We start from the raw sequence: 57,671 nt of genomic DNA on the forward strand, positions 1-57,671 counted from the left end.
CGGCTGCGCCCGTGCATGCCGATGATGACGTTGTCGAGGATCGACAGGTCCTCGAACAGCCGCGAGGACTGGAAGGTCCGGGCGATGCCGCGCGTCGCGATCCGGTGCGCGGGCAGGCCGGTGATGTCCTCGCCCGCCAGCGCGACGCTGCCCGCGGTCGGCCGGTAGATGCCGGTGACCAGGTTGAACAGCGTGGACTTGCCGGCGCCGTTCGGGCCGATGATGCAGGTGATGGTCGAGGGGGCGACGGTCAGGTCGACGCCGTCCACGGCGACGAGGCCGCCGAAGCGGATGCCGAGCCCGCTCAGTTGCAGCAGCGGTGCGGTCATCATTGGCTTCCGTAATGGCGCTGGCGTTGCGGGAACAGGCCCTTGGGCCGCAGGATCAGGAACAGGATCACCACGACTGAGACGAAAAGCAGCCGGTAGTCCGAGAAGATCCGCAGCTTCTCCGGCAGCATGGTCAGCAGGAAGGCGCCCAGGATCACCCCCAGCGTGTTGTCCATGCCGCCGACGATCACCATGGTCATGATCGTGACCGAGACCAGGAAGGTGAAGTTGTCGGGCGAGATATACGAGATGTAGAAGGCATAGATCGTGCCGGCGAAGGCGGCCAGGAAGGCGTCCACGCCAAAGGCCAGGATCTTGTACCAGACCACGTTGATGCCCTGGCATTTCGCCGCCAGCTCGTCGGCGCGGATCGCGTTCCAGGCCAGGCCGACGCGGCTTTCGTGCAGCCGCTTGGCCGACAGGATCGCCAGCCCCAGCAGCGCCGCCGAAAGATAGTAGAAATTCGCCTGCGAGGGCAGCCGTAAGCCGAACAGCTCGATCGGCTGCATGAAGGAATGGCCCAGCAGGCTGGGGGCCGGGATGCCGACCAGGCCGTTCGGGCCGCCGGTCCAGCTGAGATTGTTCAGCATCTGGTGGATGACGATACCGAAGGCGATGGTGACCAGCGCCAGATAGCTGTCGCGGGTGCGCATCGAGGGAATGCCCAGCAGGAAGCCGAAGAGCGTGGCGACGATGGCGGCGGCCGGCAGCGTCGCCCAGAAGCTCCAGCCGAGATGGATCGCCAGCAGCGCCGAGGTATAGGCGCCGATGCCATAGGTCGCGCCGGTGGCGAAGTTCGGGATGTTGGCCGAGCCGAGCTGGAAGTTCAGCGCCAGCGCCAGCACCGAATAAAGCAGCGAGACGATCAGCAGGTGCAGCGCATAGGTGTTGCCCCCCAGGAAGAACGGATAGACCAGCACGATGGCGACGGCGAGCACGGTCGCCAGCCCGCGCGCCTCGTGGAAGGCGCGCACGATCTCCTCCTCGATCCGGGGCCGCAGTTGCAGCGCCGCGAACAGCCCGCCCATCAGGGCAAGCAGCGCCAGCACCATGGGCGTCGCCTCGGCCAGCAGGAAGGCGCCCAGCAGGGCGGCGCCGCCGATCTCGGTCGCGACGACGGTCAGGCCGGCGGGCAGTGCGGCGCGGCTCTGGACATGGGTCAGGGTCGTGGTGGACATCGGCTCAGACCTTTTCGAAGACGGGTTTGCCCAGCAGGCCCGAGGGCCGGATGCAGAGCATCAGGATGACGAGGGCAAAGGCGAAGACCAGCCGGTAGGAGGCGCCGTCGGCCATGTTCGCCTGCACGATGGTCTCGATCCCGGCGATGGCCAGCGCCCCCAGGATCGCGCCGCCCATCGAGCCCAGCCCGCCGATCACCGCGGCGGAAAAGCCGATCAGGCCCAGCTGCACGCCGAAGTCGAAGCGCACCACCCCGGCATAGCTGGCGAAGAACAGCGCCCCCAGCGCCCCCACCGCCGAGGCCAGGAAGAAGGTGAAGGCGAAGATGCGCGCCGGCGTGATGCCCATCAGCCGGGCGGTTGCGCCATCCTCGGCCACGGCGCGGATGCGCATGCCGATCGGGCTGTTCTGCATCAGCAGATACATCAGCACCACGATGGCGACGGTCGAGACGACGATCAGCACCGGCAGGGCCGGCAGGCGCAGCCCGCCGAATTCCACGAAGCCCTGCACGATGGCCGGAAAGGACTTGGGATTCGAGCCCTGGGGATAGAAGCCGCGGATCAGCTCGCGCACCACGGTGCCAAGCGCCACCGTGGCCACCAGCGCCATCATGGCCGGCGAGTGGCGAAAGCGCGAGATGACCAGCCGGTCGGCGCCGATCCCGACCAGCCCGGTGACCAGCACGGCGATCACCAGCGCCGCCAGGATCGGCAGGATGCCCGCGCTGCTTCCGGCCAGGCCGAACAGCACCTGCAGGCTTCCCAGCGCCACGAAGGGCGCGATCATCGAGACGTCGCCATGCGAGAAATGGATGACGTTCAGCAGCCCGAACAGCAGGCTGAAACCTATGGCGACAAGCGTGTAGATACTTCCCAGCACCAGCCAGTTCAGCAGGTGCTGGAGGATCAGACTTTCCACGTCGGACCTCCCGGTTTGATTCATTGGTTCGGTTTTTCCGAGGACAATGGCGGCGGCCGGCTGGTTCAGGCAAATGAAAAGGGCCCCGGCGGCGCTTCGTTTTTTCTGAGCCACTGCTTCAGTTAATGCGACTTCTCAGCGGGGCGGAAATCGTCCGATGTTCGGCTCCGGAACGACAAGCTCCACCCGGCACGACCGGCGAAAAGGGGCGGGTCCGCCAAGACCAGCAGCCACAAGACCTCTGCACCGACAGGAGAGACAGACATGCCCATCATTCCCACCCGCCGCGCCGTTCTGGCCGGGCTCGTGCTTTCGACGGCGATCTTCGCCGCCCCCGCCTTCGCCGAGAAGGCGAAGGTCAAGATCGGCTTCATGGGCCCGCTGTCGGGCGGCAACGCGCAGCAGGGTCTGGGGGCGAAGAACGGCTTCCTGCTGGCCATCGAGCAGGCGAATGCCGATCCGGCCGGCAAGTATCAGATCGAGCCGGTGGTGCTGGACGACGCCTCGGACCCGCAGACCGGCGTCGGCGCAGCGATGAAGCTGGTGAACGACCCCGAGGTGGTGGCCGCGACCGGGCACTGGAATTCGCCCGTGGCGCTGGCGACCATGCCGGTCTTTGCCCGTTTCCAGACGCCGCTGGTGATCTGGGGCGCGATCTCGCCGGCCATCACCGAACAGAACCTGCCCGAGGTGACGCGCGTCACCCCGACGCTTCTGACCGAGAACCAGCCGCTGTCGGAATGGATGGTCAAGGATCTGGGCGCCAAGCGCATCGCCGTCATCGCCGACACCTCGGATTACGGCAAGTCGAATGCCGAGGCGATCGCCGAATTCGTCCCGGCGGCGGGCGGCGAGGTGGTCTCGACCGACCTGTTGCCGGTGGGCTCGACCGATTTCCGCACCGTCCTGACCTCGCTGAAGGGCAAGCAGGTCGATGCGGTCTATTTCGGCGGCGTCATCACCGAGGCCGGCATCCTGGCCCGGCAGATGAAGGAAATCGGGCTCGACAAGCCGATGCTGGGCATCTCGGGCTTCTACGACCCGGAATTCATCGCGGTGGCGGGCGACGCGGCACCGAATACCATCGTTTCCTATCCGGTGGCCTCGCAGACGCCGAAGCTGGCGCAGATGGAGGCCGACTACCAGGCCAAGGGCTTCGCCGAGCCGATGAGCCCTTATACGAAATACGCCTTCGACGCGGCGAACATCATCATTCAGGCGATCAACGAGGTCGGGGCCGAGGACAAGGCCAAGCTGGCCGAGGCGATCCGCGCCATCCAGCATGACGGCGCCACCGGCCAGATCACCTTCGATGCCAACGGCCAGACCCAGACCCCGATCGCCATCGAGCTGAAGACCGTCAAGGACGGCGCCTGGACGAGCTATGCCAAGTCCTGACGCCTGCTGACCTGACCAACCCGCCGGCCGATCCCGCCCCCTGCGCGCCCTGCTTGCAAGGGACGGGGAAGGTCTGCCCGATCCCGGCCAAGGGCCAGCGTGCCCGGGCCGAACCCATCCGCCGAAAGGCCAATCCCGAGGAAATCATGCTAAGAACCGGAGAACAGTATCGCGACTCCATCCGCGACGGCCGCCGCGTCTGGATCAATGGCGAGCGCGTACAGGACATCACCCGGCATCCGATGTTCAAGCCGCTGGTCGACATCCGCGCGCATATCTACGACATGGCCCATGCCGAGGCCACGCGCGACCTGATGAGCTACGAGGAGAACGGCGAGCGTTTCTCGGTCGGGCTGAAGCTGCCCTTCACCCGCGAGGACTGGCGCGCCAAGCGCGCCGCCACCAATGCGGTGCTGGAGGAGGTCGGCGGCATCGTCACCCGCGTCGGCGACGAGACCGCGGGCGAGATGTGGTCGCTGTTCGACGGCCAGGACATCCTGAACGAGGTGGACCCGCGCTTTTCGGAGAACATCCGCGACCACATCCACCGCGTCATCATGACCGACCCCTTCCACGTCTCGGCCAATACCGATCCCAAGGGCGACCGCTCGAAGCGGCCGCAGGACCAGGACCCGGACATGCTGCTGCATGTAGTCAGGGAAACCGACGCGGGCATCGTGGTGCGCGGCGCGAAATACGAGACCGCCGCCGCCTATGCCAACCAGGCCTTCACCAAGCCGACCATCGCCAACTGGGGCAACGAGGCGATGTCGGATTACGCGGTGGGCTTCGTCTGCGACTTCTCCTCGCCCAACCTGCGCTTCATCGCCCGCACCGGCTTTGCCGGCCGCGCGCCGGCCCGGGACTATCCGCTGTCGAACCGTTTCGACGAGGTCGAGACGCTGGTGATCTATGACGACGTGCTGATCCCGTGGGAGAACGTGCTGTTCTACCAGCACACCAAGGCCGCGACCTTCATCCGCGCCACGCTGCACCGCTATTCCGCGTTCGCCTTCGTGCAGCGCAACCTGAAGCTCGCCGACCTCTTGATCGGCGCGGCGCTGTGGAACGTGCGCCAGACCGGGCTGGAGCATCAGCCGGCGGTGCAGGAGAAGCTGGCGACGCTGGCCTGCTACCGCGAGGGGATCAACGCCCACCTGACCGCGGCCATTGCCGAGGCCGAGGAAAGCCCCGGCGGGCTGATGATGCCGAACCAGTCGCTGCTGATGACCGGCCGCGTGCTGGCCTGTTCGCAGCTGCATCACATGATGCACCTGGCGCGCGAGCTTTGCGGCGGCCAGATCTGCATCACCCCCGACGCCGCCTGTTTCGACGATCCCGAAACCGCGCCCTGGCTCGACAAGTTCTACACGCTGAACGAGAACTGGGGCAGCGAGGATCGCCGCAAGCTGCTGGCCTATGCCCGCGACCTGCTGAATTCGGACTATGCCGGCCACCGGCTGACCTTCCAGCTTTTCGCGCAATCCCCGCCCTTCGCCCATCTGGCTGCGGTCTATCGCAACTTCGACTGGAACGAGGCGCTGCGCTTCACCCACAAATCCGCGGGCCTGTCCGATCAGGTCTGGGGCACCAAACACTGACCGACCGGAGCAGACACCATGACCATCCATCACCGCATCCGCCCCTTCAACACCAAGGAAACCTATCCCGAGCAGAAGCTGAACAACGACCTGAGCCAGGGCGTCGTCGCCCGCGGCACCATGGTCTTCCTGCGCGGCCAGGTTTCGCAGGATCTGGAGACCCGCGAATGCCTGCATGCCGGCGATCCGACGGCGCAGACCCGCAAGACCATGGAAAACATCCGCATGCTGCTAGAAGAAGCGGGATCGCGGATGGAGCATATCTGCCGCATCGTCGTCTATGTCACCGACATCCGCTATCGCGAGGCGGTCTATCAGGAGATGGGCAAGCACCTGCAGGGCGTGCATCCCTGCTCGACCGGCATCGTGGTGCCGGCGCTGGCCCGGCCCGAATGGGTGGTCGAGATCGAGGCCACCGCCGTCATCCCGGACGCATGAGGCGGGCATGACCTTCTCGATTTCTGCTCGCTGCCCCGAAACCGGCATGTTCGGCATCGCCGTCTCGTCCTCCTCGCCCTGCGTGGCGGCGCGCTGCGCCCATGCGCGGGCGGGCGTGGGCGTGGTCGCGACCCAGAACATCACCGACCCGAGCCTGGGGCCGAAGGGGCTGGACCTGATGGCGCAGGGGCTTTCGGCGGCGCAGGCGCTGGAGCGGCTGGTCGCCGAGGCGCCGCATGTCGAATACCGCCAGCTTGCACTGGTCGATGCGGCGGGCGGCACCGCCGGCCGTTCCGGGGCCAAGACGCTGGGCACGCATGGCATCGCTTATGGCGCGGGCGTGACGGCGGCGGGCAACCTGCTTCGCTCGGACGAGATCCCGCAGAAGATGGTCGATGCCTTCGTGGCGGCCCGGGGCCGGCATCTGGGCGACCGGCTGCTGGCGGGCATGCGCGCCTCGGTCGCCGCCGGCGGCGAGGAGGGGCCGGTGCATTCCATGGGCCTTCTGATCGTGGACAAGGTGAGCTGGCCCATCGCCGACCTGCGCGTCGACTGGAGCGAGGGCGATCCCATCGAGGATTGCGCTGCGCTGTGGGAGCGCTGGCGGCTTGAGATGGACGCCTATGTGACCCGGGCGCTGAACCCCGACGCCGCGCCCAGCTACGGCGTGCCCGGCGACGAGTGATTTCCCCCCAACTCGGGGGCGGCCCGTGCCGCCCCTGGTCTTTGCGATGAGATTTCCATGACCGCGATCCCCTCGACCGTCGATATCCTGCGCCGGCTAGTTGCCTATCAGACGGTGTCCCGCCGTCCGAACCTCGACCTGCTGGACTATGTCGAGGGGCTGCTGGTGCCTGTGGGCGCGCGCGTCGAACGCTTCGCGCATCCGGATGGCAGCCGCGCCAATCTCTGGGCGACCATCGGTCCCGACGGACCGGGCGGCGTGGTGCTGTCGGGCCATACCGACGTGGTGCCGGTGACGGGCCAGGACTGGAGCGTCGATCCGTTCACGCTGACCGAGCGCGACGGGCGCTGCTATGGACGCGGCACGGCGGATATGAAGGGCTTCGTCGCCGCCGCCCTGCATGCCGCCCTGCATGCCGCCCGGCGCGGCCTGCGGACGCCGCTGCATCTGGCGCTGTCCTATGACGAGGAGATCGGCTGCCTGGGCGTGCGCGGCATGATCGCGGCCTTGGCGGCGCGTCCCGACCGCCCGGCGCTGTGCATCGTCGGCGAGCCGACCGGCATGCGCATCGCCACCGGCCACAAGGGCAAGCTGGCCTGCCGGGCCTGTTGCCACGGCCGCGAGGGCCATTCGGCGCTGGCTCCGAACGCGCTGAACGCCCTGCATCTGGGCGCGGCCTTCGTCGCCGGCCTGCAGGCCCGGCAGGAGGAGCTGGCCCGTGCGGGCGCCCGCGACCCGGCTTACGACATCCCCTATTCGACCATCCATGCCGGCCTCATGCGGGGCGGCACGGCGCTGAACATCGTGCCGAACCGCTGCGAGATCGACTTCGAGATCCGCAACATCGTCGCCGACGATCCCGCCGCCATCCTGGCCGGCATCGCTGCCGATGCCGAGGCCATCGCCGCCCCGCATCGCGCCCGCTTCCCCGACGCGCGCATCGAGATCGCGAAAGTCTCGGCCTATCCGGGGCTGGAGACCCCCGAGACTGCGCCGGTCGTCCGGTTGCTGCGCCGGCTGACCCGGGGGCCGGAGCCGACGATCAAGGTGGCCTTCGGCACCGAGGGCGGGCTTTTCCAGCAGGATCTGGGCATGTCCACGGCCATCTGCGGGCCGGGTTTCATGGATCAGGGCCACAAACCCGACGAATTCGTCTCGCTCGACCAACTGGCGCGCTGCGACCGGATGCTGGCCGCGCTGCTGGACGAGATGGCGGCGCCGGAAATGGTGAAATAGGGCTTTGGCGCGCTGCGATAAAATGTTTCCACTTGGCATGCAGGACAGGACTGGAAACGATGCGCTTCACACTCAGGCAACTCAGCTATTTCATCGCGGCGGGCGAGACGCTGTCGGTCACCAAGGCGGCCGAGCAGGTCAACATCTCGCAGCCCTCGATCTCGGCCGCGATCTCGCATCTCGAGACCGAACTGAACGTCCAGCTTTTCATCCGTCATCATGCGCAGGGGCTGTCCTTGACCCCCGCCGGCATGCGGCTGCTGCGGGCGGCCAAGGAATCGCTGCGTGCTGCGGCCGGGCTCTACGAGGTCGCCAGCGACCTGAACGACCGCGTCTCGGGCTCGATCAAGGTCGGCACCTTCTTCACCTTCGCGCCGCTGATCGCGCCCGAGCTTTGGGCCGGATTCTCGCGCCGCTATCAGGATGTGCAGATGACCATGACCGAAGGCGGCGAGGCCGAGCTGATCGAAAGCCTGCGGCTGGCGCGGATCGACCTGGCGCTGACCTACAACCTCAACATGCCGCCGGACGTGACTTTCATCGAACTGGCGCAGCTGCGGTCCTATGCGCTGGTCGGGGCCGAGCATCGCTTTGCCGGGCGCGGCTCGATCCGGCTGGCCGAGCTGCTCGACGATCCCTTCATCCTGATCGACCTGCCGCTGACCCGCGACTATTTCCTGGGCCTGTTCCGCCAGATCGGCGGCGTGCCGCACATCGTCATGGAGACCTCGTCCACCGCCTCGCTGCGCTCCTATGTGGCGGCGGGGATCGGCTACGGGCTGATGACGGCGCGGCCGGTGAACCAGATCGCCGAGAACGGCCTGCCGCTGGTCTATCTGCCGCTCGAGGATGTCTCGACGCCGATCAGTTTCGGCATCGCCTGCCTGTCCGAGATCCGGCGCTCGCGCGTGGTCGAGGCCTTCATCGCGCATTGCCAGGAGGTGATCCGCGACGGCTCCTTCCCCGGCATGTTGCCGCTGGATACGCCCGCGGTGCCGGCGGCCGAGGTTCTTCGGACTTCCTGAGGCAGAGCCGAGGAAAACATGATTTTCGGACGGGCGGGAAAGCCGTCACTCTGAACGCAGAAGGACAAGAGCAAATCTGCCCCAGGGAATGCCATGATGACAGCCGAGACCCAGATCAACCAGATCTCTGCCCGCGACCGTTTCGTGACCGGGATGAGCCATGCCGCCTGCACGGTGAACGTGGTCACCACCGACGGCCGCGCCGGGCGGGCGGGCGTCACCGTTTCGGCCATGGCCTCGGTCTCGGCCGATGGCGAGGCGCCGACGCTGTTGGTCTGCGTCCACCATCTCAGCCCGGCGGCGTCGAAGATCATCGAGAACGGCGTGCTTTGCGTGAACGTGCTGCGCGAGGACCAGTCCTATATCTCGGAAGCCTTCGCCGGCCGCTTCAAGGACGAGCTGGGCGACAAGTTTGAATGCACCGACTGGGTGGCGCTGCCCAGCGGCCCGCCCCGCGTCGCCGACGCGCTGGTGGCCTTTGAATGCCGCGTGGTCTCGGCCGAGCGGGTCGGCACGCATTATGTGCTGCTTTGCGGGGTCGAGGACACGCATAGCGCCCGGCTCGGCTCGCCGCTGATCTATGCCAACCGCTCCTATGGCTCGTCGCGGCGCATCGACGCGCCGCGCAGCATGCGGGGGGTGCTGAACGGCAAGGGCATCGCGCTGAATGTCGGCTGCTTCCACACCTTCGGCCCCTTCCTGATGCCGGCGCTGATCCGCCAGCTTGGCGGGCTCGACATCGGGTTGCTGGAGGGCGACCAGCGCCGGCTGACCGAAAGCCTGATCTCGGGCGAGACCGAGCTGGCGCTGATCTACGACATCGGCCTTGACGACCGCTTCGAATGCGAGGCGCTGGCGACGCTGACCCCCTATGTGCTGCTGGCCGCCGATCACCCGCTGGCCCGGCAGTCCGAGATCCTGCCCATCGACCTTGCGGCCGAGCCGATGGTGCTGCTGGATGCCCCGCCCTCGGGGGATTACTTCACCGGAATCCTGCAGGCGCAGGGGGTCGAGCCGGTGATCGCGCATCGCTCGGTCTCGTTCGAGATGGTGCGGGGCATGGTCGCGCACGGGCTGGGCTATACGCTTCTGGTGACCAAGCCCACGGCGAGCATGAGCTATGACGGCCTGCCGCTGGTGGCGCGGCCGCTGGCCGGGGATTGCGCGCCCTCGCATCTGGTCCTGGCCTGGCGCCGCGGGCACCGGCTGGGCAGCGCGGCGGAACGCTTCGCCCGCAAATGCCGCGAGCAATTCGCGCGGGCCTGACGGCCCGCGGCCGAAAGGTCAGGCGGCAGGCTCCAGCCTGACCGCCAGCGCCCGGCCGCCCAGCCGGACCGGGCCCGCCGCCCGGCAGACGGCGGTGTCCTGGGTGGCCAGCGCGCGATCCGCCTGTCCGACGCGGATGCGCTGCGCCTCCAGCGCCAGGATCACCACCAGCCCGGCCGTCACGCTGTCGCCGGCATGGGCCAGCCCGGCGCCGGCGATCCGCCAGTCGTGACGGGCGGCCATGACGTTGAAGACCCGCACCGCGCCACCCAGGGGCCGCCCCATCGGCGCCAGCGCGGTGTCGAAGCGGAACGGGGCCAGCGGCTCCAGCCTGTGGGTCTCGGACCCGAAATCAAGCGCCAACCCCTGTCCCTCGGTCACGGTGATGACGCGATCCGCGCCCTGAAACGAGGAAAAGGCGCCGTCCTGCGGGATCGGCGCGCGCGAGATGCGGATCGAGAAGGCGTCGCGGTCGGCAGCGGTCGGCCAGAGCCAGATCTCGTCCGTCTGTCCCGCGCCGTTCTTCCACGGCAGGGTGCGGTAGCCCGTCTCGGGCAGGTGCAGCAGGTCTTGCATGTCTCTTTCTCGGGTCAGGGGCGCTCAGGCGCGCCGGTCAAGGAAGGTCAGGCTGGCGGGCAGCGGCTCGGCCGCGATGACGCGGCCCCGGCCGGTCAGGCGCGCGAGATGCGGCCCGAAGCCCGGCACCCGCACCAGATAGCTGCCCGCCGGCGGGCAGATCTGTCGCGGCGACAGCCGGCCGCTCGGGGTCAGCTCGGCCTCCCAGGGGCGGCCGAGCAGCCGGGTGGCGGCGGCCATGTCGCCGGCGCGCAGCGCCTCGCGCACCGCGGTCGAGGAAAAGCCGCCCTGCAGGGGCAGGACCGTCACGCCGATCCCCAGGCCGGGGCAGGTTTCGGCCAGCGTCCGCGTGGTTCCGGCCCGGCGCGCGCCGAAATGGAAATCCGCGCCCACGAGCACATGCCCGACCCCCAGCCGCGCCGCCAGGATCTCGGTGATGAAGGCGTCGGGCGAGAGGGCGGCGAAATCCGGCTCGAAGGCCGGTTCATAGACGAAATCCAGCCCCAGGCTTTCCGCCATCCGGTGCTTTTGCGCCGGGCTGGCCAGGCGAAAGGGCTCGGCCTGCGGCGCGAAGACCTGGCGCGGATGCGGCTCGACCGACATCACGCCCACCGGCCGTGCGCCCGCCAGCGCACGGGCGCGGCGGATCAGGAACTGGTGCCCGCGGTGGAAGCCGTCGAAATTGCCCAGCACGATCACGCCGCCGCGCAGCGCCGATCCCTGCACGAGCCGGTGCCGGATGACGGCGAGCCCGCGCGTTTGCGGCGACTGGATCGAAACTTGGATCACTTCCCGGCCCTCCCGGCAGACGGCGATGCAACAGCAGTAGCAAGGGCCTTTGCACCGCCAAAATCGCCTTTGCGGAAGCGCAGGCTCAGGATTTTGGATGCAAGCGGCGGGGAACGGCCGGGACCGCATGCGGTGGCCGCGCGGCGAGGTGCGATTCACGTTCGCGGCCGGGCCAGGATGCGGTCAGATGGCCCGCCCATCGCTCCCCCGGCCGGGGCGCTGGCGGTGCCGGACATGGCCGCCTTCGGCCTGTTCTGCAAGCGGCTGACCGATGCGCTGCCGATCAAGACCGTCAGCTTGCGTTCCTTGATGAAGCGCATCCGTTTCAGCACCGTCTGTCCCGTGGACGCCCGCAACCGCTGAGCTGTGGCCCGCCGGCCGGATACCGGCTTGCAACCGGGCGGCGATCGGGCTGTAACCAGCCGGACGATGCCCGCATGGTTGCGCAAGCGGCGGGCTGGTTTCATAGTCGGGACCGACGGGGCAGGGGACGAGACGGCAAGGATGGACGGAAACGCGGCTGACGAGACGACCAAGCCTCCGCGGCGGATGCTGCGCGACGTGCCGACGCCGGCGCTTTTCGCCGCCATCCCGCAATTGGGCGAGCTGGTGAAGCTGCGCCCGCGCGAGGACGAGGAGGGGCTGGCCTTCCTGGCCCGGCTCCGCGCCTCGACCACGCCCGAGGAGGCGGTCACCTTCACCGCCTTCGCCGCCCTGCCCAGCACCGCCACCGGCTGGGGCTACGAATGCCTGCGGCTGATGGCCGACCACCTGCATCCGCAGGAACGCCCGATGATGGAAAAGATCGCGCTGTGGCTGGCGCAGCCGACCACACGCCAGCGCCACGAGATCATGCGCGAGGCGCTTTGGGCGCCGACCCGCAGCCCCTCGGTCCTGCTGGCGCTGGCGGCGGGCTGGTCCACCGGCGGGCCGGCCCCCAACGACCCCGAACGCTCGGCCGCGCACAAGACGCCGGTGGCGCTGAACAGCGCGGTGCTGTCCTGTCTGGCGCGGGCGGACCTGTCGCGGCGCTCGTTCTACCTCGCCCGTTTCCTGGACATGGCCGAGGCGCTGTTTCGCGCCTATTGATGTGACATGACCCTGACCCTGCAAATCGAGAATTTCCATGTGCTGGACGACGGCGGTCCGGTCAGCATCACCGTGCCGGAAACCGGCATCCAGGTCGGGCGCGGCGCCGGCATGGACTGGGTGCTGCCCGATGCCAGCCGCTATATCTCGGGCCACCATTTCGATGTCGCCTGCGAGACCGGACGCTGGCTGCTGCGCGACCGCTCGACCAACGGCACCTTCCTGCAGGGCCACCGGCACCGGCTGGACGGACCGCATGTGCTGAACCACGGCGACCGCTTTCAGGTCGGGCAATATATCGTCGTGGCGCTGTTCGACATGCAGCCGGGCCAGCCGATGACCCCCGGATCGCTGCCGGCGCATCGGGTGGACAGCCCGGTGGACGAGCCGGTGCTGGACGATCCCTGGGCGCTGGCCCCGGCGCCGGTGCCGATCGACGTCGCGCCGGCCGATTCCGTCCGCCGCGGCCCGGATTTCGCCAGCGATTTCCTGGCCTTTCCGGTTCACGCGCCCGAACCCGCTGCGCCCCCGCCAGCCGCCCCGTCAGAATCGGCTGCCCCGTCCATGCCCGCAGCCGCGCCGGCAGCGCCGCCCGCGCCGGTCGAGGACCCCTCGGCCTTCGTCCGGGCGTTTTGCGAAGGCGCGGGTCTGGCTCCCGACCTGGCGCGCCATATCGCGGCCGAGGATCTGGCCCGCGCGCTGGGACAGGCGATGCGCGCCGTGACCGACCAGGTCATGGCCGGGCTGCAGGACCGGGCGGCGGCGCGGCATTTCACCCGCTCGGCCGAACGGACCATGCGCGGCGCCGCCGACAACAATCCGCTGAAGTTTCTGCCCGACGCCGCCGAGGCGCTGGATGCGCTGTTCCTGCGGCCGCGCGCCGGCTTCATGACCGGGGCCGCAGGCTATGCCGGGGCGCTTGGCGATCTGCGCCGCCACCAGACCGCGCTGTTCGCCGCCCTGCAACCCGCGCTTCTGGGGCTGGTGGACGAGCTGGCCCCGGAAAAGATCGAGGGCAGCACCAAGTCGGGCGGGCTGATGGGCAACCGCAAGGCCAAGGCCTGGGAGGAATATGTCGCGCGCTGGGACGCCCGCACCGCCAGCGAGAACGGCATCCTGGACGAGTTCCTGCGCCTGTTCGCGGCCGCCTATCGCAAGGCGCATGACGCCGAGGGACCGTTGCCCTAGGCTGGCCGCGTTCGCATGAGAGGTTTCGATTTGGCTGATTTCAACATCCTCGACCCGGTTTCGCCCGAGGCGCCCTGCGGCCCCGATCTGGAACGGCAGGACGACGAGGCTTTCCTCGACTATTATTTCGAGGCCGAGTCCCGCCTGCCCGAGCGCTACTTCACCCCCGGCCTGGCCGCCGACGGGCGCGAGGACCGGCTGTTCGATCCGCGCTCGGTCGATCTGGCGGCCGAGACCGCGGCCATCGCCGCGCTGCTGGGCCGCTCGCGCGACCTGCGGCTGATGAGCCTGCTGGGACGGTTCCAGATCCTGGCCGGGCGACTCGAGGAATTCACCTCGACGGTCGAGGACATCGCCGCCGCCATGGCGCAATGGCCGGCCGAACTGCATCCGCGCAGGTCGGAAAGGCGAGCGGCAATCGAATCGCTCAACGGCCAGGCGAGCGTCGTGATGCCGCTTCTGCACCTGCCAGTCGTGCCGCATTCGGATGTGACGTTGCGTCGCTACATGGTGGTCACCGGCAAGGCCGCGCCGCGCGCGTCCGAGGCGGATCTGCAGGGTTCGGATTTCCTCGGCACGCTGCGCTCGGACGCCAATCTGCGGGCCGTGACCGCGACGCATGAGCGGCTGCTGCGGCTTTCGGATGCGCTGCATCGCATCCTCTCGCTGGCCGGCGCCGATCCCGAGATGCCCTTCCATCCCGATCTGGGCGCGCTGCGTGCGGCCTTGGCCGAGATGCAGGCGATGATCGCCGCCGCCCGGCCCGAGCTGCGCCCCTGGGAGGCCGGCGCCCAGCCCGGGCCGCAGGCGGCGGCGCCGGCGGACCAACCGCTGGCCGTCGGCGCTGCGGCGGCGCCNNNCGCCGCTGCAGCCGGTGACGCCGGCCTCGGAACGGCCGGTGCTCGACAGGGTCACCGCCGGCGCGGCGCTGGAGGCAGCCTGTAACTGGCTGGCGCAGAATGAACCTTCCTCGCCGGCGCTGTTGCTGGTCGCCCAGGCCCGGCTGCTGGTCGGCAAGCCGCTGGTCGAGGCGCTGGAGATGCTGATGCCGCGCGAGGCGGGATCGGCCCTTCTGACCGTCGGGCAGGGCACGCCCTTCGCCCTGTCCATGGAGCGGCTGAAATCCCTGACCCAGGCCGGGCTGGAGGGCCAGCGCATCGGCGGAAACGCGCCCGGCGAGGTGCCGCCGATCACCCGCCGCTCGGAACTTGTCGCAACCCTGTTGGGGATCGAGGGCTACTTTGCGACCAACGAACCGGCCAGTCCGGTGCCGTTGCTTCTGGCAAAGGCTCGTGACATGCTGCACAAGCGTTTCGACGCCATCGTCGCGGAATTGCTTACTCCGACTGCGCCGACCGGCGGGTCCTGAGGGCAGTTTTGCGGAATTGACTCGGTGGGTATTTTACAGTTTGCCTTTGCGTAATGGAGGATTGATCTGATGGCTTCGGACAAGGCGACCGATTTTATCAAGCGCAACCGCCCGCCTCGGGTGAACATTTCTTACGAGGATCCCTACGACTCGGAAAAGATGGTCGAGCTGCCCTTCGTCATGGGGGTGATGTCCGATCTTTCCGGCAATGCCTCCGAGGTCGAGAAGCCCGACATGGACGAGCGGGACTTCGTCGACGTGACCGCGGCATCGCTTGACGACTATATGAAGAGCATCGCGCCCGGCGCCAGCTTCAACGTCGAGAACAAGCTGGGCGGCGAGGGCCGGCTGGGCGTTTCGCTGACCTTCGAGAGCATGGACGATTTCAATCCGGCGGCGGTCGCCAGCCAGATCCCGGCGCTGAAGAAGCTCCTGGAGGCACGCCAGCACCTGGCCAACCTGCAGCGCTACATGAACTCGAAGCCCAAGGCGCAGGAGCAGATCCGCAAGCTGCTGAACGACCCCGAGCTGATGGCCGCGCTGGCCGAACGCGAAAAGACGAAATCCGCCGAGGAAGAGGATAGCTGATGGCGCAGGAAACGCAGGCTCAGGTTGCCGGTGCGGGCGCCCTTGCCGGGCTCGACGAATTTTCGGACATCCTGAAGCAGACCATCAAGCCGCGCACCGATGTCGCCGCCAAGGAGGTCGACAACGCCGTCGTCGCACTGGTGCGCGAGGCGCTGGACGACGAGACCCTGATCGCCGAGGACGTGATCGACACCATCGACGCGATGCTGTCGAAGCTGGACCAGAAGCTGACCGAGCAGCTGAACGAGGTCATCCACCACGAGGAATTCCAGAAGCTGGAATCCAGCTGGCGCGGCCTCGCCTACACGATCAACCATTCCGAGACCGACGCCTCGCTGCGCGTGAAGGTGATGAACGTCTCGAAGAAGGAACTGCAGCAGATGTTCCGGCGCTATCCCGGCGCCAAATGGGACAAGTCGCCGCTGAACATGCGCGTCTATGAGGCCGAGTTCGGCACCCTGGGCGGTAAGCCCTTCGGCGCGTTGGTCGGCGACTATTACTTCGACCACGGCACCGCCGATGTGGCGCTGCTGCGCGACATGTCCAAGATCGCCGCCGCCGCGCATGCGCCCTTCATCTCGGCCGCCGCGCCCGAGCTTCTGGGCATGGACAGCTGGACCGAACTGGGCACGCCGCCGGACCTGTCGGAAATCTTCGACACGCCGGATTACGCCGCCTGGAATGGGCTGCGCGACAGCGAGAACTCGCGCTATGTCGCGCTGACCATGCCGCGCGTCCTGGCGCGCGAGCCCTATGGCCAGAACTCGAATTCGGTGGTCGAGGAGTTCAACTTCGAGGAAGAGACCGACGGTCATGCCGGGCAGAAATATGCCTGGATGAACGCCGCCCATGCCATGGCGGTGAACATCAACCGCGCCCACAAGGAACATGGCTGGACGGTGCAGATCCGCGGCGTGCAGTCGGGCGGCGAGGTGCTGAACCTGCCCACCCACAATTTCGACACCGGCGACGGGTCCAAGGACCTGAAATGCCCGACCGAGGTGTCGATCACCGACCGGCGCGAGGCCGAACTGTCCAAGGCCGGGCTGATCGGCCTGATCCATCGCAAGCATACCGACAAGGCCGCCTTCATCGGCGCGCAGACGCTGTATCGGCCCAAGAAATACGTGGACGACCAGGCGACGGCTTCGGACAACATGTCCTCGCGCCTGCCCTATATTTTCGCGGTGTCACGTTTCAGTCACTATCTGAAATGTATGGTCCGCGACAAGATCGGTCAGAGCCCGGACCGGCTGCAGCTGCAGACGCAGTTGCAGACCTGGATCAACAAATACGTTTCGGGCAACCCGGAGAGCGCGACCGAGCGCGAGAAGGCCAAGAAACCCCTGGCCGGAGCGAAGGTGGAAGTTGTGGAGGACGAGGAGAATCCCGGTTACTACATGGGGAAATTCTATCTGAAACCGCATTTCCAGCTGGAAGGGATGGATGTCGGCATGTCGCTGGTCTCCAAACTTCCAAAAAGCAAGTAACCCATTGAGATTATTATTGTAGCCAAGGAGTGATCGAATGGCTGTCGATATCTTTCTGAAACTTTCGAACAACATCAAGGGCGAGTCGCAGGACGACACCCACCGCAACGAGATCGACGTGCTGGCCTGGAACTGGGGCCTGACCCAGTCGGGCACCACCCATGTCGGTTCGGGCGGCGGCGGCGGCAAGGTCAACGTGCAGGATATTACCCTGACCAAATATGTCGATCTGGCCACCAACGACCTGATCAAGCGCTGCACCAACGGCGAACACATCGAGTCGGGCGAGCTGATCGTGCGCAAGTCGGGCGGTGCCACCCCGGTCGAATATTTCAGGATCAAGATGAGCAACATCATGATCACCAGCTACTCGACCGGCGGTGCCAAGGACGGGCTGGACCGCATCCAGGAAACCCTGACCCTGAACTTCCGCAAGTTCGAGGTGGCCTACACGCTGCAGGAAGACACCGGTGCCGCCGGCGCCGAGACCCTGGCCGGTTGGGACATCGCCGAGAACAAGGAGTGGAGCGCCTAAGCGTTCCGCCAATGGCAGACCGGGACAGGGTCGGCAGCGACGGCCGACCCTGTTCCTTTGCGCGCCGCCCGCACTGGTCGGTGGCGCCGGATCAACGGGCGGAACATGACAGCGCGTCGTCCTTCCTCTGACGGGGACCCGGGGCGCAGGGGCCTGCGCGAGATGTCCCTGATGCACATCTTTCGCGATTCCGCTGCCCGGCGCGACTCGCGCGACCAGGGGCGCCGCTATACCGAGGGCGAGCGCGATCTGACGCTGCTCAGCCAGAAGCGCCGCGAAGGCGCCAGCGAGGAATCGTTGCGCCGCAACCTGGTGCAGGACATCGCCAGCCTGATGAACACCATCCGGCTGGATGTCTGCGCGGACCTGTCCGACACGCCGCGGGTGCGCGATTCCGTCGTCAATCACGGGCTGCCCGACATGGACACGCTCTGGCGCGAGAACCGCACGCCCGGCGACCTGGCCCAGGCCATCCGCGAGGCGCTGATCCGCAACGAGCCGCGACTGCGCCCCGAGACGCTGGAGGTCCGGGTGGACGACCTGGCGCCCACCTCGGACCAGCGCGTCACCTTCGAGATCCTGGCCGAGATGATCTCGGACCCGACCGACATTTCCGTGCAGTTCTATGCCGAGGTGGACCCGGCCGCCGGCAAGATCGCCATGAAGCGCACGCAGGCCGAGCCATGAGGCCCCGACCATGAGAAAAGCCTTTCGCGACGCCTATGAGCGCGAACTGGACATGCTCTACGAGCGTTCGGCCGAATTCGCCGAGGAATTCCCCGGCCTGGCCGAGCGGCTGGGCGGGGTGCTGCGCGAGAACATCGACCCGACCATCGCCGGCCTCTTGGAAGGCACCGCCTTCCTGGCCGCCCGCGTGCAGTTGAAGCTGGACGAGGAGTTCCGCGCATTCACCACCGAACTGCTCGAGCAGATCTTTCCCGATGCGCTGGCGCCCAGCCCCAGCTGCATGATCGTCGAGGCTCCGCCGCTGACCCGCCAGAACGAGGGCGTGCAGGTCTTTCAACGCGGCGAATACCTGGATGCGCGCTTTCGCGACGCCGAAAAGCGCGTGGCCTGCCGCTTCAGCCTGACCGCGCCGCTGCATGTGCTGCCGCTGACCGTCTCGGGCCTGACCTATCACGACCAGACCACCACGCTGGGCGGGCTGGGGCAGGATCCCGATCCGGCGACCCGTGCCGGTCTGCAGATCGACCTGTCGCGCACCGATGGCGAGGCGATGGAGGTGAACGCGCAGGACAGCCTGACCTTTCACCTGACCGCCGACCATGTCCGCGCCATCGCCGCCTATGAACAGGTGCATTGCAACACCACCCGGGTCTCGCTGCGCTGGCTGCAGCCGAACGGCGATCCGGCCTTTCTGCGGCTGCGCCCCGACCAGGTCGAGCAGATCGGTTTCTCGCGCGAGGAGCTGCTTTTCGACAACGACCGCCGCCTGTTCGAGGGCTTCGCCATCCTGCGCGACTGGTTCGCCTTTCCGCGCAAATTCCTAGGCTTCCGCCTGACCGGCCTTCGCCCGGCGCTGTCGCGCATCCCGACGCCTGAGGTGCAGCTGATCCTGGAATTCGACCGCGCCAATGACGAGCTGGCGCGCCAGATCCAGCCGCGCGACATCCGGCTGAACTGCGCCCCGGCGATCAACCTGTTCGAGGAAAGCTCGAACCAGGTGCGGCTGGACGACCGGCGCCACGAATATGTGGTGACGCCGGATTCCAGCCCGATCACCCATTACGAGATCCAGCGCATCCTGCGCGTGCAGGCCAGCTATGGCACCGCCCATGATCGGGTCGAGGTGGCGCCGCTTTACGCGCTGCCGCAGCAGGGCGGCGCGCGGGCCGCCTATTACTACACCACCCGCCGCAAGCCGCGCCGGCTGACCGAGGCTGAACGCCGCGCCGGGCTGCGCAACGATTATCGCGGCACCGAGACCTTCATCGCCATCTACGAGCCGCCCGAGTCGGTGGTCGGCCGCCGGGCGCAGCGGCTGCATATCCGCGCGCTTTGTTCCAACCGCCACCTGCCGGCGGTGCTGCCGCTGGCGGGCTCGGACGATTTCGCCATGGTCTCGGACCAGGCGCTGGCGCTGACCTGCGTGAACGGCCCGACCCAACCGCGCGAGGCGATGACCGAGGTCGAGCGCGCCGGCCCGCACCGGATGCGGCAGGGCGATGTCTACTGGCGGCTGATCTCCTATCTGTCGCTGAACCATTTCGGGCTGGACGACCGTTTCGGCCGCGACGGCGCCGCCAGCCTGCGCGAGATCCTGGCGCTGTTCGCCGATGCCTCGGACCATGTGACCGAGGTGCAGGTCGCCGGGCTGACCGGCCTGGCGGTGCGGCCCGTCACCCGCTCGATCCGCCGGCCCGAAGGCATCTTCCCGGCCCGCGGGCTGGAACTGGTGCTGACCTTCGACGAGACCGCCTTCGAGGGCAGCGGCATCATCGGGCTGGGCGCGGTGCTGGACCGTTTCCTGGCGGAATATGCCAGCGTGAACAGCTTCACCCAGACGGTGATTGCCAGCCGCCAGCGCGGCGTCGTCAAGCGCTTCCCGCCGCGCACCGGGCTGGGACCGCTGATATGAGCCTGCCGCAGGGAACGGGCGAGCCGGGCTTCCTGGCGCTGCTGCGGCGGCTGGAACGCGAGGCGACCGGCCGGCCGCGCATCGGCCGCTCGACCCGGCGGGCGCAGGACATCGCCGATATCGGCCAGGATCCGCGGCTGGCCTTTCCCGCCGAGGATCTCAGCGGGACCGACGTCTCGGGGCCCCGCGCCCGCATCCGTGCGCAGTTCATGGGCTTCTTCGGCCCGCAGGGCGCCCTGCCGCTGAACACCACCGAGGAGGTGATGCGCTGGCAGGACGAGGGCGAGGAGGCCTTCGTCAGCTTCACCGACATCCTGTCGGCGCGCTTCTACCAGCTGTTCTTCCGGGCCTGGTCCGACGCCCATGCCGTCACCCAGCACGACCGGCCGGAGGAGGACCGCTTCGCGGCCTATGTCGGCGCGGTGGCGGGCATCGGCTCGCCGGCCTTCCTGGACCATGACAGTTTCCCGGATATCGCGCGCCTGCCGCTGGTGCCGGTCTTTGGCGGCCGGGTGCGCAGCGCGGTGCGGCTGCGCCAGCTTCTGGCGTGCTATTTCGGCTGTCCGGTCGATGTGCAGGAACATGCACCCAGCTGGCTGGAATTCGAGGCGGACGACCTGCGCGGCCTGGGGCAAGGCGGCGCGCTGGGACGTGACACCTATCTGGGCACGCGGCTGCAGACCGTGAACGAAAAGGTCTGCATCCGCCTGAACCTGCCCGATCCGCAGACCTATCGCGGCTTCCTGCCTGGGCAGGACCGTCATGCGCAGTTGGCCGGGCTGGTCTTCTGGTATCTCGGCAAATGCATCGAGGTCGATCTGGCGCTGGCCTTGCCGCCCGACCGGATTCCCCCGGCGCGGCTTGGCGGCGATGCCGCGATCGGCTGGCTGGCCGCGATGCGTCCCGAAAGCATTCCGCGCGATGCGGATTACGTCGAAGTCGCCCGTTTCGCGCTTGGCCGCGATGCGGGCCAGCATTCCGCGAAAGGCCATTGATGACCGCGATCACCATCGAGAAATTCGCCGGCAAGATGAACCGGCTGGGCTACGAGGCCTTCCTTCAGGCGATGCGGCAGGCGCGCGGCGACGGCAACCGCAATGTGGAACTGGCGCATTGGCTGTTCCACGCCGTCTCGCATCAGGACGGCGACATCTCGGTGACGCTGCGCGAGCTGGGACTGGATCGGGGCCGGGTGCTGAAGGATCTGGGCCGGGCCATGGATGCGCTGCAAAAGAACGTGACCGAAACCCCCGGCATTTCCGAACGGCTGGCGGATGCGCTGAACCACGCCTGGACCTATGCCACGCTGTTCTTCGGCGAGGCGCAGATCCGCACCGGCCACCTGCTGGTGGCGCTGCTGAACGACCACGCCCTGCGGCGCGAGATCGAGCAATATTCCGGCGTCTTCGCCGAGATGTCGGCCGAGCGCATCGGCGCCGAGGCGCGCAGCCTGTGGAAGGGCTCCGAGGAGGAGAACCTGCGCCCCATGGACGGCGCCGGCATCGGCGCGGCATCCGCCGGGCGCGAGGGGCAGGGCGCCGCGACCGCGCTGGGGCGGTTCTCGGTCGACATGACCGCGCAGGCGGCCGAGGGCAAGATGGACCCGGTGGTCGGCCGCGACGACGAGATCCGCCAGATCGTCGACGTGCTGATGCGCCGGCGCCAGAACAACCCGATCCTGACCGGCGAGGCCGGGGTCGGCAAGACCGCCGTGGTCGAGGGCTTCGCGCAGAAGCTGGCCTCGGGCGAGGTGCCGCCGGCCTTGCAGGGCATGCGGCTGCACATGCTGGACATCGGCGCGATGCAGGCCGGGGCCAGCATGAAGGGTGAGTTCGAGCAGCGGCTGCGTTCCGTGATCGACGAGGTGCAAAGCGCACCCGTCCCGATCATCCTGTTCATCGACGAGGCGCATACGCTGGTCGGCGCCGGCGGCGCGGCAGGCACCGGCGATGCCGCGAACCTGCTGAAGCCGGCGCTCGCGCGCGGCACGCTGCGCACCATCGGCGCGACGACCTGGGCCGAGTATCGCAATTACTTCGAAAAGGATCCGGCGCTGACCCGGCGTTTCCAGCCGATCTCGGTCGACGAGCCCTCGGTCGAGGTGGCCTGCGCGATGATGCGCGGCTTGCTGGGCCCGATGCAGGCGCATCACAAGGTCCGCATCTCGGACGCGGCGCTGGAGGCGGCGGTGAAGCTCTCGGCGCGCTACCTGCCGGCGCGGCAATTGCCCGACAAGGCGGTATCGCTTCTGGACACCGCCTGCGCACGGGTGGCGGTCAGCCAGTCCTCGGTTCCGGCCCGCATTGCCGACCTGCGCGCCGAAATCGCCGGGCTGGAAACCGAGATCGCCGCCCGCGAGGCCGAGCGCGACCTGGGCGAGGGCGACGCCGCCCGGCTGGACGACGCCCGCGCGCGCCTCGATGAGGCCCGCGCCAAGCTGGCCGATCTGGAAACCGCCTTTGAGGGTGAGAAATCGCTGGTCGAGCAGATCCTCGCCCTGCGCAAGGCGCTCGCCGCACGCGAGGGCGAGGATTTCGACGAGGAAACGATCCGCGCCGAACTGACCGGCGCCATGGACCAATTGGGCCAGATCCATGCCGACGCGCGGATGATCTGGCCGCATGTCGACGAGCAGGCGGTGGCGAGCGTCATCAGCGACTGGACAGGCATCCCGGCCGGCCGCATGGTCGCCGACGAATTGCAGGCGGTGCTGGGCCTGTCGGACCTGCTGCGCGCGCGGGTGATCGGCCAGGACCAGGGCCTGCAGATGATCGCGCGCCGGGTGGAAACCGCCCGCGCCGGTCTTGGCAACCCGGAAAAGCCCATCGGCGTCTTCATGCTTTGCGGCCCCTCGGGCGTCGGCAAGACCGAGACCGCGCTGGCGCTGGCCGAGGCGCTGTACGGCGGCGAGCAGAACGTCATCACTATCAACATGTCCGAGTTCCAGGAAGCGCATTCCGTCAGTTTGCTGAAGGGCGCGCCGCCGGGCTATGTCGGCTATGGCGAGGGCGGAAGGCTGACCGAGGCCGTGCGCCGCAAGCCCTATTCGGTGGTGCTGCTGGACGAGATGGAAAAGGCCCATCCCGACGTGCACGAGCTGTTCTTCCAGGTCTTCGACAAGGGAAGGATGGAGGACGGCAACGGCCGCCCGATCAACTTCCGCAACACGCTGATCCTGATGACCTCGAATGTCGGCACCGGCACCATCATGAACCTCGCCCCCGAGGGCACCATCACTGACGAGGAGGTTCTGGAGGCCGCGCTGAAGGAGGAATTGCTGGGCACCTTCCCGCCGGCGCTGCTGGGCCGGATCGTCACCATCCCCTATGTGCCGCTTTCGGCCGAGGTGCTGGCGGGGATCACCCGGCTGAAGCTCGGCTCGGTGGCGCGGCGGATGCGCGAAAGCCACGGCGCTGCACTGACCTGGGACGATGCCGTGGTCGGCCATATCGTCGCCGCCTGTCGCGACCCGGACAGCGGCGGCCGGATGATCGACAACATCATCACCAACTCGATCCTGCCCGACCTGTCGCGGCAAGTGCTGTCGCGCATGGTCTCGGCTCGGGCGATGTCGGATGTCGCCATCCGCGTCGAGGGCGACGGCTTCGCCTATGGTTTCGCCTGACGGACATAGACGCTGCCGACGCCGATCAGCGCCTCGGGGCCGATCTCGCGCGCGAACTGGTCCAGGAAATCCTTGGCCGGCTCGCCCGCGGCGCGGCTGACCGTCTCGGGCCGCGAGGGCGTGGCGACGGCCAGCAGCAGTTGATGGGTGTCGCGGCCTGCGCCGTCTCGGGCCACCGGCACGTCGAAGCGGATGCGCCCGCCGGCATTGACCAGAAAGCGGCGCAGGTCGTGCGTCACGCCGTTGTCGTCGATCATCAGCAGCGTGACATAACGCCCCGCTCCGCCGGATATGGTGCCGCGCAGGCTCTCGCCGCTGGCCACGTCCTGGGATTGCAGTCGGACCGCCAGCGGGAACACCGGATAGCGCGCATCGCGCCGCGCGAAGGCCAGGCCGGGGCATTGCCGCGGGTCCAGCAGCACCGCCTGGCCCTCGACCTGGGTTTCCAGCCCCTGCGTCAGCGCGCGCAGCAATCCGGGGATCTGTGCGTCGTCCGAGGCGAGCAGGTTCAGCCGGATCCCCCCCTCGGCATCCAGCGCCGGCAGCGCCAGCAGGCAGGGCGCGGTCAACTGGCTGCGGATGCGGTCGAAAAGCTCGGTCAGGCGCGGATCGGTTTCCGCCGCGGCCGGGCCGCTTTCGCCGGCCGATGGCGGGGGCACGGGCGTCTCGGCCCGGTCGGCGGTCGGCAGCGCGGTGTTCGTCAGCACCGGCGAGGCGGAAGGCGCCACCGGCTCGGGCTCGGGCGCCGAAATCTCCTCGGCCCCGGCCGCCAGCTCGGGCGGCGCCGGGGCGCTGACCGGCTCCAGCACGTCGCTTTCCGGGGCCGTGGGGACGGGCAGGGCGGTGACGGTGATCTGCGCCGGTTCCGTCGGCCTGTCGGACCAGTGCCAGCTCGGCTGCCACAGCACCGCCCCGGCCGCGGCGGCATGCACCGCCAGCGACAGGCCCGCCGCCAGGGCCCAGCCGCGTGGCGCGGGTTGCTGGCCGATCACCGCCCGACATCCTTCATCGTCACCAGCCGGATCTCGTGCCCGGCCAGTTCCGGCCGCCGCAGGACCGAGACCAGCAGGCTGGACGGTGCGTTCCGGTCCATCAGCAGATGCACCGGCCCCTGCGCCTGGGCAAGCGCGGCGGGCAGCATCTCGGGCCGGACCGGTGCGCCGTCGAGCAGCCAGTCCTCGGGTCCGCGCAGTTCCAGCATCGGCGAGGGCAGGCTTTCGGGCGACAGGGTCGTGGTCGTGGCCAGGTCCAAAGGCGTCTCGACCGGCCGCTCTTGCCCGGCCAGCAGGAAATAGAAGATCAGCAGCAGCACGATGTTGACGATCGCCAGCGAGGGATCGACCTGCACCCGCCGGCCGTCGCGCGAAGGCAGGTTCATGCTCATGACCGGCCCCCCGGCGCCTCGGCGATCTGCACCGAGTCGATGCCATGCGCGGACAGCGTCTCGAGCACCGTCACCACGTCCTGCACCGGCACTTCGGGGCGCAGCACCAGCAGCACGTTGCGCGTGCCCTGCGCCGCCAGCGCATCCGCCAGCGCGGCCAGGCGCGGCAGGGCGAAATGCTGGCCCGAGGCGGTGATGCCGTCCGGGTTCAGCGTCCAGACCGCGGTGGCGCTGGCATCGGTCACCGTGGTCCCGGCCTCGGTCCCCGCGCCGTCGCCGCCGCCCTCGCCGTCGCGGATCGCGCCGCTGCGCAGCGGCAGCATGGAATAGGCGACCAGGCTGGCCGAGAGCATGAAGAAGATCAGCAGCTGGAACAGCACGTCGGCCAGCGCCGTCATCGCGAACACGCCGCGCTGGCGCGGTCGGCGCGGCAGGTCCAGCCCCGGCGGGCGGATCGGGGGCCGCACCACTTGCATGGCCTAGCGTCCGGCGGCGCGCGCGATCCGGCCATGGATCGCGGCCGAGACCGCCAGTTCGATCCCCTGCCGCTCGTCCTCGATCCGGCCCTCCAGCCAGGCCGAGACGAAATAGGCCACCAGCGCGATGGCAAGCCCGGCGGCGGTGGTGGTCAGCGCCGTCCAGATCCCGCCCGCCAGCAAGCGCGGGTCCGAGGTCTGCTGGCTCAGCGCCAGGTTGCCGAAGGCGTCGATCATGCCGATCACCGTGCCCAGAAGCCCCAGCATCGGCGCCATCTGCGCCACGGCCTCCAGAAGCCGCATCCGCGCGCCCATCTGCACCAGCTCGGCCAGCGCGACCTGGCGGGCCAGTTCCTCGCCATAGGCGGGTTCGCCGGGGCGGGCGCGCAGGCCGGACATGGTAGCGCCCAGCACCCGGGACAGCACGGTGCGCCCGGGCTGGGCCTTCCTCTGCGCCTCGTCGGGGCGGCCGTTCAGCCAGTCGTCCAGGATCGCCTCGGCCAGCTTGTGGCGGCCGACGCCCATGCGGCGGAACTGCATCAGCTTGAAGATCACCACGGTCAGGGTCAGCACCGACAGGCCCGCCAGGGCGGCGAAGACGATCCAGGTGACAAGCGGCAGGTCCAGGGGCATCACAATCCGAACCCGATCTCGCTGCGGTTGCGGGTCGCCAGCCCGCCCAGGCAGGCGGCGCGCTGGTCCGAGCCGTCCTGGGCCGTGCATTCGGCCACGTCGTTGACCACGATGCGCCCCAGCTGGTCGCAGGGCCGGCCGGGCAGGGCGAATTGCGCGACGCGGGTCTTGCCCGGCAAGAGCGCGCCGAAGTCCAGGACCGGCAGGCTTTGCACCGCGCCGGCCCTGTCGAAGATCGCGACCTGCCAGGCGGCGCGCCTGAGCGTCTGGGGCAGGCCGTTCGTCACCACCAGCGTCAGCTGGCAGGCACCGTCCGGCGTGGCGGCGGCGCCGTTCAGCTCCAGCGTGATCGCCTCGGGCGCCTGCGCGCGCAGCGGCGGCGCGGCCAGGCCGATCAGCAGCGCCAGCAGGGCAACCGCCGGCCCAACCGCAAGCCGATGCGGCAGGGCGGCGCCTGCCGGAAAGGTTGCACCCGCTGTCAGGATCGGTTTCATGCCTGTTGACACTCCCTTTGCCCCTGCGGGCTGTAACATGGCTGGAAGCGGTGCTCAATCGGCGCTTGATCAACCCTGCATTGAAATGGCTGGTTGCCGGGCTGTCCGGCCTGGCCTGGACAGGGCCGGCGCGGGCCGAGCTGCGGCTGTGCAACCAGTCCTTCGACGTGCTGAACGTGGCGCTGGCCGAGCCTTCGGGTCAGGATTTCGCCACCCGCGGCTGGTGGCGGGTGGCGCCGAACCAATGCGCGACCCTGCAGCGCGAGCCGCTGCAGTCACGCTATTATTATGTCTTTGCGACCGATGTTTTCGGTAATGAGGTTCTGGTAGGGTCGATCCCGATGTGCGTGGCGCCGCGGCGCTTCCAGATCGAGGGCCAGCAGGATTGCCTGTTGCGCGGCTACCTGAACGCGCGCTTCGCCGAGGTGGACACGCAGGACCGGCCCGACTGGACCGTCTTCGTGACGCCAAGGCCGAATTGAGGCGCGGATGGGACAAGAACGGGCATATCTGGCGGGAATCGCCGCCCTGGCGGTCTGGCTCGCCTGCGGTTCGCTCGCGCAGGCGCAGGGGCTGGTGATCACGCCCTTGCCCTCGGACCAGGTGATCCGCGCCTCCGAGGCGCCGGCCGTGCCGCCCCCGTCGCAGCTCGGCCCCGAGCCTGCCCAGCCTGCCGCGCCCGGACCGGATGCGCCTGCCCGGCCCGGCCTGCCCCGGCCCTCGATCATCGTCGGCGATCTGGCGGTTCTCGCGGCCTACGACCCGCGCGGCCCGCTGGGCCTGCCCTTCGCGGCGCGCGAGGCGATCCGGCAGCGCGACCCGGCGCTTTTCGACCGGCTGCTGGGGCGCGGCGCCTTCGATCCGGCCGCCGACCGGCTGGCCGAGGCGATCCAGACCGAATTGCAGCGCATGGACTGCTATGGCGGCAGCATCGACGGCGATTGGGGCTCGGGCTCGGCGCGGGCGGTCGAGCGCTGGTCGCAGGCCGCCAAGGCCGAGGCCGGCAGCACCCCCGAGATCCCGCTGTTCCGCAGCATCGTCCGCAGCACCAGTTTGCGTTGCGCCGCCGTCGCCGCGCCCGTGGCGGCGCAGCCGGCGACGGCCTCGCGCGCCAATGCCAGCCGTGCGGCCTCGTCGCGCGAAAGCCGCTCGGCCCCTGCCGCCCGAACCGCGCCGCAGCGCGCGCAACCCTCCCGCGCCGCGCCAAGCGCGCCGACCACCACCCGGCAGATCAACCCGTCGCTGATGGGTTCGGGCATGTTCCGCTAGGCCATGGCCGAGGTCGATCCCCGTTTCCGGCAGATGGGCAAGGGTGCGCGCCGCCGCCGTCGCCGCGTTTCGGCCCTGCGGGGCGGGGCGGCGGCGCTGGTTTTGACCGGGCTGGGGGCTTGGCTTGGGCCGATGCTGGCGCCGCGCCTGTCGGCCCTGCTGACACCCGGTGCGGACCCGGCCATGGTGCAGGTGGAATCGCAGTTCGACATCGCGCCGGTGGTGCGCGGCGACACCTTCACCGACGTTCCCGGCGACCCGATCATCATCCCGCCCCCGGAAGCGGGCGAGGGCGAGGGCGCGCGGCAACTGCCGGCGCCGGCGGCATTGGCCGTCTCGGGGCGGGTGCCGGGGCGGGCGGCGCAGCTTGCGCTTCTGGACAGCGCGCTGGTGCCGCGGGACCGGCAACTGGTCGCCGCTTTGCCTTCGACGCGCGAGGAATTTGCGCTGTTTCAGGCCGAACGCGGCCGCGAGCGGCTGATGAATGCCAGCCTGGCCCTGCCGGGCTCTGGCGCGGCGGCGCCCGATCCTGCCTCGGGCATCGTCTTCCTGCGCGCCGCCGCCAACCGCACGCCGCTGTGGCGCGAGACGATCCTCGAGACCGCGCGCGACACCACGGTCCAGGCGCTGCTGACCGAGAACGGCTTCGACGCCGACAGCGCGTCGCGTCTGGCCGAGCGGCTGCAAAGCCAGCTTTCCCTGCCGGGCGAATTGCCGCGGGGCGCCGTGCTGGCGCTGCGTTGGCGGCCCCGCGACGGCGGCCGCGAGGTGGTCCAGCTGTCGCTTTACGGTCCCCAGGGCTATCTGGGCTCGCTGGCGCTGTCGGCGGCCGGCCAGCTGGCGGCGGCGGCGGATGCCTGGGCCGACCAGCCGCTGCTGCAGGACGCCATGGCCCGAGCCGGCACCCCGGCGCCGCAGGGCCAGCAGCGGCTGCTGGACGTGATCTATTCGGCGGCGCTGCGCGGCGACGTGCCGCCCGAGGTCATCGGCGAGGCGCTGGCGCTGATGTCGCAGGTCTTCGATCTGGACGGCTATGCCGATCCCGAGGACCGGCTGACGCTGATCTATGCCGACGGCGCCGCCGACCGGCCGGGCGCGGTGCTGTTCGTGGGCATCAGCGGCCCATCGGGCGACAAGCCCTGCTATGTGGTGCCTGCCGATGAGGGATTCGAGTGCTACGCGCCGGGCGCGCGCGTCCGGCGGCCGGATGCTTCGGACGGGCTGTTGCAGCCGGTGGGCGGCGTGCTGTCGCAGCGTTTCGTCCCGCCTTCGGCCGATGGAGAGGCCGAGACGGGCCGCGGGCAGGTCGTCTGGACCGCGCCGCAGGGCAGTCCCGTGATGGCCGCCGCCGCCGGCCGCATCACCGCGCTGGACGGCGATTCGGTCGAGATCAGCCATGCGGACGGGCTGCTTAGCCGCTATCTGGGCCTTGCCGCCGTCACCCCGGATCTTGCCCGGGGGGCCGAGATCGCCCGCGGCGCGGTGCTGGGCCGGGCCGGCCTGCCGCCCGGCCGGTCCGAGCCGGGTCTGGCCTTCCAGCTTGTGCAGAACGGCCGGCCGGTCGATCCCCTGCCCCTGCTGGGCGGCGGCGGCGAGGTGCTGGCCTCGGATTCCATCGAAGCGCTGATCGGGCATATCATCCGGGTGGAAAGCGGCGGCGACGCCACGGCGAAGAACCCGCGCTCGACCGCGACCGGCCTTGGACAGTTCATCGAGGGCACCTGGCTGCGGATGATGCGCAGCTATCGCCCGGACCTGGTCGCGACGCTGGGCGCGCGCGAGCTGCTGGACCTGCGGCTCGACCCGGCGCTGTCGCGGCAGATGGTCCGCCACCTGGCGCAGGAGAACGAGGCCTATCTGCGCGCGCGCGGCCACGGCATCTCGGCCGGGCGGCTGTATCTGGCGCATTTCCTGGGCCCTGCCGGGGCCGACCTGGCGCTGCGCGCCGACCCGGCGCAATCGGTGGAAAGCGTGATGGGGCCGGCGGTGGTCGGCGCGAACCCCTTCCTGCGGCGCTGGTCCATCGCCGACCTGCGCAACTGGGCCGAGCGCCGCATGAGCGGACCGGCAGGCGCGGCGGCGCCGGTCGAGACCATGCCCGCGCAGCCGCTGACCGCCGAGTTGCGGTCCTTCGTCGCCGAAATGGACCGCCTGCGGCGCAAAGGACAGGGTTGAGCGCGAAAATCGGCCTTTGCGGCCAATGGGGCTTGTGCTGGCGGGGCAGGCCAAAGTAACCCTTTTAACCATATTCGCGTGCGCCCTGCCTCCTTGCAAAAAGTAGACATTGCCAATGCTGCCAATTTTTATCACGCCGATGCGGCGCTTTGCCCGCTCTCATCTGTTTCTGACCACCGCGCTGATCTCGCTGGTCGGCTTGCCGCTTTGCCCCGGCGCGGCGCGGGCCGAGATGTATCTCGACAACGTCGATCCCGGCGATGGCGAGATCGAGGTCGCGGATGGCACCTGGAGGTGGTGGAGCGACATCTGGACCGACGAGAACGGCGAGAATGCGACCGAGCTGCCATCGACCGAGATCGGCGTGCTGCGCGGGCAAGCGGACGATGACATCAACCTGAGGATCGGCGGCACGGTGGAGGCCGGCGGGCTGACCGTTGAACGGGGTAACTTCACGCTGTCCGGCGATCGGTTGCGGGCGGGGGGCGGCACTTTGGCCCTCTCAGTTGCTGAAGGGACTGCGCTTGCGATTTCGTCGCGTATCGACAGCGACACGATCACCATGAACGGCGAGGGAAGGCTTTATCTTGGCGGTGACACGACCGGCGACATCACCAGCGATGCCGACCTGGTCTTGGCCGGTAATCACGACGGCGATGTCGTCAGCAACGATTACCTGTCGATCAGAGGAACGATTGATGGAACCGTCCGTAACAATTTTCAGCTGAACCTGCGCGGCAGGGTCGGCGGCTTGCTCGAGAACAATGATCTCATGTTTGTTGTTCTGGACAGTCGGGTAGGGGATCTGACGAACAATGGAACCGGACGCCTGCATGTCCTGGAGGACCGCACGCTGTCGGTTGACAATACTGTCCAGAACAGCGGCAGGCTGAACCTCAGCGGCGTGCTGGATGGGGATGTGGATACGGCGGTTGACGGGCGTGTCGATCTGTTCGGCGGCCGGCTGCAGGGCAACCTGGCCAATGCCGGGACGCTGGAGGGCGAGGGCACCATCACCGGGCATGTCACCAACAGCGGCACGGTCACGGCGGGCAGCAACATGGTTGTCGGCGGGATGACCAATGACGGCACGGTGGTGATCGGGGCGGGGAACCGGCTGGAGGCTACCGGCTCGGCGCTGCAGAATAACGCCCAGTTGACCGTGAACGGCAACCTGGCGGGCGGGCTTGACAACACCGCGACCGGCACCATGACCATGGGCGAGAACGCCATCATCGGCGGCGGCATCGACAATGCCGGCACCATGCAGATTGCCGGGCAGATCCTCGGCCGGCTGTCGAATGCCAGCAGCGTCACCACCGCGGGCGACGTCAGTGTCGGCCGGCTGATCACCCATACCGCCGGCACCACCACCATCGGCGCCGGGCATGAGCTGACTGCCGGCGAGCGCGTCGAGAACCGCGGCCGGACCAATATCGACGGCACGCTGACCGGCGACCTGCTGAACGCCGACGGCACCACGGCGCTGCGGGGCGGCACGGTCGACGGCGATGTGCAGAACGACGCCACCATGACCGGGCACGGCCGCGTCACCGGCACGCTGGACAACAACGACAGCCTGACCACCACCGGCAACCTGCGCGTCGGCCGGCTGGACAACGACGGCACCACCACGGTCGGCGCCGGCCATGTGCTGACCGCGGACCAGCGCATCTCGAACGACGGCACGCTGAATGTCGGAGGCGCGGTGACGGTGACCGGCAGCGACGGCATCCAGAACAACAGCGGCGCCACCCTGGCGCTGGACGGGGCCGAGATCACCGGCAACGTCACCAACCACGGCACGATGCTGGTCAATTCCTCGTCGCAGGTGACCGGAGACCTGACCAACCGCTCGGACCTGACGCTGGACGGCACCGCCGGCGACGTGACGCTGACCGTGGACGGCACCTTCACCAATTCCGGCGTGGTGGACGGCACCAATACCAGCGGCACGCCTTCGGCCATGACCATCGTTGCCGATCTGGTCGCGATCGAGGCCGGCGCGGTGGTGAACAACGTGAACGTCATCGGCGACGTGCTGAACCGCAGCACCCTGACCTATGACCAGGACGCCTTTCTGGACGGCAACCTGACCAATGACAGCATGGGCGAGGTCACGGTCTCGGCCGGGCTGGATGTGCGCGGCAACGATATCGGCAACCGCGGCAGCTTCCTGATCGGCACCGATGCCGATTCCTCGGGCGCCATGACCAATGTCGATGCGCTGACCAACGAGGGCAGCTTCACCATCGCCAGCGGCGCTTCGGCCTCGGCCCAGAGCGTGCTGAACGAGGGCGACGGCGAGCTGATCGTCGCAGGCACCCTGACCTCGGCCGCCGCGGTCGAGAACCAGGCCGACATGAACGTCTCTGGCACCCTTGATGCCGATCTGGACAATGCCGGCACCACCGTGCTGGCGGGCGGCACGCTGGATGGCGCGGTGACCAACAGCGGGCAGCTGCAGGGCAACGGCACCATCTCGGACTCGGTGACGAACAGCGGCACCATGGCGATGAGCGGGCAGGTGTCCGGCCAGATCATCAACATCGGCACCATCAACCAGAACGGCACGCTGAGTGTCGTCGGGCTGATCAATGACGAGCTGGTCAACATCGCCTCCGGCGGCGTGCTGCGCTCGGCCACGACGGTGCAGAACAGCGACCGGCTGTTGCTGGCGGGCCAGCTTGACGCCGCGCTGAGCAACCATGCCGGCGGTCGGGTCACGCTCAGCGGCGGCAACGTGACCGGCGCGGTCAGCAATTCCAGCGAGATGACCGGCAGCGGCACCATCACCGGCGTGCTGACCAACAGCGGCACCGCCACCATCGGCGGCCGGCTGGTCGCGGGCGTGACCAATAGCGGCCGGCTGGAATCCGAAGGCACGCTGCATACCGCCTCGCTGGTGAATACCGGCACGGTGGAGGTCGCGGCGGGCAGCACGCTGCAATCCGATACGGCGGTGCAGAACGGCAACCAGCTTGAGGTGGCGGGCCGGCTGGCCGCCGATCTGGTGAACACCGGCACCACCGCGCTGAGCGGCGGCACCATCGCCGGCGCCGTCACCAATAACGGCCGCCTGACCGGCAGCGGCACCATAGACGGCACGCTGGCGAACAACGCCGCCGCCTATCTCGGCGGTCGGGTGACCGGGACGGTGACGAATGACGGCACGCTGACCAGCAACGGCACGCTCAGCGTCGCCGGGCTGGCCAACAACGAACAGCTGAACGTGGCGCGGGGCAGCACCCTGCTTTCCGACAGCGCCATCGTCAACAACGGCAGCGTGAACCTGGCCGGCCGGGTGCAGGGCGATCTGCGCAACCTCGCCGACACCACGCTGGCCGGCGGCACCCTGGTTGGCCGGCTGGCCAACAGCGGCACGCTGACCGGCAGCGGCACCATCGACGGCACGCTGGCGAACAGCGGCCGGGCGACCATCGCCGGGCAGGTCGAGCGGCTGGAGAACACCGGCACGCTGGGCCTGTCGGGCGACCTTGCGGTCGGGACGCTGATCAATGACGAGGTCGTCGCCATTGCGGCGGGCCGGACGCTGACCACCGGCAACGCGCTGCTGAACCGCGACCGGCTGACCGTGGCCGGGACGCTGGACGGCTCGCTGGACAACCGCGCCACCACCACGCTTGCCGGCACCATCGACGGCAACGTGGCCAACAGCGGCACGCTGTCGGGCGCCGGCCAGATCGCCGGGCTGCTGCACAACCGCGGCACCCTGACCGCGAGCGGTGCGCTGACCATCGGCCAGCTGGTCAATGACGAGATCGTCTCGATCGGCGCCGGCAGCCTGCTGCGCTCGGCCGCGACGGTGCAGAACAACGACCGGCTGGGCCTTGCGGGCACGCTGGATGCCGACCTGCTGAACCGCGCCGGCGGCACGGCCACGCTGGCCGGGGGCACCCTGCGCGGCGACGTGGGCAACCTGGGGACGCTGACCGGGCAGGGCACCATCGAGGGCGTCCTGCAAAACGCCGGCACCGCCCGGATCGGCGGCCGGGTCGGCACGGTCGAGAACCTGGCGGAGGGCACCCTGCGCGTCGGCGGCGAACTGGCGACCGAGGGCTTCGTCAATGCCGGCACCGCGATCATCGCCGAGCCGAACCGGCTGACCATGGCCGATCCCGACGCGGCGGCCGAGGCGGCCCCGGTCGCCGCGCAGAACCTGGCGGGGGGCGACCTGACGGTCGACGGCACGCTGGCGGGTTCGCTGGCCAATGCCGGCCGGCTTGGCGGTGGCGGCACGATCACCGGATCGGTGCTGAACCGCGGCACGGCCGAATGGGACGGCCACATCGGCGGCACGGTCAGCAATGAATCGCTGCTGCGGCTGGGCGGCAGCGTCGCCGGCGGGGTGGTCAACCGATCCGGCGCGCTGACCACGCGCGGCACCCCGACCATCCTGGGCGGGCTGCGCAACGAATCCGGGGCCCAGATCGAGGTCGCCTCGGGCTCGACCCTGGTGACCCGGACCGAGACCGGGGCCGGCACCGCCAGCCTGAACGCAGCCGGCGCCGGCTTCGCGCTGCTCGGCACGCTGCGGGGCGATCTGCTGAACGAGGGCACGCTGAACCAGACCGGCACGCTGGACGGGTCTTTGCAGACCTCGGGAAGCGCGACGCTGGGCGGTCGGATCACCGGCGATCTGATCTATGACGGCGGGTCGCTGACCACCCGGAACGGCCTGAGCATCGGCGGCGATTTCATGCTGAACGCCGATTACACGGTCGGCGCCGGCCGCCAGATCGCGGCGGCCCGCACCGTGGTGGGCTCGGACAGCACGCTGGGGTTGGCGGGCACGCTGAACGGCGCGCTGGTGAACCACGGCATGCTCGATGCCTCGGGCGCCCAGGGGCGCGTGACCGGCGCGGTGACCAACAACGGCACCATCGACCTCGAGGACGACAGCACCGGCGGCGTGCTGACCGTGGGCGGGCTGTCGGGCAACGGCACCTATGCGCTGGACGTGAACCTGCGCGACATGACCGCCGACCGGATCGTCGTGGACGGCGGCGCGGCGCGCGGCAGCTACTATCTCAGCTTCGATCTGGGCGACCGCGACACCATCCCGCAATCCGGCGAGCGGCTGACGCTGATCGACGTGGACGAATCCTTCGGCTCGCAGAACGATTTCGTCTTCCGCCATGACGAGCTGCCGGCCGGTTCCGAGCGCATCGTCTATTCGATCGAGCGCGAGGCCGGCCGAGGCAACCTGGACCTGGTCAGCCAGCTGAACCCGGCCATGGGCGCGATCTTCGGCAACGTGGCGCTGGTGCAGTCGCTGATCGGCTCGGTGGTGAACCGGCCGACCAGCCCCTTCGTCACCTCGCTGGCTTATGAAGACACGGAAAAACCCTGCGGCATCGGCAGCTGGGGACGCGCCATCGGAGGCCATGCCACGGCGAACGGCAATACCGACAATGGCATCAGCAAGGTCGAAAGCGAGGTCAAGGCCGATTACTACGGCATGCAGGTCGGCACCGACCTGGCCTGTTTCGACGACCGTTTCGGCGGCTGGAACATGGCCTTCGGCGTGCTGGGCGGCATCAACCGCGGCTCGACCAGCCAGCCGGTCTATGCGATCAACCCCAACAACTCGCAGGATCTGACGGCGATCCTGACCTCCTATACCTCGACCGATTTCGAACAGCGCTATGCCGGCATCTACGCCACCGCGACGCGCGAGCGGTTCCAGGCCGACCTGCAATACCGCTTCGAGCGCACGGACTTCACCATCGCCAACAACCCGCTGCCCGGCTACAAGGGCCTGGGCTTGGACGAGACCGACTTTTCCAGCGACGCGCAGACGCTCAGCGGCTCGATCAGCTATGCCATGCCGATCGGTGACAGCGGCTGGGCGGTCCTGCCGACCATGGGCTTCGCCTGGTCGAAGATGTCCACGGATTCCATCCCCTTCGAGGATGGCTATCGGCTGAGCTTCAAGGACAGCACCCGCAAGATCGGCTTTGCCGGCGCGACCGTGGCCAAGACCTTCGTGCAGGAGCAGCGGAACTCGGCGCTTTACGCCTTCGCCACCGGCACCTGGTACAAGGATTTCGCCGATCCCACGGTGTCGGTCTTTGCCTCGGATGATACGGATTTCGAGCCGCAGGTGCTGAAATCCGAGAATCTGGGCGCCTATGGCGAGGTCAGCCTTGGCGCGAACTGGGTCAAGGTGCTGGGACCGAAGGCCCGCGGCCGCCAGATCAGTGCCGGCGCACGGATCGACGCGCGCTTCGGCGACCGGCTGGACAGCGTCGGGGTCTCGGGCCAGTTCCGCTGGCAATTCTGACTGGCCTCGGACCGGGCCCGCAGCTAGGTTGGCACAACCGTTGCGGGTCCGGTCCGGGCCTCCGCCGGATCGAAGCGAACAAGAACGGGAGTCGGTGACGCATGTCCTGGTTCAGCAAAGTCGCCTGGAAAGAGGGTCTGTTCCTCCAGCCGCAGCATCTTCAGCAGGCCGACCGCTATCACGAGCATCTGGTCCAGGCCCGCACCCGGCTGATCACCCCCTATCCCTGGGGCGTGGGCGAACTGGTGCTGGACCGCGACCAGGCGCAGCAGGGCATGATCGCGCTGCGCGCCGTCGCCGGCATCATGCCCGACGGCACCCCTTTCGACGCGCCGGGCACCGGACCCTTGCCGGTGCCGGTCCGCGTGCCCGAGGACGCGGCCGGGCAATTCGTCTGGCTGACCCTGCCCGACTCGAGCCCCAACATGCGCGACGCCGCCCCCTATGAGGACGAGGGCGCGACGACCCGCTGGGGCATCGTGACCGAGACGGTCAGCGACAGCGCCTCGTCGGCGCGGATCGAGCAGGTGCTGGAGCTGGCCGTGCCGCGGCTGGAAATCGCGATCCGCAAGACCCCGCGCCCCGGCTACCAGAACATCCGCCTGGCCCGCGTGGCCGAGGTGCGCGACGGCGTGGTGACGCTGGACGAGACCTTCCCGCCGCCTTCGCTGGTCATCGGCGCGCATCCGCAGGTCATGGGCTACCTGACCCGCGTGATCGGCTGGATCGAGGCGCGGCTGGAAAGCCTGTCGCGTTATGCCACCGACCCCTCGGCCGGGGGCGGATTGCAGGCCAGCGATTACCTGATGCTGATGGTGCTGAACCGGCAGATCGGCGTCTTGCGCCACCTGTCCCGCACCCTGGCCGTGCATCCCGAGGCGCTGTATCGCGAACTGGTCTCGCTGGCGGGGGAACTGGCGAGCTTCGACAGCGCCAGCCGCCATGCGCCTGATTATCCGGCCTATGACCACGAAAACCCCAAGGAAAGTTTCGGCGAGATCGTGGCGGATATCCAGCGCCTGCTGTCGCGCGACGTGGGCCGGGCCATCCGGCTGCCCCTGCAGCAGGTGCGGCAGAACTCCTATCTGGCAGCCGTCGCCGACCGCAACCTGTTCCGCGAGGCCACCTTCATCATCGAGGTCGAAAGCGCCAAGCCGCTGTCGCAGGTGCAGATGCAGTTCCCCGAACTGTGCAAGGTCGGTCCCAACACCCGCATGTCGGAAATCGTCAACAACAACCTGCCCGGCATCGCGCTTCAGCACCTGCCGAACCCGCCGCGGCAGATCCGGGTGCTGTCCTCGAACGTCTATTTCCGGCTGGAGCGCAACTCGCCCCTGTGGCGCGAGTTCTCGACCGCGACCGCCATCGGGATGCATTTCGCCGGTGACTGGCCGAATCTGAAGCTGGAACTGTGGGCCGTGCCCGAGAGGTCGTGATGGCGGGCAAGGACGACGACGGCGACAAGACGGTCTTCGGCGGCCCGCTGCCGGGCCAGCGCCCGCAGGACTGGTCGCGCCCGGCGCCGGGGCCGGAGGACGGCCGCACCGCCATCGGCGGGCCGGGCGGCGGCTCGGGCTCGCCCTTCGGCCAGCCGGGCGGCTGGGGCAACCAGCCGGCCGAGGGCCAGACCTGGATCGGCGGTCCGTCGCGGCCGGCCGCGCCTCAGCCGCAGCCCGGCTATCAGGGCTATCCCGGCGGCTGGCAGCAGCCGGCGCAGGGCGGGCAAAGCCCCTTCGGCCCGGCCGATCCCTCGCAGATCGGGCGGGCGGCGGGGCCGGATCAGCGCGGCTTCTTTCCCGACATCGCCACGCAGCAAGCCCCGCAGAACCGCGTGGCGCCGCGCATCCCGCAGGCGCAGGCGATGCAGGTGCGCGACCTGGGCGCGGCCAGTTCCTCGAACCCGCTGATCGCCGCAGCGGCGCCGCTGCTGATCCTGCTCGGGCGGCTGCGCACCGGGCTGGTCGAATTGCAGGTCGCGCCGCTGATGGAGCATGTCACGCGTGAAATCGACCGCTTCGAGCGCAATGCCGTCGCCGCCGGCGTCAACCCGCACGAGGCGCTGGTGGCCAAATACGCGCTGTCCGGCACGGCCGACGACATCGTGCAGAACCTGCCCGGCGCCGATCGCGGCAACTGGCAGCAATATTCCATGGTCGCGCGCTTCTTCCACAAGCGCGATTCCGGCGTCGGCTTCTTCCAGGAGGCCGAGAAGGCGCTTTATGCCCCGGCGCAGAACTACAACCTGCTGGAACTGATGCTGGTCTGCCTGTCGCTGGGCTTCGAGGGCCAGTTCCGCACCATGCCGAACGGCGCGGCCGAGCTTATGCGCATCCGCAGCGCCATCTATGAAAGCCTGCGCCGGGTGCATCCGCGCCCGGACGAGGATATTTCCGTGATGTGGGCGCCGGTGGTGCAGGGCAAGGCCCGCCGCTTCGGCGCCATCCCGGTGCCGGCGGTGGCGGGCATCGCCGCCGTGGCGCTGGTCGCCGCATTCGCGACGCTGCTGACGCTGATCAACCGCGACGGTGCCGTCGCGGCCGAGGATCTGCGCGGCGTGGCGCTGGACGCGCCGGTGATCCAGATCGACCGCACCCCGGGCGAGGTCTATGTGGCCGAGATCCCGCAACTGCAACGCATCCGCGACGCCTTTGCGGCCGAGATCTCGGACGGCCGCGTCTCGGTCGAGGCCAAGGGCGACTATATCGCCGTCCGGGTCGGCAACCTGCAGCTGTTCGATTTGGGCTCGGTCACGGTGAAGCCGGGCTTCGCCGATCTGGCCGGACGCATCGCCGAGGTGCTGAACGGCGAGAGCGGCCCGATCCTGATCGAGGGCCATACCGACAACGTGCCCGTCTCGGGCCGGGGCCGGTTCAAGGACAATTACCAGATCTCGGCCGCCCGCGCCGAGGGCGTGGCCGAGGTGCTGAAACCCTTGCTGAGCGACCCCGCCCGCGTCACCACCGAGGGCCGGGGCGAGGACGATCCGGTCGGCGACAACGCCCAGCCCGAGGGCCAGGCCGCGAACCGCCGGGTCGAGATCATGCTGGCGCGCGAGGGCACCTATGACGCCCCCGCCCCGCAGGAGGCCGCGAATTGAGACTGCTAGGCATCTACGTCCCGACCCCGCGCTGGAGCAAGCATGGCTGGTGGCGCTGGACCGTCACCCTGCTGGGCATCGCGGCGCTGTGCGCGGCGGTCTGGATCGGCGGGCCGATGACCGGCTGGGCGCCCCTGGCCTCGGTGTTCTGGCGCGGGCTGGTCGTCGGGCTGATCCTGGCCACCACGCTGGCGGTGCTGCTGGTCCGCTGGCGCCGCCGCGTCCGCGCCGCCCGCGCCATCGAGCAGGCGCTGGTGCCTGCCGAGCCAGAGGGCGATGGTAAAGCGCTGGCCGAGAAGATGACGGAAGCGCTGGCCGTGCTGAAGAAATCCGGCGGCGCGGCCTCGCTCTATGATCTGCCCTGGTATGTCATCATCGGCCCGCCGGGCGCCGGCAAGACCACGGCGCTGGCGAATTCGGGCCTGGATTTCCCGCTGGCGCAGACCCAGGCGATCAGCGGCTTCGGCGGCACCCGGAACATGGATTTCTGGTTTGCCGAAGATGCGGTGCTGATCGACACCGCCGGCCGCTATACCACGCAGGACAGCGACAAGGTGGCCGACAAGGCCAGCTGGGACGCCTTCCTGGACCTGCTGAAGCGCACCCGGCCGAACCGGCCGATCAACGGCGTGATCCTGTCCTTTTCCGTCGAGGACATGATGCAGCAGGATGCGGCGACGCTGCAGGCCCATGCCGAGACGGTGCGCGCCCGGCTGGCGGAACTGCACGAGCAGCTCAAGATCGACTTCCCGGTCTATGTGATGCTCACCAAGGCCGACCTGATCGCCGGTTTCCGCGAATATTTCAGCAGCTTCAGCCTGAACCGCCGCAAGCTGGTCTGGGGCGTGACCTTCCAGACCGCCGACCGCAAGGCGATCACCCACGAAGCCGTGCCGGCCGAGTTCGACCGCCTGGTCTCGCGCCTGTCGGACGAGATCATCGACCGGCTGTCCGAGGAACCGGACGGCGTCGCCCGCATCGCCATCTTCGGCCTGCCGGGGCAGATGGCGCTGCTGCGCGACAGCGTGTCGACATTCCTGCGCCGGGTGTTCGAACCGACGCGTTACAAGACCAACGCCATCCTGCGCGGCTTCTATTTCACCTCGGGCACGCAAGAGGGCACGCCCATCGACCAGGTGCTGGGCGCGATCCAGGAGCCGGGCATGGGCATCGGCTCGGGCTTCATGTCGGGGCGTGGGAAAAGTTTCTTCATCCACGACCTTCTGCGCGGCGTGGTGTTCCCGGAACAGGGCTGGGTCTCGCATGACCGCAAGGCGGTGCGGCGGGCCTTCGTGCTGCGCTCGGTGGCGCTGGCGGCGATCGCGGTGGCGACGCTGGGGGCCGGCACCGCCATCGGCGTCAGCTACTGGAAGAACCGCGACCTGGTCCGCACCGCCGAGGCCGAGACCGCCAACTGGCGCCGCGCCGCCGCCGAGGAATTGCAGCGCGACGTGATCGACGATCCGGACCTGACGCCGGTGCTGCCGCTGCTGAACGACCTGGCCACCATGCCGGCCGGCTATGGCGACAGCGAGGAGCCCAGCCTGTGGGAAGGCTTCGGCCTGAGCCAGCGCGACCGGCTGAACAAGGTGGCGACGGATACTTATTCCAATGCGCTGGAACGGATGCTGCGCCCGCGGCTGATCCTGGACCTGGAACGGCGGATGCCGGAAATCATCGCCTCGGGCGAGATGACCGAGATCTATCGCGCGCTGAAGGTCTATCTGCTGCTCGGCAAGCAGGGCGAGACCACCGACGACCCGGCCATCGAGGCCTGGTTCGCGCAAAGCTGGCGACAGGACTATCCCGGGCGCACCGGGCTCGAGATGATCGACCGGCTTGCCGGCCACCTCAAGGCCATGCTGACGCTGGACGATCGCCGCGACTTGCTGGTGACGCTGGATCAGGCGACGGTGGATCGCGCCCGCGCCGCGATCGCGCAACTGCCGCTGGACGAACAGGCCTATGCCATCCTCAAGGACGGCGCCGTGGCGGCCGGGCTGCCGGACTGGAACCTGCTGGACGCGGCGGGCGGCGGCGCGGCCGGCCAGGTCTTTGCCACCCGCGACGGCAGCGACCTGGCCACGCTGACCATCCCCGGGCTTTACACCTATGAGGGTTTCTGGGGCTATTTCTACGACCAGCTTGCCGTGGTGGGCGAGGAATTGCGCCGCGACCAGTGGGTGCTGGGCGATTTCGCCAATTCGGACGAGATCGAGGGCCGGCTGGCGCGGCTGGACCGCGATCTGCTGGACCGCTACCGCGCCGAGTTCATCGCCGCCTGGAGCAAGGTGCTGGACAATCTGACGCTGACCTCGATGGTCGCCGACAAGCCGCAATATGCGGCGCTGGGGACGGCGGCCGGGGCGCAGAACTCTCCCATCCTGGAACTGGTCAAGGCGGTGGCCGACCAGACGCAGCTTTCCCGCGAATACGAACAGTTCGAGGGCGAGTTGCCGCCTGCGGGGGCCGAGGCCGGGACGGAGGGAGGCGGCGCGGCGGGCGGCATCGGCGACGCGCTGGCCTCGCGCATCCAGTCGCGCTCGACCGGGGTGCAGCGCATCCTGATGGATGCGGCGATGCGCAAGCAGGGCAAGGGCACCCGCCGCGCCGGCGCCGGGGCCGAGGAGGAGACCAACAGCGTCACCGCCCCCATCGAGGCGATCTCGAAAGCCTTCGAGAACTGGCAGCTTCTGGTCGCGGGCGAACCGGGCAAGCGGCCCATCGACACGCTTTTGGGCAACTTGGGCGCGATCTGGGAAAACCTGCGGCTGGCCGAGCACAATCCCGACCAATCCGCCGCCGCCCTGCCGACGCTGCTGAACTCGCTGACGCAATACAATTCGCAGTTGCCCGACCCGCTGGCGCGCATGGTGACCAAGGCCGAGGGCGATTTCCGCTCGGGCGCCTCGGACGCCTCGATCGAGGTGATGAACCGGGCGCTGACCGACCGCATCACCTTCATGTGCCGCGACAGCGTCGCCTCGGCCTATCCGTTCGGCAGCGGCTCGCGCAGCCTGTCCATCGACAATTTCGCCCGGTTCTTCGGTCCGGGCGGCGAGATGGACCGCTATTTCACCGAATACCTGGAACCCTATGTCGAGCGCAGCCCCGAGGGGCTGAAATGGCGCGAGGACAAGGAGATGACCCAGCGCCTGTCCACCGCCACCCTGCGGCAGTTCGAGCGGGCCGAGCGCATCCGCCGCGCCTTTTTCGCCGGCGGCGGCACCAGCCCTTCGGTCGAGATCACCGTGGCGCAGGTCGATGCGCATCCGACCGTGCAATCCGCGATCCTGGCCATCAACGACACGGTGATCGAGACGGCGACCGGCGCGCTGCCGCGCACCGTGGTCTGGCCGGGTGCCGGCAAGGCCACGGTGCTGCAACTGTCGCCGCCGCTGGCGCGCGATTCCGTGCTGCGCTTCGAGGGCAGTTCCTGGACCTTCATGCAATTGCTCGACGCCGCCCGCTACAAGGAGCAGCGCGGCGACACGCTGCGCGCCACCTTCATGCTGGGCGGGCGCAACATCACCTATGATTTCACCATCAACGCGGTGACGAACCCCTTCACCATGCCCGAGATCAGGGATTTCCAATGTCCGCAGAGCATCGACTGACGGCGGGTGCGGCCGGGCTCTACGGCAAGCACCCGGGATTTGGCGATTTCATCTCGGCCGGGCTGGCCGAGGGCTGGCAGGGTTTCGGCGACTGGGCGCAGGCGGTGCTGGGGCAATGGCGCGACGCGGCCGGGCCGGACTGGCAGGCGCAGTTCGACGCGGCGCCGGCGGTCTGTTTCTGGATCGGCCCGGCCCTGACCGGCGCCGGGCAGGCGCTGCGCGGGGTCTGGCTGGCCTCGCGCGACCGCAGCGGTCGGCGCTTTCCGCTGATCGTGGCGCAGGCCGGCGGCACGCCGCCGGTGCTGGATGCGGCGCAGGATTTCTATCGCGCCGCGCATCGCGCGCTTCTGGACATGCTTGGCGCCGAGGGCTTCGACCCGCGCGAGGCGGCGCGGGCGCTCGACCTGCCGCCGCCGGGTCATGCGGCGCCGGGCTGGCCCGGCTTCTGGGCCGCCAACCCGTCGCTGCCGCCCGAGGGGCTGCTGGCGCAACTGGCCGCCACCGATCACGCCCATGCCACCGCGTCGCGCAGCTATTGGTGGTTCCAGGCCGCCGAGACGGGGCCTTCCGGCCTGCTGTGCTGCCAGGGCTGGCCCAGCCCGCCCGAGATCGGCTGGCTGATCGCCGGCGGCGCCATCCGCGAGGTCGAGGCATGAACACGCCGCAGCCGGCCTTCACCTATGATTTCGCGGCGCTGACCGATCGCGGCCGCCAGCGCGCGCATAACGAGGACAGCATCGCCGCCCGGCCCGAATTCGGTCTCTGGGCGGTGGCGGACGGCATGGGCGGCCATGCGGCGGGCGAAGTGGCCAGCGGCATGATCGCCGAGGAACTGGCCTCGCTGGGCGTGCCGGTCAGCGCCCAGGACCAGCGGGCGCGGGTGATCGAGCGCATCGACCGCGCCCATCGCCGCATCCTGGACCATGCGCAGCGCAACGATGCCGGCGGTGCCGGCTCGACCGTAGCGGCGCTGCTGCTGCACGAGGCGGAACTGGCCTGCGTCTGGGCGGGCGACAGCCGCATCTACCTGCTGCGCGACGGCGCCCTGACCCGGCTGACCCGCGACCACAGCGAGGTGGCGATGCTGGTCGCCGCCGGCCGCATGACCGAGGAGGAAGCACGCAGCTCGGGCCGGCGCAACGTCATCACCCGGGCCATCGGCGTGGGTGCCGCCGCCGATCCCGAGACCGTCACCGGCATGGCCAAGGACCGCGACCGCTTCCTGGTCTGCTCGGACGGGCTGACCGAGCATCTGGACGATGCCGAGATCGCCGCCTTGCTGGGGCGCTCGGGTCCTGCCGCTTCCGTCGCCTCGGCGCTTCTCGAGGAGGTGCTGCGGCGCGGCGCGCGCGACAATGTCAGCGTGATCGTGGTCGATTGCCTGGCGCTGCCGGCCGTGGCCGAGGACGTGGAATAGCCATGGCCGAGGCCGAGGACGACAAGCCCGATGCCGCCCCGGACGCGGCCGACCGCACGGTCATGGCTGCCCCCGAGCCGTCCGCCGCCGATCCGACGGTCGTCGTCGCCCAGCCCGCGCAGGCGAGCAAGCCAGAGGTCCGGCTGGTCGAGGCAGGCACGCTGATCAACAACAATTATCGCATCCTCGGCCTGGTCAGCGCCGGCGGCATGGGCGAGGTCTATCGCGCCGAGAACGTCTTCACCGGCGACCCGGTGGCGGTCAAGGTCATCCTGCCGGGCCTGGCCAATGACGAGGCGGTGCTGGACATGTTCCGGCGCGAGGCTCGGGTGCTCGTGCAGTTGCGCGACGAATCGATCGTGCGCTATCACAATTTCGTCCTCGATCCCGGGCTGGGCCGCTATTGCCTGATCATGGAATTCGTCGAGGGCCGCCATCTCGGCGACCGGCTGAAGCAGGACGGTTCCCTGGCCGAGGCCGAGGTGCTGGCGCTGACGCGCCGCATCGGCACGGGATTGATGCGGGCGCATGACCGCGGCGTCACCCATCGGGATCTCTCGCCCGACAACGTGATCCTGCGCGACGACCGCATCGACGAGGCGGTGCTGATCGACTTCGGCATCGCCCGCTCCACCGAGCTGGGCGACGGGCTGGCCGGGCGCTTCGCCGGCAAGTTCAAGTATATCGCCCCCGAGCAGCTGGGCCATTGGGGTGGCGAGATCGGGCCGCGCACCGATGTCTACGGGCTGGCGCTGCTGGTCGCGGCGACGGCGCGCGGCAAACCGCTGGACATGGGCGATTCCGTGGTCTCGGCCTCGGCCGCGCGGCAGGGGATCCCGGACCTGACCGGCATCTCGCATCGGCTGTTCCCGCTGCTGCAGCACATGCTGGAGCCCGACCCGGCGCGGCGGCCGGCCGACATGGGCGCGGTGCTGCGGATGCTGGACGATCCGTCGTTGATCCCTTCGCGCTATCGCCTGCCGCTCTGGAGCCAGGGCGGAGACGAGCCGCCGGCGGCCGAGGGGCTGACCGGCAGCTTCGGCCAGGGCTCGGGCCTGGGCGGGCCGGCGCATTCCGCCAGCCCCTTCGGCGCCTCGCTGCCGCCGCCGCCGGTCGAGGCCCCCGAAGCGCCCCAGCCGGTGGTCCGCAGCCGCTGGCCGCTGGTTGCGGCCGCGGCGCTGCTGCTGGCGGCGGCGGGCGGGGTAAGCTGGCTCATGCTGCGCCCCGCCGGCGTTGCGCCGCCGCCCGAGCCGCCGCCCGCCGCCGATCTGGTGCCCCGCGACATCTCGACCCGCGAAGGGTTCCTGGCCGCTCAGCCCCTGCCGGCCTGCGTGCTGGCCGACCGGATCGCCGCCGGGCCGAATGCCGGCCAGATCCGCTTTCTCGGTCCGGCCGACCTGGATCCGGCGCCGGTGGTCGCGGCCTATGGCGGCCGGTTCGGCGTCAGCCCCTCGGTCCAACGCGGTCTGGTCAGCGATGCGCAATGCCCCACGCTGGCTTTCCTGCGCGAGATCGCCGGCCGCCCCGCCCCGCCCGTCATGCTGCAGGCGCAGGCCAGCGCTGCCGGGGACCGGCTGCAGATCCGCGGCTCGGTCGATGCGGGCGAGGGGCGCAATCTCTGGTTGCTGATCGTGCCACCCTCGGGCGAGATCTACGACCTGTCCTCGCAATTGGGCGATGCTGGTGGCGGCGGCCGTTCCTTCGGCTTCGCGCTGTCCCAGGGGCCGGCGGGGACGGGATCCTATCTTCTGATCGCGCTGGCCACCAATGCGCCGATCGCGGCGGTGGCCGCCGCGCCTTCGGGCGTCCCGGCCGAGGAGCTGCTGCCGCGGGTGCTGGAGGAGTTGCGCGCGGCGGGCGAGGCGCCCTCGATCGCGGTCCAGCCCATCGCGATGCCGTAAGGGAAGGCGGCGGATTTTGTCCACCCCCGTCCGGCCGCGCTTTGAATGCCCGGCGAATGGCGTTATGAATGGTGATGCATTGAGTGGAGGCATTTGTGAACGTCCCTTTCAAGCAGACAGGCCGTCTTGGTCGCCTGACCACGGCCCTGGGGCCTGATGAGCTGGCGCTTTTGCGGCTCGACGGCTCGGATCATCTGAACGAGCTTTTCGATTATCGCGTCGAGGCCTTGGCCATTCACAGCAAGGTCGATTTCGATGCGCTGATCGGCACCCACGCCACGGTCGAGATCGAGGGCCGGGCCGGGCCGCGCCAGTTCGACGGCATCGTGACCCAGGCCCGCTGGGCCGGGGTGGGCGAAAACGGCCATCGCTACGACCTGACCCTGCGGCCCTGGCTGTGGCTGGCAAGCCGGCGCCGCAACCAGCGGATCTTCCACAACAAGACCGTGGTGCAGATCCTGACCGAACTGTTCGCGGATTACGCCCCGCTGGGCGATCCGGCGCTGGAGTTCCAGTTGTCCGAGGATTACCCGGTGCTGGAATATACCGTGCAATATCGCGAATCCGACATGGACTTCGCCCGCCGGCAGATGGAGCGGCATGGCATCAGCTTCCATTTCCGCCATGCCTCGGGCAGCCATACCATGGTGCTGACCGACGACGTGCTGGCGCATGAGACCATCGGTTTGCGGCCCTACAAGTCCTATGACGGCCATCATCAGGCCGAGGGCGAGCATTTCTGGGACTGGTCGGCCGAGCGCAACCTGACCACCGGCGCGACGCGGCTGATCGACTACAATTTCAAGACCCCGACCGCCGCCATGGAGGTGGACCAGCTGGGCGATGCCGCCCATGCCTTCGGTCAGCTGGAAAGTTTCGAATATCCCGGCGATTTCCCGGATCAGACGACCGGCCGGCGCATCGCCCAGCGGCGCATGAAGCAGTTCCGCGGCGGCGACAGCCGGGTGCGCGCCATGGGCGATTGCCTGGCGCTCGGCTCGGGCAAGACCGTGACCCTGGGCGGCGACGAGGTGCCGGGCACGGGCGAACGGTTCCTGTGCCTGTCGGCCAGCCACCATTTCGTCTCCGAGGCCTATGGCTCGGGCGGGGCGGGTAGCGACGGCTATTCCTTTTCCGGCGCCTATGTGCTGATGCCGGACAAGGCGCCGATGGTGCCGCCGCGGCGCACGCCCATGCCGGTCATGCAAGGCCCGCAGACCGCCATGGTGGTCGGCGAGGGCGAGATCGACTGCGACGAGTTCGGCCGCATCCTGGTGCGGTTCCACTGGGATCTCGAGGGCGCGATCTCGATGCGCTGCCGGGTGGCGCAGAACTGGGCCGGGAACGGGCTGGGCGGCGTGGTGATCCCGCGCATCGGCATGGAGGTGGTGGTCGATTTCATCGACGGCGATCCCGACAAGCCCATCGTCACCGGTTGCGTGGTGAACGGCCAGAACGGCAATATCTACGGCCTGCCCGCCAGCAAGACGAAAAGCGGCTTCAAGACCAAGACCCACCAGGGCTCGGGCTTCAACGAGCTGAGCTTCGAGGATGCCAATGGCACCGAAAAGATCTTCCTGCACGCGCAGAAGGATATGGAGCGGGTCATCAAGGACAACGAATCCACCCTGGTCGAAAACGGCAACCGCGCCATCACGGTGCAGACCGGGGACGAGACCAAGGCCGTGGCTTCGGGCAACCTGACCGAGACGGTGGCGCTGACCCGCGCCAGCCAGGCCACGAAGATCACCGAGACGGCGGTGGCCGGCAAGGCCGGGCCGGGCGTCATCGCCTATTCTGCCGATGACGACATCACCGCCACCGCCAAGAAGCTGGTCTCGCTGCATTCCGACCTGAAGATGCAGCAGACCGCCAAGACCATTTACGCCGAGGCCAAGGAAGCCATCACGCTCAAGGTCGGCAGCGGCACCATCACCATGACCAAGGACGGGATCGTGCTGCAATTCGGCTCGACCCGCGTCACCCTGGCCGAGGGCGTGCTGGACCAGGTGGCCGGAATGATTCATCTCAACAAGGATTCAGCGGGCTGATGTATCGCATCAATGAAGGCAGCATCGACCTGCCGCGCGCATGGCAGGACCGGACCATCAATGTCGTGTCCTCGAACCCGGCGGGGCCGGGGGTGTCGCTGACCATCACCCGCGACGACATGCCCTGGGGCATGGGCTTCGCGGAATATGTCGAGGACCAGGCGAAACAGGCCGCGCAGGCGCTGAAGGATTTCCGCATCGACGCCCGGCGCGAACTGTCGGTGAACGGCGTCCCCGCGATCGAGATCGAATGCCATTGGGTGGCCAAGCAGGGGCCGATCCACCAGCTGATCACCACCGTCAGCGCCAGCGGCGGCCGGGTGCTGGTGCTGACCGCCTCGACCGGGGGCGAGATGAGCGCGGCGCAGCAGGCCGAGATGCGGCGCATCGTCTCGACCCTGCAACTGGAAACGGTGGGGGCCTGAGGGCGATGGGCGGCTGGCTCGACGGCATGACCCTGGGCGCCGGGCGCGTGGCCAGCCGGCGCGGGCATGAGGGCGGCCCGGCAAGCGGACAGGGCACCGACACGGCGCCGGTGCTGAGCGATTACCATCAGCAGGCCATCGACGCCTCGAATGCGCAGACCGGGCCGAACGGCTTCGAGCAGGGCGTCGATTCCGCCATCGCCACCTATAATTCCGACGCGGTGCAGAACACGCTGACCGTGGCGCCGGTCGCCATGGCGGCGGCCTATGGCGCCGGCACGGCGATGGGCGCGGGACTGACCGGCACGGCGGTGCTGAGCGCCGCCGCCACGGCGGCGGCGCCCGCGGCGGCGGCGGTCGCGGCCGGCATGGTCGCCGGCTTCATCGGCTTCAAGGCCGGCGAGGCGCTTGGCGGCTGGGCGATGGAGGCCATGGGCTTCGAGCGCATCGCCGAGGATGGCGAGATGCCGGCGACCGTCGGCCATCCCATCGCCCATGTCAGCGGCTGGTCGCTGGGGGCCATGGTGCTGGGCGCGGTGGCGGCGGTGGCGGTGGGCGTGCTGGTGGTGGCGACGGCCGGCGCGGCGCTGGGGCCGATCATGCTGGCGGTGGCGGCGGCCAGCGCGGCGGGCCTGGTGGGCGGCATCGGCTTCGGCTTCGCCTCGGTCGCCGGGCAATACGGCACCAACAAGGGCACCATCAAGACCGGCTCGGCCAATGTCTGGTTCCGCAACAAGCCGGTGGCGCGGGTCAACGATATCGTCGACTGCTCGGACCACGCGGTCTCGAAGGTGGCCGAGGGGGCCGAGACGGTCTTCGCCAACAACTGGCCCATTGCCCGCATCGGCCATAAGACCACCTGCGACGGCACCATCAACGACGGCGTGCCCAACATCGCCATCGACATCGACACCAGCGCCATCGCGCTGGCCATCGACGTGGGCTGGCAGAGCCGGCTGGCCAATCTTGCCGTGATCGCCGCCGACCTGCTGCCCATCGGCGGCCGCAAGCCCAAGGGCGGCGATCCCTCGGCCGCCCATGCCGGCGAGGCGCCGAACGGCTGCCGCACCGGCTTCGGCTGCCCGGTGGACGTGGCCACCGGCCGCTTCATGGAGACGCGCACCGATATCGCCATTCCCGGCACCATCCCGCTGGTGCTGCAACGCACCCATGCGGTCGAGTCCGCCGGCATCCAGGGCAAGGGCTGGGCCGGCACCTGGGCGCAGCAGCTGCGCATGGATCCCGAGACCGTCACCTTCCAGAACGACGAAGGCACGCTCATCACCTTCCACACCCCCGGCGACGAGGTGATGAGCCACAACCTGCGCTTTCCGCATCTGGAGCTGCTGGGCCGCCGCTCGGCCGAGCTGTTCGTCCACGACCGTCGCAGCCGGCTGTTCCTGGTCTTTGCCGACGAGGGCGCCGACACCCGCCGCCTGTCCCGGATCGAGGACCGCAACGGCAACCGCATCGCCTTCCTCTATGGCCCGGACGGGTTGCGCCGGGTCGAGCATTCCGACGGTTTCGCCCTGGCCGTCCACAGCGCCGGCGGGCTGATCCGCCACGCGGTGCTGGACGCGGCCGATGGCGAGGATTGCGTCTTTGCTTGGGACTACAACCGGGCCGGGCAGCTGGTGCAGGTGCGCTCGTCCCAGACCGGCGATCTGCGCTATGATTATGACGATCAGGGCCGGCTGACCGGCTGGCACGACGCCAAGGACACGCATGTCCATTACGAATACGGGCCGGACGGCCGCATCCGGCGCCTGTGGTCCGACAGCGGCCATGCCGGCGGCACGCTGGACTATGACGTGGCGCGCCGCCGCACCGTCACCCGCAGCGACGAGGGCGCCGTCACCGTCTGGGACTGGACCGAGGACGGCGTGGTCTGGCGCGAGACCGACCCGACGGGGCAGGTCTGGCTGACCGAATGGGACCGGGCCTTCCACGTCACGGCGCGCGTGGATCCGCTGGGCGGGCGCAGCACCTTCGCCTATGACGTCTCGGGCAACCTGATCCGCGCCACCGACGCCGAGGGCGCGGTGACGCAATGGGACTATGGCCCGGACGGGCTGTTGCGCGCCGTGATCGACCCGGCCGGCAATCGCAGCGCGTTCCGTTACGACGGCCACGGCAATCTGGTCGGCACGACCGATGCGCTGAACCGCATCACCAGCCTGGGCCTTGGCGCCAAGGGCGAGGTGCTGCGCATCGACATGCCCGGCGACGTGCAGGAGCGGATCTTCTACGACCCGCTGATGCGGCCGAACCGTTTCCGCGACCCGGACGGCAACGAGGTCCGCAGCCTGCGCGATACCGAGGGCCGGCTGCTGTGGACGACCGACCAGATCGGCGCCGCGACCCGCTTCGACGTGACGCGCGGCTCCGACAATCCGCGCGGCAATGTCCGCGCCGTCGAGCGCCCGGACGGCGCGGTGACGCGGATCGAATGGGATGTCGAGGGTCAGCTCTCGGCCATCATCGACCCGGACGGCAATGCCCGCCATTACCGTTACGGCGCCTTCGACCTGCCGCTTGAGACCGTGGATGCCAAGGGCCATCGCCTGCGGATGGAGCATGACCGCGAGATGCGGCTGACCGCCGTCGTCAACGAACGGGGCGAGCGTTACGAATACTGCTATGACGCCGCCGGCCGCGTGGTGGCCGAGCGCGACTATTCCGGCCTGGTCACCCGCTACACCCTGGACGCTGCGGGACGGGTCATCCTGGCCGCCGCGCCCGATGGCAGCCAGCGCCATTACGACTGGTCGCCCTCCGGCCGGCTCATGCGGATGCGGGTGCAGGACGGGCAGGGCCTGTCCGAGACCCGCTTCGCCTATGACCAGCGTGGCCTTCTGGTGCGGGCCGAAAACGGCGATGCGACCGTCGAATACGATTACGACGCGCTGGGGCGGGTGGTCGCCGAACGGCTGAACGGGCGCGAGATCGCCTCGGATTACGACCTGGCGGGACAGAGGATCGCGCGCTCGGGCGACGTGCTGCACTTGACCGCCGCCTATAGCCGCGCCGGCCTGCCGGTGGCGCTGACCGTCGCCGGGCACCAGCCGCTGAGCTTCCGCCACGATCCGCGCGGGCTTGAGCAATTGCGCCATTCCGAGGCCGGCTTTGCCCTGTCGCAGGGCCATACTCTCGCCGGCAACCTGGCCGAGCAGATCGCCGGCCCCTTCGCCCGCCTGCCCGAGGAGGCGCGGCTGGGCCGGCTGGGCGCCTCCAGCGGCTTCGGCGATGCCACCCGCATGGGCGCGCGGCTGCATCGCAGCTATGCCTGGGACCGGCTGGACCGCGCCACCGCGATCCACGACCGCAGCATGGGCAGCATCGAGAACCGCTACGACGCCCGCGGCCAGGTGACCGCGCGGCTGAGCGACAAGGCGCCGCTGCAGCAGTTCGAATACGACCCGGCCCGCAACCTCGCGGCGGTGATCGAGGCGGGCGTGGCCCGGTCGGTCGAGACCGCCGCCGGCCGGGTGCGCCGGCGCGGCAATGTGCTTTATCGCCACGACGATTGCGGCCGGGTGATCGAGAAACGCATCGAGGAGCCCGGTTTCCGCCCGCGCATCTGGCGCATGGAATGGGACGGGCTGGGCCAACTGGTGGGGCTGGAGACGCCCGGGGGCCGGCGCTGGCGCTATCGCTACGACCCGTTCGGCCGCCGGGTCGCGCGGCTGTCGGACGGCCAGGGCGCCGCCTATCAATGGGAGGGCGACCGGCTGATCGCCGAGGTGCCGCTGGCTGCCGACGGCAGCGCGGCATGGCAGGCGGCGCGGCATTGGGTCTACGAGCCGGGCAGCTTCCGGCCGCTGGCGCAGGTCCAGCACGGGGCGCTGCATTACATCGTCACCGACCATATCGGCACCCCGCGCGAGATGTTCTCCGAGGACGGTGCCGAGGTGGTCTGGCGGGCCGAGCTGTCGCTATGGGGCGAGATCGCCGATCTGCGCCGCCGCGCCGCCAATGACGACGCGGCGCCGGACTGCCCGATCCGGTTCCAGGGCCAGTTCCAGGACCCGGAAAGCGGGCTGCATTACAACCGCTTCCGCTATTACGACCCCGACGCGGCGCAATACCTGGCGCCCGACCCCATCGGCCTCGAGGGCGGCTTCCGGCCCCAGGGCTATGTCGGCGATCCGAACGGCTGGGTGGACCCGCTGGGGCTGAACGGGTGCGGTGGGACGGTCCCGCATCGAGTGACGGTCGAATATGATCCAAGGATGCCCCGCGTCGAATTCCAAAGGAAAGCACAGGCACTTCAGCAGTTGGGCGAGCAGGGCCTGTTGTCTCGTGCCACGAGCCCCGTGTCGCGCGATCCCTCGGTCACACGGGCATATCGGCAGGACATGATTCGGCGGATATGGAACCAGTATGGAGAAAGAAATCCCGCCTTTGCCAACAAGCTCATCGAGAGGATAACGCAACGGATGCAGCCGGATCATGTTCACGAGCTTCAGTTGAACGGTCCGGATGCAGCAAGTAATCTGCGATTCCTTGACAGCTTCACCAACTGGCATATCGGCACCCAGCAGATCTGGCCGCAGATTCGAAATCTGCCGCCGGGCACACCGATCGTTATCGATATTGTAGGACCACCATGAACGACCGCTTGAGACAGCGCATAGAGGCGTTGAGGGAGAAACTGCGTAACGAACCGGCCGCCCCGCTGATTGGGGATGTGCCGGAAGGGATCGCTCGGCCGAATTCCGGTTCGGCCTTCTGGGACGAGTTTCTGGCGATCAGTGATGGAGGGCGATACGGATCGGTGGACCTGTTTGCAAATCGCAACCTGTCCACAAATCAATTCTGGCTTGAACAGATCGCGCTGAAGGATGCCATCGTTGTCGGGCAGATCCTGTATAGGCCCCTTCTCCTCGACCTGAAATCCAACCATCTTCTGTTTGCTGCAGATGGCTCGGAGCCTATGGATTTGGGGCACGCAGACGTCGTTCTGGAAACGCAGTTCTTGGGATCGGGCTATGGACAACTGGACCCCTCGTTCAAGGAGGATGAATGGTGGGATCTTGTAAGATAGTTCGGGATTATTTTTGAGGCAGGGACAGTCGCGCAGTATGGGAATTGCCCGCGCGAGCAGGCGCGGCATTGAGAATCCCGGTTGACGATTTTCTTGTCGCGGCGAAAGTTCTGCGGATCTTGCAATGATACAGAGATGTAACCGGGATAGGGGTCTATCCTGCGCGTTTGGAAAATGCAGAGAACCTGCGCGCCCGACGGCGATTATCTCGTGACGAAGATGGGCAATGATGAGGTTCGGATCGTTCATCAAGACAGATGATCCAAAAAATACCGGCTGCTCGCCCACAGGGCGGGTGGGCTGGCAATTTTGAAACTCCGGTCCAAGGTCATTGCGATGAACCCCCGAGAACAGGCGATGTGCTGGTGTCGCTTGAGAATGCCCGGTTCCTGACATGGATACGGATCAGGTGCTCGACCCGGTTCGGTTCCTTGCCGATGCGCCTATGCTTTCCGGCAGTCGGCCGGAGCCGCTTCCCCAAGGCTCCGTCGTCATCCGCGACCTGGCCGAGGCGATGCTGCTGGAGACCGAGCAGGGTCCGCCGCAGCGATACCGGATCTGGCACGACAGCCTCGAACAGAGGCTTGCCGCGTTCTGGCTTTCGAACCAGCGCGCCTTGCTGCGCAGTTCCGGGGATAATGTTCCGTTGTATTTGAAGCGATTCTTCCGCCGGCGCAGCAAGTAGAGGTGCAGCCCGAAGGCGCCGTAGAACAGCAGCATGCAAAGTGTGTTCATCGCATGGCGCCAGCCGGGCGATGTCGTGAAGGGCCGGCTTGCCCGTCGCCGCCGCTGCGGCCTCAGTCGGCCAGGGCGTGCTTCACCCGCTCCCAGGCCTGGTCCAGGTGCTGGCCGATGATCGCGGCCAGGCGGTCGGCGTCGCGCGCCTCCAGCGCAGCGATCATCTCCTCGTGCTCGGCGACGGCGCTGGCCCATTTCTCGGGCCCCTCGTGGCCGATGAAGCGGATCCGCTTCAGCCGGGTCTGCAGCAGCGCATGCACATCGGCCAGCGCCGCATTGTCGGCCAGCGCCACGATGGCGGTGTGGATGCCCTGGTTCAGCTTGTAATAGGCCAGCCGGTCGCGACGGCGATAGCAGTCCAGCATCCGGTCGTGCAGATCGCGCACCTGGGCGATGCCGGCATCGGTGGCGACCTCGCAGGCGCGGCGGGCGGCATGCTGTTCCAGCGTGCGGAGCACGTCGATCATGTCCCGCACCTCCTTGGGGGTGAACTTCTTCACCACCGCGCCGCGGCTGGGGATCAGCTCGATCAGCCCCTCGCTGGCCAGGAATTTGATCGCCTCGCGCAGCGGAGTGCGGGAGACGCCCAGGAAGGCGCCGACCTGGCCCTCGTTGATCCGGGTTCCGGGGGCCAGCTCGCCCTCGATGATCATGTCGCGCAGGCGGGTCAGGATCGCCTCGTGCAGCGAATGCCGCTCGATACGGTTCGGCGTATCGGGCAATCCCGCCGTCCGGGCCTTGGATTCGTCCACGCTGCTTTCCCTCCCTCAGATCTGTCTTGGCTACGCAGAGCCGCTGCGCAAGTCAATCATGCCTTTTGCATTCTGCATACAGAATAATTGAAGATCGACAAGTCATGCGCTAGGACAGGGCAGGGGATGATTCGAAGGGGGAGGGAGAGATGCCGTCATTCACAAGTGTCGTCCGGATCGCGCGGGCCCGGTCATGAGCGCCCCGTGGACTGCGGAGACCTGGCCCATTGCCGCGGCGATGATCCCGTTCCCCGGCATGCTGCCTGACGGCAGCCTGGTGCAGGACGCGCCGGCCGAGACCTGGGCCGCGACCCTGGCCGAGGTGGCGGCGGCCGGATTCGACGCGGTGGACCCCACCGATTCCTGGCTGCGGATCGCCGACCTGGACAAAGCCCGGCGCGCGGAATTTCTTGATATTTGCAGGGATTTGCGGCTGGGCATCCCGGCCATCTCGACCTCGCGGCGCAGCGTCATCGACCCTGCGCATGGCGCGGACCATCTTGCCTATGGTCACCGGGTCATCGACACCGCGGCCGAGCTGGGCGTCGGCCATGTCAGCTTCGGCTTCTTCGGGCCGCTGACCCCGGCGCAGCAGCGCGCGACCTGGTTCTGGACCGAGCAGGGGCCGCGCAACCCCGACGATCCCGCCACCTACCGGCTGGCGGTCGAGCGGATCTGCGACCTTGCACGGCATGCCGAGGGCTGCGGCGTCACGATCGCGCTGGAAATGTACGAGGACACCTATCTCGGTACCGCGCGCGACGCGGTGCGCTTCGTGACCGAGGTGGACCATCCCGCGGTGCGGCTGAACATCGACATCGGCAACCTGATCCGCCTGCATCGCCCCGTCGAGCCCTGGGCCGAGATGATCCGGCTGTGCCTGCCCTTTGCCGGCTACTGGCACGTCAAGAACTACTACCGGATGGAAGACAGCGCCACCGGGCAGGTGATGACCCATCCCGCGCCGCTTCTGGGCGGGACGATCAACTGGCGGGCTGCCATCAACGCGGCGCTGGACCTGGGCTTCGACAGCCCCTTCCTGGTCGAGCATTACGGCGGCGACGGGCTGGGCGTCTGCGCGCAGAACCGCGATTATATCCGCACCATCCTTGCCGGCAGGAGGAGCCGCCATGACCAGACTGTTTGACAATCCCGAGGATTTCGCCGCGACCGCGCTTGCGGGGTTCTGCGCGGCACATCGCGGCCGCGTGGTGGCTGTCCCGCATGGCGCGGTGCGCGCGGCGCCCGGCACGCAGGGCAAGGTGGCCCTGCTGATCGGCGGCGGCTCGGGGCATTACCCGGCCTTCCTGGGCTATGTCGGCGCCGGGCTTGCCGATGCGGCGGTGGCCGGCGACGTCTTCGCCTCGCCCTCGACCAGCGCCGTCGCCGGGGTGGCGCGGGCGGCCAATCGCGGCGGCGGCGTCATTCTGGGCTTTGGCAACTATGCCGGCGACGTGCTGAATTTCGGCGCCGCGGCCGAGCGGCTGCGCGCCGAGGGGATCGACGCCCGCATCCTGGCGGTGACCGATGACGTGGCCAGCGCCGCGCTGGCCGAGCGCGGCAAGCGCCGCGGCGTGGCGGGGGATCTGCTGGTCTTCAAGATCGCCGGCGCGGCGGCCGAGGCCGGGCTGGACATCGACGCCGTCGAGGCGGTGGCGCAGCGCGCCAATGCCGCCAGCGTGTCCTTTGGCGTGGCCTTCGACGGCTGCACCCTGCCCGGGCAGGGGGCGCCCCTGTTCCGGGTCGAGGAGGGCGGCGTCGCCCTTGGCCTTGGCATCCATGGCGAGCCGGGCATCCGCACCGAGGCGATGAAATCCGCCGCCGACATGGCCGATTTGCTGCTGGCGCCGCTGCTGGCCGAGCGCCCGGAGGGCCATGGCGGCCGGGTCGCGGTGGTGCTGAACGGGCTGGGCTGCACGAAATACGAGGAGCTGTTCGTGCTCTGGCACCACCTCTCGGAAC

The 57,671-nt window shown here is 68.8% G+C and carries 47 protein-coding genes (2 of these 47 only partly in view); 36 read left to right on the top strand and 11 right to left on the bottom strand.

The window, feature by feature from the left end; genetic code table 11:
* The 3 genes in view from ACFOMP_RS00515 to ACFOMP_RS00525 are tightly spaced (at most 4 nt apart) and all read right to left on the bottom strand, a layout consistent with a single transcriptional unit that may run on beyond the window.
* Positions 1-329, bottom strand: partial view of an ABC transporter ATP-binding protein gene (locus tag ACFOMP_RS00515; protein WP_379027428.1) — the beginning only. 463 nt of this gene lie to the left of the window's left edge; 329 of the gene's 792 nt are visible here — the first part of the coding sequence; the start codon lies at positions 327-329; its stop codon lies beyond the left edge, outside the window.
* Entirely contained in the window at positions 329-1,507 is a 1,179-nt protein-coding gene (locus ACFOMP_RS00520; RefSeq protein ID WP_379027430.1) for a branched-chain amino acid ABC transporter permease, read from the bottom strand. The genes ACFOMP_RS00515 and ACFOMP_RS00520 overlap by 1 nt, the downstream gene beginning before the upstream one ends.
* A 4-nt stretch (positions 1,508-1,511) precedes the next feature.
* Positions 1,512-2,429 carry a branched-chain amino acid ABC transporter permease gene (locus ACFOMP_RS00525; RefSeq protein ID WP_289896375.1) on the bottom strand — a complete coding sequence of 306 codons (918 nt, stop codon included), beginning with the start codon at positions 2,427-2,429 and terminating at the stop codon, positions 1,512-1,514.
* A gap of 264 nt (positions 2,430-2,693) precedes the next feature.
* On the opposite strand from ACFOMP_RS00525, the gene ACFOMP_RS00530 reads away from it, so the two are divergent.
* The 7 genes from ACFOMP_RS00530 to ACFOMP_RS00560 all read left to right on the top strand — a co-directional run bounded on the left by ACFOMP_RS00530 (position 2,694) and on the right by ACFOMP_RS00560 (position 10,078).
* Complete coding sequence (locus tag ACFOMP_RS00530) at positions 2,694-3,827, top strand: branched-chain amino acid ABC transporter substrate-binding protein (protein WP_289896374.1); 1,134 nt, start codon at positions 2,694-2,696, stop codon at positions 3,825-3,827.
* A 146-nt stretch (positions 3,828-3,973) separates the two neighbouring features.
* Entirely contained in the window at positions 3,974-5,428 is a 1,455-nt protein-coding gene (locus ACFOMP_RS00535; RefSeq protein WP_379027433.1) for a 4-hydroxyphenylacetate 3-hydroxylase family protein, read from the top strand.
* Between the two features lie 18 nt (positions 5,429-5,446).
* Positions 5,447-5,866 (top strand): RidA family protein, encoded by a 420-nt coding sequence (locus ACFOMP_RS00540; protein ID WP_379027435.1) that lies wholly within the window; start codon positions 5,447-5,449, stop codon positions 5,864-5,866.
* A gap of 7 nt (positions 5,867-5,873) precedes the next feature.
* A complete protein-coding gene (locus ACFOMP_RS00545; protein ID WP_379027437.1) occupies positions 5,874-6,551 on the top strand; it encodes a DUF1028 domain-containing protein in 678 nt (225 codons plus the stop codon).
* 57 nt (positions 6,552-6,608) lie between these two features.
* Positions 6,609-7,787 (top strand): acetylornithine deacetylase, encoded by a 1,179-nt coding sequence (argE, locus tag ACFOMP_RS00550; protein ID WP_379027439.1) that lies wholly within the window; start codon positions 6,609-6,611, stop codon positions 7,785-7,787.
* A 59-nt stretch (positions 7,788-7,846) separates the two neighbouring features.
* Positions 7,847-8,812, top strand: a complete 966-nt coding sequence (locus ACFOMP_RS00555; protein ID WP_379027441.1) for a LysR family transcriptional regulator — start codon at positions 7,847-7,849, stop codon at positions 8,810-8,812.
* Between the two features lie 93 nt (positions 8,813-8,905).
* Positions 8,906-10,078, top strand: coding sequence for a LysR substrate-binding domain-containing protein (locus ACFOMP_RS00560; RefSeq protein WP_379027443.1), 1,173 nt, complete (start codon positions 8,906-8,908; stop codon positions 10,076-10,078).
* A gap of 18 nt (positions 10,079-10,096) precedes the next feature.
* Here ACFOMP_RS00560 and ACFOMP_RS00565 read toward each other — a convergent pair whose 3' ends face one another.
* Together ACFOMP_RS00565 and ACFOMP_RS00570 are read right to left on the bottom strand one after the other, a co-directional pair.
* Positions 10,097-10,654 carry a HutD/Ves family protein gene (locus tag ACFOMP_RS00565; RefSeq protein ID WP_379027445.1) on the bottom strand — a complete coding sequence of 186 codons (558 nt, stop codon included), beginning with the start codon at positions 10,652-10,654 and terminating at the stop codon, positions 10,097-10,099.
* 24 nt (positions 10,655-10,678) lie between these two features.
* Positions 10,679-11,443 carry an adenylyltransferase/cytidyltransferase family protein gene (locus tag ACFOMP_RS00570; protein WP_379027447.1) on the bottom strand — a complete coding sequence of 255 codons (765 nt, stop codon included), beginning with the start codon at positions 11,441-11,443 and terminating at the stop codon, positions 10,679-10,681.
* 234 nt (positions 11,444-11,677) lie between these two features.
* On the opposite strand from ACFOMP_RS00570, the gene ACFOMP_RS00575 reads away from it, so the two are divergent.
* The 12 genes from ACFOMP_RS00575 to tssH all read left to right on the top strand — a co-directional run bounded on the left by ACFOMP_RS00575 (position 11,678) and on the right by tssH (position 23,926).
* Positions 11,678-11,806: a hypothetical protein gene (locus ACFOMP_RS00575; RefSeq protein WP_379027449.1), complete on the top strand. Its 129-nt coding sequence runs from the start codon at positions 11,678-11,680 to the stop codon at positions 11,804-11,806.
* Between the two features lie 141 nt (positions 11,807-11,947).
* Entirely contained in the window at positions 11,948-12,532 is a 585-nt protein-coding gene (locus tag ACFOMP_RS00580; protein WP_289896364.1) for a DUF6931 family protein, read from the top strand.
* A gap of 6 nt (positions 12,533-12,538) precedes the next feature.
* Positions 12,539-13,720, top strand: coding sequence for a type VI secretion system-associated FHA domain protein TagH (tagH, locus tag ACFOMP_RS00585; RefSeq protein WP_379027451.1), 1,182 nt, complete (start codon positions 12,539-12,541; stop codon positions 13,718-13,720).
* Between the two features lie 15 nt (positions 13,721-13,735).
* Positions 13,736-14,665: a type VI secretion system ImpA family N-terminal domain-containing protein gene (locus ACFOMP_RS00590; RefSeq protein WP_379027453.1), complete on the top strand. Its 930-nt coding sequence runs from the start codon at positions 13,736-13,738 to the stop codon at positions 14,663-14,665.
* The gene (locus tag ACFOMP_RS00595) at positions 14,619-15,089 is read left to right on the top strand and encodes a hypothetical protein (RefSeq protein WP_379027455.1); all 471 of its coding nucleotides are present in this window, start codon (positions 14,619-14,621) and stop codon (positions 15,087-15,089) included. Before ACFOMP_RS00590 ends, ACFOMP_RS00595 begins: the two co-directional genes overlap by 47 nt.
* Before the next feature lie 69 nt (positions 15,090-15,158).
* Positions 15,159-15,677: a type VI secretion system contractile sheath small subunit gene (gene tssB / locus ACFOMP_RS00600; RefSeq protein ID WP_019352244.1), complete on the top strand. Its 519-nt coding sequence runs from the start codon at positions 15,159-15,161 to the stop codon at positions 15,675-15,677.
* Entirely contained in the window at positions 15,677-17,167 is a 1,491-nt protein-coding gene (gene tssC / locus ACFOMP_RS00605; protein ID WP_379027458.1) for a type VI secretion system contractile sheath large subunit, read from the top strand. Before tssB ends, tssC begins: the two co-directional genes overlap by 1 nt.
* A gap of 37 nt (positions 17,168-17,204) precedes the next feature.
* Positions 17,205-17,702, top strand: a complete 498-nt coding sequence (locus ACFOMP_RS00610; protein WP_019352314.1) for an Hcp family type VI secretion system effector — start codon at positions 17,205-17,207, stop codon at positions 17,700-17,702.
* A gap of 162 nt (positions 17,703-17,864) precedes the next feature.
* The gene (locus ACFOMP_RS00615) at positions 17,865-18,389 is read left to right on the top strand and encodes a GPW/gp25 family protein (RefSeq protein ID WP_289896358.1); all 525 of its coding nucleotides are present in this window, start codon (positions 17,865-17,867) and stop codon (positions 18,387-18,389) included.
* 10 nt (positions 18,390-18,399) lie between these two features.
* Positions 18,400-20,301 carry a type VI secretion system baseplate subunit TssF gene (tssF, locus tag ACFOMP_RS00620; protein ID WP_379027460.1) on the top strand — a complete coding sequence of 634 codons (1,902 nt, stop codon included), beginning with the start codon at positions 18,400-18,402 and terminating at the stop codon, positions 20,299-20,301.
* Entirely contained in the window at positions 20,298-21,296 is a 999-nt protein-coding gene (tssG, locus tag ACFOMP_RS00625; RefSeq protein ID WP_379027462.1) for a type VI secretion system baseplate subunit TssG, read from the top strand. The genes tssF and tssG overlap by 4 nt, the downstream gene beginning before the upstream one ends.
* Positions 21,296-23,926, top strand: coding sequence for a type VI secretion system ATPase TssH (tssH, locus tag ACFOMP_RS00630; protein WP_379027464.1), 2,631 nt, complete (start codon positions 21,296-21,298; stop codon positions 23,924-23,926). The genes tssG and tssH overlap by 1 nt, the downstream gene beginning before the upstream one ends.
* On the opposite strand, the gene ACFOMP_RS00635 is transcribed toward tssH, so the two are convergent.
* Genes ACFOMP_RS00635 through ACFOMP_RS00655 form a run of 5 tightly spaced genes read right to left on the bottom strand, consistent with a single transcriptional unit; the run spans position 23,911 to position 26,913 of the window.
* Entirely contained in the window at positions 23,911-24,918 is a 1,008-nt protein-coding gene (locus tag ACFOMP_RS00635; protein ID WP_379027466.1) for a hypothetical protein, read from the bottom strand. The genes tssH and ACFOMP_RS00635 overlap by 16 nt on opposite strands.
* A complete protein-coding gene (locus ACFOMP_RS00640) occupies positions 24,915-25,310 on the bottom strand; it encodes an ExbD/TolR family protein (RefSeq protein ID WP_379027468.1) in 396 nt (131 codons plus the stop codon). Before ACFOMP_RS00640 ends, ACFOMP_RS00635 begins: the two co-directional genes overlap by 4 nt.
* Positions 25,307-25,786 carry an ExbD/TolR family protein gene (locus ACFOMP_RS00645; RefSeq protein WP_379027470.1) on the bottom strand — a complete coding sequence of 160 codons (480 nt, stop codon included), beginning with the start codon at positions 25,784-25,786 and terminating at the stop codon, positions 25,307-25,309. The genes ACFOMP_RS00640 and ACFOMP_RS00645 overlap by 4 nt, the downstream gene beginning before the upstream one ends.
* A 3-nt stretch (positions 25,787-25,789) precedes the next feature.
* Positions 25,790-26,419 carry a MotA/TolQ/ExbB proton channel family protein gene (locus ACFOMP_RS00650; protein ID WP_289896351.1) on the bottom strand — a complete coding sequence of 210 codons (630 nt, stop codon included), beginning with the start codon at positions 26,417-26,419 and terminating at the stop codon, positions 25,790-25,792.
* A complete protein-coding gene (locus ACFOMP_RS00655) occupies positions 26,419-26,913 on the bottom strand; it encodes a hypothetical protein (RefSeq protein ID WP_289896350.1) in 495 nt (164 codons plus the stop codon). The genes ACFOMP_RS00650 and ACFOMP_RS00655 overlap by 1 nt, the downstream gene beginning before the upstream one ends.
* An 80-nt stretch (positions 26,914-26,993) precedes the next feature.
* Between ACFOMP_RS00655 and ACFOMP_RS00660 the strand changes: the two genes are divergently transcribed.
* From ACFOMP_RS00660 to ACFOMP_RS00730, 15 genes are all read left to right on the top strand, one after another.
* On the top strand, positions 26,994-27,395 hold the full coding sequence (locus ACFOMP_RS00660; protein WP_379027473.1) for a DUF1036 domain-containing protein: 402 nt from the start codon (positions 26,994-26,996) through the stop codon (positions 27,393-27,395).
* A gap of 7 nt (positions 27,396-27,402) precedes the next feature.
* Positions 27,403-28,182 carry a hypothetical protein gene (locus ACFOMP_RS00665; protein WP_379027475.1) on the top strand — a complete coding sequence of 260 codons (780 nt, stop codon included), beginning with the start codon at positions 27,403-27,405 and terminating at the stop codon, positions 28,180-28,182.
* Between the two features lie 3 nt (positions 28,183-28,185).
* Complete coding sequence (locus tag ACFOMP_RS00670) at positions 28,186-30,357, top strand: peptidoglycan DD-metalloendopeptidase family protein (protein ID WP_379027477.1); 2,172 nt, start codon at positions 28,186-28,188, stop codon at positions 30,355-30,357.
* Between the two features lie 115 nt (positions 30,358-30,472).
* Complete coding sequence (locus tag ACFOMP_RS00675) at positions 30,473-36,664, top strand: hypothetical protein (RefSeq protein ID WP_379027479.1); 6,192 nt, start codon at positions 30,473-30,475, stop codon at positions 36,662-36,664.
* 101 nt (positions 36,665-36,765) lie between these two features.
* On the top strand, positions 36,766-38,100 hold the full coding sequence (gene tssK, locus ACFOMP_RS00680; protein ID WP_289896345.1) for a type VI secretion system baseplate subunit TssK: 1,335 nt from the start codon (positions 36,766-36,768) through the stop codon (positions 38,098-38,100).
* Entirely contained in the window at positions 38,100-39,761 is a 1,662-nt protein-coding gene (gene icmH / locus ACFOMP_RS00685; RefSeq protein ID WP_289896344.1) for a type IVB secretion system protein IcmH/DotU, read from the top strand. Before tssK ends, icmH begins: the two co-directional genes overlap by 1 nt.
* Positions 39,758-43,378: a type VI secretion system membrane subunit TssM gene (tssM, locus tag ACFOMP_RS00690; protein WP_379027481.1), complete on the top strand. Its 3,621-nt coding sequence runs from the start codon at positions 39,758-39,760 to the stop codon at positions 43,376-43,378. Before icmH ends, tssM begins: the two co-directional genes overlap by 4 nt.
* Positions 43,357-44,034, top strand: coding sequence for a type VI secretion system-associated protein TagF (gene tagF, locus ACFOMP_RS00695; RefSeq protein WP_379027483.1), 678 nt, complete (start codon positions 43,357-43,359; stop codon positions 44,032-44,034). Before tssM ends, tagF begins: the two co-directional genes overlap by 22 nt.
* Positions 44,031-44,795, top strand: a complete 765-nt coding sequence (locus ACFOMP_RS00700) for a PP2C family protein-serine/threonine phosphatase (protein ID WP_379027485.1) — start codon at positions 44,031-44,033, stop codon at positions 44,793-44,795. The genes tagF and ACFOMP_RS00700 overlap by 4 nt, the downstream gene beginning before the upstream one ends.
* A 2-nt stretch (positions 44,796-44,797) precedes the next feature.
* The gene (locus ACFOMP_RS00705; RefSeq protein ID WP_379027487.1) at positions 44,798-46,696 is read left to right on the top strand and encodes a serine/threonine-protein kinase; all 1,899 of its coding nucleotides are present in this window, start codon (positions 44,798-44,800) and stop codon (positions 46,694-46,696) included.
* 95 nt (positions 46,697-46,791) lie between these two features.
* Positions 46,792-48,747, top strand: a complete 1,956-nt coding sequence (locus ACFOMP_RS00710; protein ID WP_379027489.1) for a type VI secretion system Vgr family protein — start codon at positions 46,792-46,794, stop codon at positions 48,745-48,747.
* Complete coding sequence (locus ACFOMP_RS00715) at positions 48,747-49,172, top strand: DUF1795 domain-containing protein (RefSeq protein WP_289896338.1); 426 nt, start codon at positions 48,747-48,749, stop codon at positions 49,170-49,172. Before ACFOMP_RS00710 ends, ACFOMP_RS00715 begins: the two co-directional genes overlap by 1 nt.
* A gap of 5 nt (positions 49,173-49,177) precedes the next feature.
* Complete coding sequence (locus ACFOMP_RS00720) at positions 49,178-53,785, top strand: RHS repeat-associated core domain-containing protein (protein WP_379027491.1); 4,608 nt, start codon at positions 49,178-49,180, stop codon at positions 53,783-53,785.
* Complete coding sequence (locus ACFOMP_RS00725) at positions 53,782-54,219, top strand: hypothetical protein (RefSeq protein WP_289896336.1); 438 nt, start codon at positions 53,782-53,784, stop codon at positions 54,217-54,219. Before ACFOMP_RS00720 ends, ACFOMP_RS00725 begins: the two co-directional genes overlap by 4 nt.
* A 394-nt stretch (positions 54,220-54,613) precedes the next feature.
* Positions 54,614-54,904: a hypothetical protein gene (locus ACFOMP_RS00730; protein WP_379027493.1), complete on the top strand. Its 291-nt coding sequence runs from the start codon at positions 54,614-54,616 to the stop codon at positions 54,902-54,904.
* 112 nt (positions 54,905-55,016) lie between these two features.
* On the opposite strand, the gene ACFOMP_RS00735 is transcribed toward ACFOMP_RS00730, so the two are convergent.
* Positions 55,017-55,709: a GntR family transcriptional regulator gene (locus tag ACFOMP_RS00735; protein ID WP_379027495.1), complete on the bottom strand. Its 693-nt coding sequence runs from the start codon at positions 55,707-55,709 to the stop codon at positions 55,017-55,019.
* Between the two features lie 193 nt (positions 55,710-55,902).
* On the opposite strand from ACFOMP_RS00735, the gene ACFOMP_RS00740 reads away from it, so the two are divergent.
* Both ACFOMP_RS00740 and ACFOMP_RS00745 read left to right on the top strand, forming a co-directional pair.
* Entirely contained in the window at positions 55,903-56,856 is a 954-nt protein-coding gene (locus ACFOMP_RS00740; RefSeq protein ID WP_379027497.1) for a sugar phosphate isomerase/epimerase family protein, read from the top strand.
* The coding region annotated (locus ACFOMP_RS00745) for a dihydroxyacetone kinase family protein (protein WP_379027499.1) crosses the window boundary (this coding region is incomplete at its 3' end): on the top strand, positions 56,840-57,671 show 832 of its 1,241 nt. The annotated region continues 409 nt past the right edge of the window. The genes ACFOMP_RS00740 and ACFOMP_RS00745, both read left to right, overlap by 17 nt.

It is taken from the genome of Paracoccus simplex (genome assembly GCF_042648325.1).
GTDB lineage: Bacteria > Pseudomonadota > Alphaproteobacteria > Rhodobacterales > Rhodobacteraceae > Paracoccus > Paracoccus simplex.

Coding starts and splice junctions, on each gene's coding strand:
- ACFOMP_RS00520 (WP_379027430.1), bottom strand. CDS start 1,507: ATGTCCACCACGACCCTGACCCATGTCCAGAGCCGCGCCGCACTGCCC.
- ACFOMP_RS00530 (WP_289896374.1), top strand. CDS start 2,694: ATGCCCATCATTCCCACCCGCCGCGCCGTTCTGGCCGGGCTCGTGCTT.
- ACFOMP_RS00535 (WP_379027433.1), top strand. CDS start 3,974: ATGCTAAGAACCGGAGAACAGTATCGCGACTCCATCCGCGACGGCCGC.
- ACFOMP_RS00540 (WP_379027435.1), top strand. CDS start 5,447: ATGACCATCCATCACCGCATCCGCCCCTTCAACACCAAGGAAACCTAT.
- ACFOMP_RS00545 (WP_379027437.1), top strand. CDS start 5,874: ATGACCTTCTCGATTTCTGCTCGCTGCCCCGAAACCGGCATGTTCGGC.
- argE (WP_379027439.1), top strand. CDS start 6,609: ATGACCGCGATCCCCTCGACCGTCGATATCCTGCGCCGGCTAGTTGCC.
- ACFOMP_RS00555 (WP_379027441.1), top strand. CDS start 7,847: ATGCGCTTCACACTCAGGCAACTCAGCTATTTCATCGCGGCGGGCGAG.
- ACFOMP_RS00560 (WP_379027443.1), top strand. CDS start 8,906: ATGATGACAGCCGAGACCCAGATCAACCAGATCTCTGCCCGCGACCGT.
- ACFOMP_RS00565 (WP_379027445.1), bottom strand. CDS start 10,654: ATGCAAGACCTGCTGCACCTGCCCGAGACGGGCTACCGCACCCTGCCG.
- ACFOMP_RS00575 (WP_379027449.1), top strand. CDS start 11,678: ATGGCCGCCTTCGGCCTGTTCTGCAAGCGGCTGACCGATGCGCTGCCG.
- ACFOMP_RS00580 (WP_289896364.1), top strand. CDS start 11,948: ATGGACGGAAACGCGGCTGACGAGACGACCAAGCCTCCGCGGCGGATG.
- tagH (WP_379027451.1), top strand. CDS start 12,539: ATGACCCTGACCCTGCAAATCGAGAATTTCCATGTGCTGGACGACGGC.
- tssB (WP_019352244.1), top strand. CDS start 15,159: ATGGCTTCGGACAAGGCGACCGATTTTATCAAGCGCAACCGCCCGCCT.
- tssC (WP_379027458.1), top strand. CDS start 15,677: ATGGCGCAGGAAACGCAGGCTCAGGTTGCCGGTGCGGGCGCCCTTGCC.
- ACFOMP_RS00610 (WP_019352314.1), top strand. CDS start 17,205: ATGGCTGTCGATATCTTTCTGAAACTTTCGAACAACATCAAGGGCGAG.
- ACFOMP_RS00615 (WP_289896358.1), top strand. CDS start 17,865: ATGTCCCTGATGCACATCTTTCGCGATTCCGCTGCCCGGCGCGACTCG.
- tssF (WP_379027460.1), top strand. CDS start 18,400: ATGAGAAAAGCCTTTCGCGACGCCTATGAGCGCGAACTGGACATGCTC.
- tssG (WP_379027462.1), top strand. CDS start 20,298: ATGAGCCTGCCGCAGGGAACGGGCGAGCCGGGCTTCCTGGCGCTGCTG.
- tssH (WP_379027464.1), top strand. CDS start 21,296: ATGACCGCGATCACCATCGAGAAATTCGCCGGCAAGATGAACCGGCTG.
- ACFOMP_RS00640 (WP_379027468.1), bottom strand. CDS start 25,310: ATGAGCATGAACCTGCCTTCGCGCGACGGCCGGCGGGTGCAGGTCGAT.
- ACFOMP_RS00645 (WP_379027470.1), bottom strand. CDS start 25,786: ATGCAAGTGGTGCGGCCCCCGATCCGCCCGCCGGGGCTGGACCTGCCG.
- ACFOMP_RS00650 (WP_289896351.1), bottom strand. CDS start 26,419: ATGCCCCTGGACCTGCCGCTTGTCACCTGGATCGTCTTCGCCGCCCTG.
- ACFOMP_RS00655 (WP_289896350.1), bottom strand. CDS start 26,913: ATGAAACCGATCCTGACAGCGGGTGCAACCTTTCCGGCAGGCGCCGCC.
- ACFOMP_RS00665 (WP_379027475.1), top strand. CDS start 27,403: ATGGGACAAGAACGGGCATATCTGGCGGGAATCGCCGCCCTGGCGGTC.
- ACFOMP_RS00670 (WP_379027477.1), top strand. CDS start 28,186: ATGGCCGAGGTCGATCCCCGTTTCCGGCAGATGGGCAAGGGTGCGCGC.
- ACFOMP_RS00675 (WP_379027479.1), top strand. CDS start 30,473: ATGCTGCCAATTTTTATCACGCCGATGCGGCGCTTTGCCCGCTCTCAT.
- tssK (WP_289896345.1), top strand. CDS start 36,766: ATGTCCTGGTTCAGCAAAGTCGCCTGGAAAGAGGGTCTGTTCCTCCAG.
- icmH (WP_289896344.1), top strand. CDS start 38,100: ATGGCGGGCAAGGACGACGACGGCGACAAGACGGTCTTCGGCGGCCCG.
- tagF (WP_379027483.1), top strand. CDS start 43,357: ATGTCCGCAGAGCATCGACTGACGGCGGGTGCGGCCGGGCTCTACGGC.
- ACFOMP_RS00700 (WP_379027485.1), top strand. CDS start 44,031: ATGAACACGCCGCAGCCGGCCTTCACCTATGATTTCGCGGCGCTGACC.
- ACFOMP_RS00705 (WP_379027487.1), top strand. CDS start 44,798: ATGGCCGAGGCCGAGGACGACAAGCCCGATGCCGCCCCGGACGCGGCC.
- ACFOMP_RS00715 (WP_289896338.1), top strand. CDS start 48,747: ATGTATCGCATCAATGAAGGCAGCATCGACCTGCCGCGCGCATGGCAG.
- ACFOMP_RS00720 (WP_379027491.1), top strand. CDS start 49,178: ATGGGCGGCTGGCTCGACGGCATGACCCTGGGCGCCGGGCGCGTGGCC.
- ACFOMP_RS00725 (WP_289896336.1), top strand. CDS start 53,782: ATGAACGACCGCTTGAGACAGCGCATAGAGGCGTTGAGGGAGAAACTG.
- ACFOMP_RS00730 (WP_379027493.1), top strand. CDS start 54,614: ATGGATACGGATCAGGTGCTCGACCCGGTTCGGTTCCTTGCCGATGCG.
- ACFOMP_RS00740 (WP_379027497.1), top strand. CDS start 55,903: ATGAGCGCCCCGTGGACTGCGGAGACCTGGCCCATTGCCGCGGCGATG.